The following is a 57671-nucleotide window of genomic DNA, read 5'->3' on the forward strand; positions in this document are numbered from 1 at the left end:
CGGCGACTCGCAGGACATCTCCACCGAGGTCGACGGCGGCGCCTCGGGCGGTGACGGCGACTCGCTGGCGGCCACCGGCGCCGACGCGGGATGGCTCGCCGCCGTCGCGGCCGCCCTGGTCGCGGCCGGCACCATCGCCGTCCGGCAGGCGCGCCGCCGCGGTCTGCTGTCCTTCAGCGACTCCTCGAACGACTGAGACGGCGGGAGACGACCATGAAGATCACCACCGTACGCCGGCGACTGTCGCTGGTGCTCGCCTCGGCGATCGCCGCGGGCGGCATCGCCGTCGCCGCCGCCGGAACCGCCAGGGCCGAGGTCATCGGCTCCATGGAGGTCGCCCCGGCCATCGGCACGGACGTCTCGGGGATCTCGCTCACCACGTCGGGGCCCTGCCCCGAGGAGGCGACCAATCTCATCGTCAAGGTGAAGGGCGCCGGCTTCCCGGCCGAGGGCCAGAACGTGGTGGGCAACTCGGAGATCGCCATCTACCCGGCGGTGCCCGGCGGCGGGTTCACCGTGCCGCTGATGCAGACGATGCGCGACTACGCGAAGGACGCGGGCTTCACCGAGCTGAAGGGCCGCTACGACTTCACCCTGACCTGCCGCAAGGCCTTCGGGGCGGACACCTTCGGCGACTTCACCTCCGCCATCTGGTTCACCTCCAACACCGCGTACCAGAGCACCCCGCCCCCCACCCAGATGGCCACCGCGACCACCCTCGCCGCCGGTCCGGCGAGCCCGGTGGTCCAGGGCACCGCGGTGAAGCTCACCGCGACGGTGGCCCCCGCCACGGCCGCGGGCTCGGTCCGCTTCCTGGACGGCGCGACCCAGATCGGCTCCCCGGTCACGGTGTCGAACGGCGCGGCCTCGCTGACCACCACCGCCCTGGGCGTCGGCACTCACGCGCTGAGCGCGGCGTTCACCCCGGCCGACGCGGCGGCGTACAAGCCGTCGGCCTCCGCGGCGCTCCCGTACACCGTCAAGGTCAAGCCCCCGGTCGTCGTCACGGCCCCGAAGGTGACCGGCACCGTCAAGGTCGCCTCGACGGTGACCTGCTCCGCCACGTTCGGCGGGGCGAGCTCGTACGCGTACGCCTGGCTGCGCGACAACAAGGTCGTCAGCGGCGCGACCGCGAAGACCTGGGGCCTGACCTCCGCCGACTACAAGCACAAGGTCGCCTGCCGGGTGACCGCGAAGAACACCACCGGCAGCACCGCGGCGACGAGCCCCGCGGTGACCGTGGGCGTCGGCCCGGCCCTGAAGAACACCAAGCTGCCGACGATCAGCGGCACCGCCAGGACAGGCAAGCGGCTCACCGCCAAGGCCGGCAGCTGGAGGCCCTCGGCCACGTCCTACAGCTACGAGTGGCGGCGCGACGGCAAGGCGATCCGCGGCGCCACGCGCTCCACGTACGTGCTGACCAAGGCCGACCGCGGGCACCGCGTCGCGCTCAAGATCACCGCGAAGCGGTCGGGCTACACCAACGGCAGCGCCACCTCCAAGTCGGTGAGGGTGGGATGACCCCGGTCGGCACCCCGGTCCGCGTGGCTCCCGCCCACGACCGGCCCGCCCCCTCGGGGAACGGGCCGGCGGACCTCACCCCGCCGGGGCCGGCGGCGGGCCGGACGCGCACCACGCGTCCGGCCGGCCCCGGCCTGCGGGTCGCCGGGGCGGCCCTGAGCATCCTGGCGGCCCTGCTCCTCGGCTTCGTCGTGGACGTGGGCCCGCTCGGCCAGGTCCGCCACGCCCGCGACCAGCAGGTCGACTACGCCGCCCTGCGCAATGACCTCGCCAACGGGGTGGCACCCGTGGGCGGCTCGGGCGACGGCCTCAAGCCGCTGACCTCCGGCACCCCGGTGGCGGTCCTCTCCGTCCCCGGGCTAGGACTGCGCGAGGTCGTCGGCGAGGGCACCACCTCGGAGGTCCTGACCCGCGGCCCGGGCCACCGCCGCGACACGCCGCTGCCCGGCCAGGCCGGCATCAGCGTCATCATGGGGCGCCAGGCCACCTACGGAGGCCCCTTCCGGCACCTCGGCGGCCTCCACCCGGGCGAGCAGCTCACAGTGACCACCGGCCAGGGCGTGCACCGCTACCGCGTCGTCGCGGTCCGCCGCGCCGGTGACCCCCAGCCCGCGCCGCCCGCGGCCGGCAAGGGCCGCCTGACGCTGATCACCGCCGAGGGCACCGCCTTCATGCCGCGCGGCATCCTGCGGGTGGACGCCGACCTGATGTCCGACGTCCAGCCCGCCTCCGCCCCCGCCGTCGCGCCCGGCGCGCTGCCGGCGGACGAGACCGCCATGGCCGTCCAGGAAACCGCCTGGCTGCCCGTCGTCCTGTGGGGCCAGGGCCTGCTCCTCGCCGCCGCCGGCCTCGCCTGGGCGCACGCCCGCTGGGGACGGCGGCACGCCTGGGTCGTCGGCGTCCCCGTGCTCGGCCTGCTCGGCCTCCTCGTCGCGGACCACGCGGCCCTGCTCCTGCCCAACCTGATGTGAGGACCCGTTCGTGACCGAGACCACCATTCCGCTCCCGCCGATCACGCAGGACGCCCGCCCCGGCGCCACCCTGGAGGCCCGCCGCATCTCGTGCTGGTTCGGCGACCACAAGGTCCTCGAACGGGTCTCCCTGACCATGCCCGCCGGGCAGGTCACCGCCCTCATCGGCCCCTCGGGCTGCGGCAAGTCCACTTTCCTGCGGACCCTCAACCGCATGCACGAACTCGTGCCGTCCGCCTCCCTGGCGGGCGAAGTCCTGCTGGACGGCGAGGACATCTACGCCCGCGGGCGCCGCCTCACCGAGGCCCGGCGCCGCATCGGCATGGTCTTCCAGAAGCCCAACCCCTTCCCGGCGATGTCGATCTACGACAACGTCACCGCGGGCCTGAAGCTCACCGGGCAGCGGGTCCGCGATGCCGCGAAGGACGCACTCGTCGAGGAGTGCCTGACCAAGGCCGGCCTCTGGAAGGAGGTCCGGGCCCGGCTGCGCCAGCCCGGCGGCGCCCTCTCCGGCGGCCAGCAGCAACGCCTGTGCATCGCCCGCTCGCTGGCCGTCCGGCCCAAGGTGCTGCTCATGGACGAGCCCTGCTCGGCCCTGGACCCCACCTCGACCCGGCGCATCGAGGAGACGATCCGCGAACTCGCCCACGAGGTCACGATCGTGATCGTCACCCACAACATGCAGCAGGCCGCCCGCGTTTCGGACCAGTGCGCCTTCTTCCTCGCCGAACAGGGCACCCCCGGCGGGATCGTGGAGCACGGCCCCACCCCCGCCATGTTCGGCAGCCCGACCGATCCGCGGACGGCCGACTACGTGGAGGGCCGGTTCGGGTAAGGGGTGTCCATGCCTCCTCACACCTCCCCACCCCAGGTGCGGCCGGCCCGCGGGGTCCTCGCCGTCGTCGGCTCGGCCGCCGACGGCGTCGAGACCCTGCGCGAGGGCCTCGTCCTGCCCGCGCTCGCCCGCGGCTGGCGCGTCGCCGTCACGCTCACCCCGACCGCCGCACGCTGGCTCGGGGAACAGGGCGAGACCGGGCGGCTGCGCGACGTGACCGGCCTCCCTGTGCGCGACCGGTCGCGGCTCCCCGGCGAGCCGCGGCCCCATCCGGCCGCCGACTGCTGCGTGCTGGCCCCGGCCACCGCCAACACCCTGGCCAAACTCGCCCTCGGCATCGCCGACAACCAGGCCCTCACCCTGCTCGCGGAGGTCCTCGGCACCCCGCACGTGCCGCTGGTCGCCGTCCCTGCCGTCAACGCGGCCCACGCCCGCCACCCGGCCTGGCCCCGCCACCTCGCCACCCTCCGCGCGGCCGGCGTCCACCTCCTCCACGACCCGGACGCCCGGCCCCTCCCCGAACCGGGCGAGGCGCCCGACGGCCGCTCTCTCCCGTGGGCCGACGTCCTGGACGCGGTCGACCGTACGACGGGATGACGACGTTGTCCGTCCGGCGCTGCGGCCTCTCCATTTCATGACTGCTCGCGGCCGTTGATGTCAGCCTCACGCCCTATGCACTGATGGGCAACTCCAACGGCAGGGGAGCAGGCCGGGCCCCTGGAGTCGCCGACGCACGCCGGCAACACCTTGTGACCCGCTTCAGGGGCGAGGTGGGGCCGTTATCCCTCCTGACCCGGGACACCTCGCCCTGAGCGGAGTCCGGCGGCCCATGTCCTTGCGCACGCGGATTCCCGTGGGGCCCGCCGGCCCTGTCACGAATGTGGCACGCCACGCTCGCACTCCTGCCGTCGTCACTCGACGCAGCCGGTCAGACACCCCCTGGCGTCGAGGCCGGACGAAAAGATGCGCGACTATAGCCAAAGAGGCTGCTTTGTTATGTGCCAGGGAGCCACAGATGGACGCCTCGGACGAACTTCTTCAAAGGGCTTGCCCGTCGGCTCTTTTGACGTTGGACGGTGCCGTGCGCGGCCTCAACGCCGCGATGGCCACGGCGCTGGGCAGGCCGGCGGAACAGTGTGTGGGACGTGACTTCGGGGGTCTGTGGCCTTCAAGCCAGCGGATGTCGGCCGAGGGTCTGGTGGCCCACGCCGCCAGGGCGGATGCGGTCGCGATGCGGGAGCTGGAGTTTCCCGGGAAAAGCGGGGTACCCATTGCCTGTTTGCTTGAGGCGCGACAAGTGAAGGATCCCGCTGGCGACAAGCAGCTGATATGGGTGCACGCCCTGGATGCGCGAAACGACCTGGCCAGCCTGCTGATCCCCTTCCGGCTGGCCACCGCGGCCGCCGGCCTCGGCCTGTGGATGTACTCACCCCAGGGGGACCAGCTGGAGTGGCTCGGTGGCCTACCCACGCTGGTCGCGCTCGTCCCGGACCCAACGGCGCCGATTTCCAGAGTGATCTCGGCAGTGCACCCCGACGACAGGCAGGCCTTCCGGCAACTCCTGCGCTCGGCCTCCATCCAGCAGTCCCCCTGGGTGAGGCTGCGATACCACACGCCACACGACGGCTGGCACCGACTGGCCGTTCAAGTCCGTCGGCTCCAGCTGGGCTTTGACGGCCCCGAACGGATCTTCGTGGTGGTCCGCGACGACACCAAGCACGAGAAGCGAAAGCAGAAGGCGCTGGCAGCGCTGACTGCCGAGCGACAGCGTGCCAAGGACACCGCCGACTTCTCCTCCGCCTTGATCACCGCGGCCACGGAACAGGAGCTGCAGCAGGTCGTCCTGACCCGGCTCGCCGCGGCCTTCGGCGCCAGTGGCGCAGTGCTCGCACTCGTTGACGACAACCGCCTGCGCATCTCCACCGATGCCAGGATAGGAAAGCGCGAGGTCGAGGCCCTGCACGGCCTGCGGCTGGACGAGGCGACCCCGCTGTCCGAGGCGATCCGCACCGGCAAGCCGCAGTTCATCACCGACCGGGAGGACTTCATCCGCCGCTGGCCGCACGCCCCACTTCTGCGGTTGCTCCAGCTCGGCTCCGACTACGCCATCTCGATCACCCCCCTCAGTGAGCCCGGCTATCAGCCACTCGGGGCGTGGGCGATGCTCTACCACCGCGGATACCTGTCGTCCCTGAACGAGCGGACCCTCGTGGGCACGCTGGCCGATCTGGCAGGCCAGGCGCTCAAGCGGATCAGGTTGCAGCAGGCACGCGTCGAGCTGGCCACGGCGTTGCAGCAGACCATGCTCCCCACGCTGCCCGAGCACCTCCCGGGTCTGGAGGTCGCCGCCCGCTACCGGCCCAGCCGGGACGGGCTGGACATCGGCGGAGACTGGTACGACGTCTTCGTGATGCCCGACGGCGCGATCGCACTGGAGATCGGCGACGTCCAGGGGCACGACGTGGACGCCGCCGCCTTCATGGGACAGGTCCGCTTGTCCATGCGCGCGATCGCCGCCCTGGAACCGGCTCCCGGAACCGTGCTGACCCGCACCAACGAGCTGCTCGTCACGATGGCCCCCGCACGATTCGCCAGCTGCACCATGTTGCGTCTCAACTCGCGCGATGGACGGGTCACCGGCACCAGCGCCGGCCATGTGCCGGTGCTGTGCGCACACAGGGACGGCAGCCACGATGTCCGTGAGCTGCCGGGCGGACCGGTCCTGGGCGTCGTGCCTGGCACGGACTACCCAGAGGAGACCTTCACCCTGGACGAGGACAGCGCGCTGGTCATGGTCACCGACGGCGTGGTCGAAGGACCGGGCCTGACGCTGGAAGCCGGGCTGGAACGAGCCGGAGCACTGGCCGGGCAAGCCGTCCACGACGGACTCAGCGCTGAGGAGACCGCCGACCGAATCCTCGATGCCGCGGCCGCGGTGGACCACCTCGACGACGTGGCCGTGTTGGTCATCCGACGCACATGACGACGCCCGCGTCCGCACACCCTTCTGCGGGACCCACTGCACGACTCCCTTGCGCTCATTCGCCGGGGGGTAAGTCCTCGACGACCCAGCCAAGCCAGCCGCGGCAGGACTTTTTCCAGCCCCGGTCACCCATAGCCGCGGAGCCGACCGTCCCGGCCACAGCGGGTTTCTCCTCAGTCCGCCCTCTCCGTCCGGCGGCCGGCGCCGGGCCGCGCTCCGCCGCGCTCTGCGCGGCGGGAGCGCCTTGATGAAGTAGGGAAAGCCCGGGGATCTGCTCCCCGGGATAGCACGGGGACACCCTCGTGGGGTCGGTTTCTCGCCGCGCCTGGCGCACCGCTCAGCAGCAGGTGCTCGCGCCGGCAGAGTTCGACTCGCCGCTCGGCAAGCGCGTCTATGACCTGCGGCACACCTGCCTGACCTCGTGGCTCGACGCGGTTGTTCCGCCGGCGCAGGTCGCCGAGTGGGCGGGCAACAGCGTCCCCGTCTTGCTTGCCACCTACGCGCGTTGTATCTCCGGTCGGCTACGGGATCACCAGAGGCGGATCGAGGCCGGGGGAGACCTCCCCGAGCCGGACGAAGATCGCTGAACCGGTCCCCGGAACTTCGACACGTATTCGACAGAGCCACCCGCGCGAACCCGGTGACAGCCGGACGCCGCCGGAGGGTTCCCGTGATCATCCGCGGGTGGTCAGGCGCTGCTGCGCTCCGCGTGGCGAGGCTCTGAGCAGCAAAAAGCCCCTCCATATGGAGGGGCGCAGTGGGTGCCCCCGGCAGGACTCGAACCTGCGGCCAAGCGCTTAGAAGGCGCCTGCTCTATCCACTGAGCTACGGGGGCCGGACGTTGGCCGCGACCGAACCCGCCCCTTGTGTCGACGGTTCCGTGACCTTGCCGGGGACAAGGATAGGGCGCGGCTGATGTGCGGCCGGTTGCTTCGCCTTCATGTCACGTTGTGTAGGTTCGGTGAAGCGGTCTGATAATCGCAGGCAGGTGCGAATGTCGCACCAGTTTTGGCGCCTCAGTCGACGGCTGTTGTGCACTCGTTATGCCGGTGTCTCTTCCGGCCCTTCGGTCCCGTTCCGGTCTTCTTGCGGGCCGAAAGACGTGAACTAGGCGGAATACGCTTCAAAAACCCATCAAAATGGGGCATTCTGCCACTGTGGCGATCTTGGATGTACGGCCCGAACTCCTCGACGCGCTGTCGGCGCTGCGCGACCGCGTCGCGGACGCGCGCTTTCCCCTCCCCCTTCCCGGAGCCGAGCGGGCCCGCCGCACACGTCAAGAGTTGCTGGCGCAGCTCGACGACTATCTGGTGCCCCGGCTGAAGGCGCCCGAAGCGCCGCTGCTGGCCGTGGTGGGCGGTTCGACGGGAGCGGGGAAGTCCACGCTCGTGAACTCGCTGATCGGGCGGCGGGTGAGTGACGCGGGCGTGCTGCGCCCCACGACGCGCACACCGGTGCTGGTGTGCCACCCCCAGGACCGCGCGTGGTTCGCCGATCCGCGGGTGCTGCCGGGCCTGGCCCGCGCCTGGGCACCGCGCCCCAGGACCGCGGCCGACGCCGACGGGGAGGAGAGGCCGGACGGGAACGACGAGGAACGCGAGGCGGAGGAGACCAGGCTGTGGCTGCGCCTGGAGACCGACGACACGCTGCCGCGCGGACTCGCCCTGCTGGACGCGCCCGACATCGACTCCCTCGTCTCCCGCAACCGCGAGCTCGCCGCAGAACTGCTCTGCGCGGCCGACATCTGGATCCTGGTGACCACCGCGTCGCGCTACGCCGACGCCGTGCCGTGGCACCTGCTGCGCACGGCCAAGGAGTACGACGTCACCCTGGCCACCGTCCTGGACCGGGTGCCGCACCAGATCGCCGAGGACGTCTCGCAGCACTACGCGGCGTTGCTGACCCGGGCCGGGCTCGGGGACGTACCGCGGTTCACCGTCCCGGAACTGCCCGAGTCCGCGGGGGCCGGCGGGCTGCTGCCGCACACCGCGGTGGCGGCGCTCGGCAGCTGGCTCGCGCACTGCGCCGAGGACCCGGCCGCGCGGCACCAGGCGGCACAGCGCACCGTGTCCGGGGTGCTCGGCTCGCTCGGCAACCGGCTCCCGGAGCTGGCCGGCGCCTCGGCCGCGCAGCACGCCGCCGCGGTACGTCTGACCCGCCACGTGGACAAGGCCTACGACGAGGCCGAGTCGCGCGTGCAGGAGGCCGTCGGCGCCGGGGCGCTGCTCACCGGGGACGCCCTGGCCAGCTGGCGCGGCTACCCCGACTGCGGTCCTGCGGCCCTGCTGTGCGCCCTCGCCGAGAGCCTGGCGGTCCAGCTGCGCACCGAGGTCGCGACGGCGGACGAGCGGACCCTCGACGCCTGGCGCGGCGACCGCGCGGGCGCCGTCCTGACGGAGGACGCCGACCCGGAGGCGGCCGCCGACGACGCCGCCGAGCGGATCGAGGACGCTGTCGACACCTGGGGGTTCACGGTGAACCGCCTCGCGCACCAGTCGGTGCGCGGCAGCGCGGAGGGCGTCGACCCGCAGCACGCGGCGGCACTGATCGCGGTCGCCGTGCTCGGCGGCCGCAAGGGCACGGTCGCCGGCGAGCGGCTTGCCTCCCTGGTCGGCGCGCAGGCGGCGCTGCGGGCGGGCGACCGGGCGCGCGAGGAGCTGGACCGGCTCGTCGGCGACGTGCTCGACGCGGAGCGGGAACTGCGGGTGCTCCCGGTGGACGCGCTGGATGTGACGGCGGCCCAGCAGGCGTCGCTGATCGCGGAGCTTTCGGTCGTGCAGAAGTCGTACGGACTCCAGGAGAGGTGATCAGGTGCTCACAGAGCGGGTGGACGCCCTGTCGGAACTGCTCGGGCTGTCGCGCACCCGCGTGAGCCACGAGGCGCTCGACGGGGCCGGGGAACTGCTGGAAAGGGTCGGCGACCGGCGCCGGCTCTCCGCGGACCACACGGTGGTGGCGCTGGCGGGGGCGACGGGCAGCGGGAAGTCGTCCCTGTTCAACGCGCTGACCGGCCTGGAACTGTCGCGGATCGGCGTCCGCCGGCCCACCACCTCGGCGCCGGTCGCCTGTGCCTGGGACCCCCGGGGCGCCTCCGGGCTGCTGGACCGGCTCGGCATCGGACCCAAGGCGCGGTTCGCCCGGCACAGCGCCCTGGACGCGGTGGCGGAGCGGACGGACGACGGGCCCGCCGGCCTGGTCCTGCTCGACCTGCCGGACCACGACTCGGCGGCGACCGCCCACCGCGACCAGGTGGACCGGGTGCTGAAGCTCGTCGACGTGATCGTCTGGGTGCTCGACCCGGAGAAGTACGCGGACGCGGCGCTGCACGAGCGCTACCTGCGGCCGCTGGCCGGGCACGCCGACGTGACCGTCGTCGTCCTCAACCAGATCGACCGGCTCCCGGAGGAGGCCGTCGAGCAGGTCCTGGACGACCTGCGGCGGCTGCTCGACGACGACGGGCTCGCCGTCGGCGAGCACGGCGAGGACGGCGCCATGGTGCTGGCCACCTCGGCGCTGAACGGTGACGGCGTGCCGGAGCTGCGGGCGGCCATCGGCCAGGTGGTGGCGGAGCGCGCGGCTGCGAGCCGGCGGCTGTCCGCGGACGTGGACGGGCTCGCCGAGCGGCTGCGGCCGCTGTACGTCGCCGAGGGGATGACGGGGCTCACCGACCGGTCCCGCGAGGACTTCACGGCGAGCCTCGCCCACGCCGTGGGCGCCGCGGCGGCGGGCCGGGTGGCGGAGCGCACCTGGGCCAGGGCCGCCGAGGAGGCGTGCGGCACCCCGTGGCGGCGGCTGCGCCGCGGACGCGGCGCCGGTCTGCGCGATGGCACCCTCGACGGCCGCCGTCCGGCGTTGTCGGCGTCCCGCGCGTCGGTCGACGAGGCGGTGCGCGCGGTCGCGGCGGAGGCCGTCGAGGGGTTGCCCGCTCCCTGGGCGCAGGCGGTAGGGGAAGCCGCGCGCCGCGGTGGCCGTACGCTCCCGGAGGCGCTGGACGCGACGGTGGAGCGGGTGGCGCCGGACGAGCCGCTGCGCCCCCGGTGGTGGACGGTGGTCGGTACGGCGCAGTGGCTGCTGGCGCTGCTCACGACGGTGGCGCTGGCGTCGGGGATCGTGACGGCGGCGGGCGCGTTGCGGCTGCCGTGGTGGCTGCCGCCCGCGCTGCTGGCCGTGGGCGCACTGGGCGGTCCGCTGCTCACCCGGGTGAGCCGGTTCGCGGCCCGCGGCCCGGCCCGGCGGCACGGCCAGGCCGCGGAGCGGCGGATGGCCGACGCGGCGGCCGACTGCGGGCGGGCGCGGGTGCTGGAACCGCTGGCGGCGGAATTGCTGCGCTACCGGGAAGTGCGGGAGCAGTACGGGGTGCTCTCCGGAAACCACTTCCGGGTGACGGAGTTGTCCACAACAGGCCAGTAATCCACAGGTTGAATCCCATTTCTCCACGGAGGGCGCGGCGGGCGCACCATGGAGCCATCGCGGGGCCGGCGGCAGGGGCCGCCGGCCGGCGACGGCAACGGGGAGCATCGGCAATGAACGAGACACTGGTCACCGTCGTGGGGAATGTCGCGACCAGGCCGGAATTCCGGAAGACGCCCACGGGCGTGCCGGTCGCCAGGTTCCGGCTGGCGACGACCGCGCGCCGCTGGGACCGGGAGCGCGGCGGCTGGTCCGACGGGCACACCAGCTTCTACACGGTGTGGGCCTGGCGGCAGTTGGGGGAGAACGTGGTGGCATCGGTCGGGGTCGGCGAACCGCTGCTCGTCCAGGGGCGCCTGAGAGTGCGTGAGGAGGAGCGCGACGGCCAGCGCTGGATCTCCGCCGACGTCGACGCGATCGCCTGCGGCCACGATCTGACGCGCGGCACCTCGGCGTTCCGGCGGGTGTCCGTGGGCCGCCCGGAACTGATGGTTCCGAATTCCGCCGCGGGCGCTGGGGAGCCACTCGCCGATCCGCTGGCCGCCCTGTCCGGATAAGCCGGACAGCTGGGCATTCGCCCGGCGGTAAAACGTCGATGATTTATCGACAATTTCACGTCTATGCCTACGCGCGGGTAACGATTGCGATTCGAATTCCCGGGCGGCCGTGAATCCTGGTGGCTTTGGTGCGGTTGGTTCCTAGGATTCTGCGGAACCCCGGCTTTCCGCGGGGATCCACAGCTGTCGGCGAGGTGTACCCCCACGACCAGCCTCGCCCGGAGGGGAAATTCATGTTCACTGTACGGAGGCGGGGAGCTGCCCGTCTTGCCGTAGCGATGGTGGCCTCAGGCCTCCTCGCCGCGGGTTCCATAGCCGTTGCCGGGTCCGCCATCGCGGACGACGCGACCCCCACCGCGCCCGGTGCGACGGCGACGCTCGGCGGTCTGAAGACCTTCGGCGAGGCCGTCATCAATGAAGGCGGCAAGGAGGACCCGGTCAGCGCCGGACTCTTCGAGATGTCCGTCGAGGGCGGTGGCACGATCCAGACGTACTGCATCGACCTGCACAACCCGACCCAGGACAACGCCGCCTACAAGGAGGTCTCCTGGGACGAGTCGAGCCTCCACGACAACGCGGACGCCGGCAAGATCAACTGGATCCTGCAGAACTCCTACCCGCAGGTGAACGACCTCGCGGCGCTGCAGAAGACCGCGGCCCTGTCCGGCCCGCTCACCGACAAGCTCGCCGCCGCGGGTACCCAGGTGGCCATCTGGCGCTTCTCCGACAAGGCCGACGTGACGGCGGTCGACCCGGTCGCCGAGGAGCTCGCGGACTGGCTGGAGGACCACGCCAAGGACCTCCGGGAGCCCGCGGCGTCGCTGACCCTCGACCCGCCGGCGGTCTCCGGCAAGGCCGGTGACCTGCTCGGTCCGATCACCGTCCACACCAACGCCTCCACCGTCCAGGTGAGCCCCGCGCCCAGCAACCCCTCCGGCGTCAAGGTCACCGACAAGAACGGCACCGCGGTCACCTCCGCCAAGGACGGCGACGAGGTCTACTTCGACGTCGAGGCCGGCACCCCCGACGGCACGACCTCGCTGACCGCCACCGCGAACACCAAGCTCCCGGTCGGCCGCGCGTTCACGGGCGTCAACAGCACCACGCAGGTCCAGATCCTCGCCGGCTCCAGCGACAGTTCGGTCTCCGCGACGGCCACCGGCACCTGGGCCGCCAAGGGCCCGATCCCGGCGGTCTCCGCCGAGGTCAACTGCGCCAAGAACGGCCTGGACGTGACGGCCGCCAACGAGGGTGACAAGCCGTTCACCTTCACGCTGGCCGACAAGGAGTACACGGTCGAGGCCGGAAAGTCCGAGACCATCACCGTGCCGGTGGCCGAGGACCAGCACTACAAGGTCACCATCACCGGCCCCGAGGGCTTCGAGAAGACCTTCGAGGGCGTCCTCGACTGCGAGACCGCCGGCAACGGCGGTGGCACCCCGTCCTCCTCGCCCAGCCCGGCCACGGCCGGCGGCTCCGAGGGCACCGGTGACACCGGCTCCACCACCGGCGGCGACCTCGCCGAGACCGGTTCGAGCAGCGCCACCCCGGTGATCGCCGGCATCGCGATCGCCCTGGTCGTCCTCGGTGGCGGCGCGGTCTTCTTCCTCCGCAAGAAGAAGGCGGCCCCGTCCGCCGAGTGAGCTGACACCACTGGCCGCTCCTGAGTGAAGGGGGCGGAGGTCGACAGACCTCCGCCCCCTTTCGCCGTTCCGCGGCACGCACGGACGCCCGGAACAGGTCTGCGGGTCCACCCCGACCGCGGACAGCGGCTTGGCGGCCGCCGCCTGAGCCGACGATCAGGCGTCGTTCGACATCTGGTCGGGGGTGCGGGCCGGTCCGCGTGGGCGACGAGGCCGAGTGCGACCGGCACGGCGCCGCAACGTTCCCCCCGGAGTGATCTCCGAGGGGAACGCCACGTGGCACGGGCTCAGTACTGTTCGGTCTCCACGAAACCGGCGTCCGCGCCGTCGTCCGCGCCGAAGGCGGCGGCGGTCGGGTCGAATCCGGGCGGGCTGTCCTTGAGGGCCAGGCCCAGGCCGGCCAGCTTCGCCTTGACCTCGTCGATCGACTTCGCACCGAAGTTGCGGATGTCGAGCAGGTCGGCCTCGGAGCGCGCCAGCAGCTCACCCACCGAGTGAACGCCCTCGCGCTTGAGGCAGTTGTAGGAACGGACGGTGAGCTCGAGCTCCTCGATCGGCAGCGCCATGTCGGCGGCGAGCGCGGCGTCCGTGGGGGACGGGCCCATGTCGATGCCCTCGGCGTCGACGTTCAGCTCGCGGGCGAGCCCGAACAGCTCGACCAGGGTCTTGCCGGCCGAGGCCATCGCGTCGCGGGGACGCATGGCCTGCTTGGTCTCGACGTCGACGATCAGCTTGTCGAAGTCGGTGCGCTGCTCGACACGGGTCGCCTCGACCTTGTAGGTGACCTTGAGCACCGGGCTGTAGATGGAGTCGACCGGGATTCGGCCGATCTCCTGGCCCTGCTGCTTGTTCTGGACGGCCGAGACGTAGCCGCGACCACGCTCGACGGTCAGCTCCACCTCCAGCTTGCCCTTGCCGTTCAGGGTGGCCAGGACGAGGTCGGGGTTGTGCACCTCGACTCCGGCCGGGGGCGCGATGTCGGCGGCGGTGACGACGCCGGGGCCCTGCTTGCGCAGGTACATCACGACGGGCTCGTCGTGCTCCGAGGAGACGACGAGCTGCTTGATGTTGAGGATGAGGTCGGTGACGTCCTCCTTGACACCCGGCACGGTGGTGAACTCGTGCAGGACGCCGTCGACCCGGATCGAGGTGACGGCGGCACCCGGGATCGACGACAGGAGGGTACGGCGGAGCGAGTTGCCGAGGGTGTAGCCGAAGCCCGGCTCCAGCGGCTCGATCACGAACCGGGAACGGAACTCGTCGACGACCTCTTCGGTCAGTGAGGGACGCTGAGCAATCAGCACGGGGTATTGCCTCCAGTGTTTGGCGCCCGCTATGTGACGCCGTAGACACCATGAAGGGTACGGGTGGTACGGCCTCCCGCGTGGCTGACCCGCCCGTCCGCCGGTCGGTCGGCGCCCGGCGCCTGGTGGAGCCGAGTACAACGATCAGCTATCCGTGCCCCCGGGAGTCAGCCACTGGGGCATTTCGTGGGTGCATACTGGGGGCAATGACTAAGCCTGCTGCACCGAAGCGTCATTTGCCCACCAGCCCCTTCAAGGCCCCGGTCGCGCCCGCTCCCAAGCACTTCGCGGTGGGCGACCAGGTCACGCACGACATTCACGGTCTCGGTCGGGTCGTCGACGTCGACGAGGGAACCGCGGTGATCGTGGATTTCGGCTCGGCGCAAATGCGGATCTTGAGCCCGTACAGCAAGATGACCAAGCTGTAGGACCGCTGTGCCGGGTCTCGGCACGCCAGGGCCCTTCAGGGGGTCCTGTTTTACGAAAGGGAAACCTCTCATCGATGTGACGTCGCTGTTCTCCGCCCCGGAAGGGCAACCCCGCGGTACCACCGCAGCGTCGCCGTCTCCGACGACGAACCCCTTCCAGGCCCCGGACTTCGGGGAGGACGAGACCTTCGTTCCCGAGGACGTACAGGAGCCTGCCCCGGGCATGCGTGCCCCGCGGCCCAAGGGCAGGTAGCTCCCACGAGTGCCGGCGGTTCTGCCGGCACGCGGCGGGACGACCACGGAACCGGGGCCTGACTCAGCCGCTGACGGATCCGCAGCTGAGGTTCACCACGGTTCCCGTGATGGCGCCCGCCCGGTCGGAGGCCATGAAAGCGGCCGTCTCCGCGACTTCGGCCAGCTTCGGCAGCCGGCGCAGCGCGGTGCCGCGTTCCATGTAGGCCTTCACCGTGGGGCTGTCCGCGGGGTCGGGCTCGGCGTCGTCGATCATGCCCCAGGACACCCACGCCTCCGGGATGCCGTCCGGGCGCAGGCAGACGACACGTACGCCGCGCGGTCCGACCTCACCGGCCAGGTGCCGGGACAGCAGCTCCACGGCGCCGCAGGCGACACCGAAGCCCCCGGTGGCGTGGAAGCCCTGGTCCCGGCCGGAGAGGTGGGCTGCCGCCGTGGAGAAGGTCACGATGACGCCCGAGCCCTGTTCGGCCATGTACCGGGCCGCGGTCGTCGCGGTGACGAAGTTGGCGGTGGCCGCGGTCGTGATCGGCGTCAGGAAGTCGTCCACGGACATACCGGTCAGTGGCGTGCCCTGCAGATCACCGCGGATGCTGACCGCGTTCACGGAGACGTCGAGCCGGCCCGTCGTCCGGACCACCTCGGCAGCGTGCCGCTCGACCGCCTCCCGGTCGAGCGCGTCGACCTGGGCGACGTCGGCCCGGCCGCCGGCGGACTCGATTTCCTCGGCCAGCTCCTTCAGCCCGGCGAGCCTGCGACCGGTGAGGAAGACCCGTGCTCCCTCGCGGCCGAAGGTCCGGGCCACGGTCCGTCCGACCGCACCGCCCGCGCCGTAGACGACTGCGCTCTTGTTCTCCAGCAACATGTCCGGTCCCCTTGATCAGAGTCTGTGTCGATCGTGCGGGCACCTTAGACGCCGGTACCGACAGAGGGACTCCCGTGTGCGGTGGCCGTCGATGCGTGTGCGAGTCGCCTCCGGTTCCGGCGCGCCCGCGGAGCCGGCCGGAAGCGTGAGGGACGTCGCTCAGGTACTCGTTTCCGCCCAGGGGTGGACGGCTGGCAAGATGGGGTGTATCTGCCCACACATCGAACGCCGGACGGTTTCTCTTGGCTGAGTTCATCTACACCATGCGCAAGACGCGCAAGGCGCACGGCGACAAGGTGATCCTGGACGACGTCACCCTGAGCTTCCTGCCCGGCGCGAAGATCGGTGTCGTGGGGCCCAACGGTGCCGGTAAGTCCACCGTGCTCAAGATCATGGCGGGACTGGAGCAGCCGTCCAACGGCGACGCGTTCCTCTCGCCCGGCTACTCGGTCGGCATCCTGCTGCAGGAGCCGCCGCTGGACGAGTCCAAGACCGTGCTGGAGAACGTCCAGGACGGCGTGGGCCCGGTCAAGGCCAAGCTGGACCGGTTCAACGAGATCGCCGAGCTGATGGCGACCGACTACTCCGACGCGCTGCTCGACGAGATGGGCAAGCTGCAGGAGGACCTGGACCACGCCAACGCCTGGGACCTGGACGCCCAGCTGGAGCAGGCGATGGACGCCCTCGGCTGCCCGCCCGGCGACTGGCCGGTGGTCAACCTCTCCGGTGGTGAGAAGCGCCGCGTCGCGCTCTGCAAGCTGCTGCTGGAGGCCCCCGACCTGCTGCTGCTCGACGAGCCCACCAACCACCTGGACGCCGAGTCCGTGCAGTGGCTGGAGCAGCACCTGGCCAAGTACGCGGGCACCGTCGTGGCGATCACCCACGACCGGTACTTCCTGGACAACGTCGCCGAGTGGATCCTCGAGCTCGACCGCGGCCGCGCCTACCCGTACGAGGGCAACTACTCCACGTACCTGGAGACCAAGCAGTCCCGTCTCAAGGTCGAGGGCCAGAAGGACGCCAAGCGCGCCAAGCGGCTCAAGGAAGAGCTGGAGTGGGTCCGCTCCAACGCCAAGGGCCGCCAGGCCAAGTCCAAGGCCCGCCTCGCCCGGTACGAGGAGATGGCCGCCGAAGCCGAGAAGATGCGCAAGCTCGACTTCGAGGAGATCCAGATCCCGCCGGGCCCGCGTCTGGGCAGCATCGTGGTCGAGGTCAACAACCTCTCCAAGGCGTTCGGCGACAAGGTCCTCATCGACGACCTGTCCTTCACGCTGCCGCGCAACGGCATCGTGGGCATCATCGGCCCCAACGGCGCCGGCAAGACCACGCTGTTCAAGATGATCCAGGGCCTGGAGGCTCCGGACGCCGGCACGATCAAGGTCGGCGAGACGGTCAAGATCTCCTACGTCGACCAGACCCGCGCCAACATCGACCCCAAGAAGACCCTCTGGGCGGTCGTGTCGGACGAGCTGGACTACATCAACGTGGGCCAGGTCGAGATGCCGTCCCGCGCGTACGTCAGCGCCTTCGGCTTCAAGGGCCCGGACCAGCAGAAGCCGGCCGGCATCCTGTCCGGCGGTGAGCGCAACCGCCTCAACCTGGCGCTCACCCTCAAGCAGGGCGGCAACCTGCTGCTCCTCGACGAGCCGACCAACGACCTGGACGTCGAGACCCTGTCCTCGCTGGAGAACGCGCTGCTGGACTTCCCCGGCTGCGCCGTGGTCGTCTCCCACGACCGCTGGTTCCTGGACCGGGTGGCCACCCACATCCTCGCCTACGAGGGCGAGTCCAAGTGGTTCTGGTTCGAGGGCAACTTCGAGTCGTACGAGAAGAACAAGGTCGAGCGGCTCGGCGCCGACGCGGCCCGGCCGCACCGCGCCACCTACAAGAAGCTCACCCGGGGCTGAGCGGGAGATGGCCCGGCACATCTACCGCTGCCCGCTGCGCTGGTCGGACATGGACGCCTTCGGGCACGTCAACAACGTGGTCTTCCTCCGCTACCTGGAGGAGGCCCGGATCGACTTCATGTTCCGGCTGGCGCCCGGGGAGGGCAGCGAGTCGTTCACGGGCGGGTCGGTCGTCGCCCGCCACGAGATCGACTACCTGCGCCCGCTGGTGCACCGGCACGAGCCGGTGACGGTGGAGACGTGGGTGACCAAGGTGGGGGCCGCCTCACTGACCGTCGCGTACGAGGTCAAGGACGCGGAGGCGGTCTACGTACGCGCCTCCACGATCGTGGTGCCGTACGACCTCGACAAGGGCCGGCCGCGCCGGATCACGGCGGAGGAGCGGTCCTTCCTCGAGGGGTACTTCGACGACAGCGCGGGCTCGCCCGGTGACACCGGCAAGGGGGCAGTCGCCGCATGACGGCGCCCCTGCGACTCGCCGATGCCAGGGAGGCGGACGGTTTCGCCGCCTTCCTGGCCCGGCTGCTGCGCTGGGACAAGGCCGCCGTCGTCCGGCTGCGCGCCTCGGGCACGGTGCTCGCCGTGTTCGGGCAGCCGCCGTTCGGCGGCGGGGTCCTGGCCGTCCGCACGGCCGAGCTGGACGGGGCCGCCGGCGACCTGGACTCGACCGTCTCCGCCGGGCAGCTGCTCGACGGCATCGACGAGGTGACGGGCACGGTCGCCGTGCCCGCGGCCGTCACCGGGCCGGCCTGGGCAGGACTGCTCCCGCCGCGCGGCGGCTGGGAGCGGGTGCGGGGCCTGCCGTCCGCGGAGGACGTGCGCGCCGTGGCCGCCGCCGCGGTGACCGAGTTCCGCGACCGCAGCGAGGCACTGCGGCCGGAAAGCCGCACCCGCGCGGAACTGGACGCCATCGCCGACGACATCTGGTCCCGGCAGCTCGGCGTCACCGGCCTGCCGCTGCGGGTGGTCCACGCCGCCCACGCGCTGGGGTTCCTCCGCCCGGTACGCACCCCCGTCCCGGCACCGCGCACGGGCGGTCGGCCGGCGGTGGAGCTGCTCACGGTGGGGCCGTGGCTGCGGCTGCGCACGCCGTACGGCTCGGTCGCCGTCCGGCGCGGGGCGCCGGGGCTGTCGGTCAGCCCGGTGTGATCATCCCGCGGTGTTCACCATCGACGCCGCCGCGTAGACCAGGTAGTCCCACAGCTGCCGCTCGTGGTCGGGCTCCAGCTCCAGCTCGTCCACCGCGGTCCGCATGCGCCGCAGCCAGGCGTCGTGGGCGGCCTGGTCGACCCGGAAGGGCGCGTGGCGCATCCGCAGCCGGGGGTGTCCGCGGTTCTCGCTGTACGTGCGGGGACCGCCCCAGTACTGCATGAGGAAGAGCCTCATGCGCTCTTCGGCGGGCCCGAGGTCCTCCTCCGGGTACATGGGGCGCAGGACCGGGTCCTCGGCGACCCCTTCGTAGAAGCGGCGGACGAGCCGCCGGAAGGTCGGCTCGCCGCCGACCGACTCGAAGAACGTCTGCTGCTCGACGGTGCCCCGCGGGATCTCATTCACGCCTCCCATGCTCTCAGACGGCCCGCGTTGTCCGGAGGGGGTCACCGTCGCAGAGTGGTCGTATGACGGATGGCGACCGCTATGCCGCGGCGGCGGTGCCGTTGCGGGCCCGGCTGGTGCGCCGGATCGCCGCGGCCGGTGGGCTGGCGGACCCGCGGTGGCGGGCCGCGTTCGAGGAGGTGCCGCGCCATCTGTTCGTCCCCGTCTACCACCGGCCCCGCTCCGGCGGAGGGTTCACCCTGCTGTCGGCGGACGACGCCGACCCGCGCGGCCGGTCCCGCTGGCTGTCCGGAGCCTACGCGGACGTACCGCTGATCACCCTGGTCCGGGGCGGGGAACTGGTCTCCTCCAGCAGCCAGCCCTCGCTGATGGCCGCCATGCTGGAGGCGCTGCGGGTCGAGGACGGGCAGCGGGTGCTGGAGATCGGCGCGGGGACCGGGTACAACGCCGCGCTGCTCGCGCACCGCCTCGGCACCGGGGCGGTGACCAGCGTGGACCTCGACGCGGAGATCACCGAGGCCGCCCGCGCGCACCTGGCCGCGGCGGGGCGCCGGGCGACGGTGGTCACCGGGGACGGGGCCCTGGGCTGCCCGGACCGCGCGCCGTACGACAGGATCGTCGCCACCTGCGAGCTGCCGTCGGTGCCGGAGGCGTGGCCCCGGCAGTGCCGGTCCGGCGGGCTGATCCTCGCGCCCTTCGCGGGTGGGCTGATCGCGCTGCGCGTGACGGGCCCGGACCGGGCCGAGGGGCGCTTCCTGCACACCCCCGCGTACTTCGTCTCGCTGCGGGGCGCCGGTGCGGCCCCGCGCCGGGCGGCCGTCGGCACCGACGGCACTTGTGGGCGCAGCCGTGCCAGCGACACCCCGCCGCGGGTCCTGGAGAACGAGCTGTTCCGCTTCCTGCTCGGCCTGTACGCCGGGGACGCCGAGGTCCACTGGACCCCGGGCGGCCCCACCGTCACCGCCGCCGACGGCTCCGCCGCGCACGCCGCCCGGGACGGCACCGTCCGGCTGACCGGGCCGCGGGACCTGTGGGCCGCGGTCGAGGAGGCGTACGCCCTGTGGCGCGGCCAGGGGCAGCCGCCCCGGGACCGCTTCGGCATGAGCGTGGCGGAGGGCCGCCAGTGGACCTGGCTGGACCGACCGGACGGGCCGCACCGCTGGGAGCTGCGGCCCGCGCCGGGAACGGCCGGGGTCAGTCGCGGACGATCGTGATCGTCGTCCAGGCGCCGACGTGGACGCGGTCGCCGTCCGTCAGCGGGACGGGCACGAAGGGGTCGATGGGGTCCTCGCCGCCGTTGACGGTGGTCCCGTTGGTGGAGCCCTGGTCCACCACCGACCAGCTGCCGTCGGGCTGCTCCACCAGCACGGCGTGCTGGTGGGAGACGCCCGGGTCCTCGGGCGCCCGGGACAGGTCGATGTCGGGGGCCATGCCCGTGCTGTGCCGGCGCCGGCCGACGGTGACCTGGGGGCCCGTCAGCGGCATCCGCTGCTCGGGGGAGTACGACGGGAAGTACAGGCCGCGTGCGTCGGGGCCGCTGCGGGCCATCATGTCGGTGAAGTAGTCCCGGTCGGCGGCGATCACGGCGGTCCAGGTGCGCGGGCCCGCCTGCGGGGGCCCGGGGTCCGGCGGGGTGAGCAGGAAGTCGCCCGAGCCCGAGGTCACCGACTGCGGGGCCAGCGGCTCCGCCGGGCGGTTGATCTGCGACGGGCGGGACCGCTGCGACTCGTAGCGCTGGTACGGCGGCCCGTCCGGCGGGTAGCCGGGGGAGGAGGGCGGCGCCTGCGGGACGAAGGTCGTCCCGGCCTGGGTGACGAAGTCGTAGCGGCACTCCTCGCAGAACTGGGCGTATCCCTCGCGCGGGGTGCCGCAGTTGGGGCAGGGCTCGGCGGCGGCGGTGGCGTCCGGGTCGTAGCCGAGCCCGCCCTGCCCGTACCCGGGGTCGTACGCCGGTTCGTAGGCGGGCTCGTAACCGGGCGTGTGGCCCGGGGAGTAGCCGCCGGAGTACGGGGGCGCCGGCGCCGGTGCCGCGTACGTGGGCGGCGGGGACGACGGGCCGGGGACGGAGGGGGACGGTGGCGCGGACATGCGCATTCCGCAGACCTCGCACCAGTCGTCCGTCGTGGACCGGTGACCGTTCGGACAAGTCGACATGTCGTGCTCTCCCCCTCTGCCCCGCCCTGTCCCGCTGCTCTATTTCTTCACGCGGACGGTCTTCGTCGAACGTGTCTCGAGGGTCATCTCGTCCGCGTCGGCCACCCGGGCCTTCAGCCGCACAGTACCCGTCGCCGCGTCCACCACGTCCACGACCTTGGCCAGCAGCTTGGCGGTGTCCTCGTTGCCGGAGTCGCTGGCGAGCTGCACCGCCCGGCCGAGCTTGGCGGTCGCGGAGTCGAGGTCGCCCTGCTTGCGGGCCTCCAGGCCCTGCTGGATGACCTGGGCCAGCTCCGCCTGCCCGGTGTAGTGGGCGACCTGCGGGTTGATCCGCGTCGAGGCCGCCATGTCGTCCGTCCACACCGCACGCACCAGCCCCTGGCCGAGCACGCGCGCGGTGCCGTCCGGCTGGGGCAGGACGAGGGAGATCCGGGCCGCCAGCATCTCCTGGCCGACACCGGCCGCCGGCACCACCACGTTGACGTGGTAGTCGCGCGACTCGTCGCCCCAGGAGCCCGTCGGGTAGTCGCCCGCGCGCGGACCGGCCTCGGTGCGGCGGGCGGTGAGGTCCTCCACGGTCGGCGCGACCTGCTTGACGTACCGGATCTCCGCGCCCTGCGGGGTCCACAGGCGCAGGGCCACGTCCGCGACCTCCTTGCCCATAGCGGTCTCCATCATCTGCCGGAAGTCCGCCTCCAGGCCGGACGGGTCCGCGACGATGTCCACCGTGCCGAGCAGCGCGGAGGCGATCCCGGTCAGCTCCTTGACCTCCCAGTCGGTGCCGACGCCACGCGCGTCGCAGGTGAAGCGGCCCGCGCAGGCGTCCAGCGCGGCGCGCAGCTCCTCCGGCTTCTCGTGCTCGTTGCGGCCGTCGGTGAGCAGGATGCCGTGCCGTATCGACACGTCGGACGTGGCCAGCAGCCGGTCGGCCAGCCGCAGCCAGGTGCCGATCGCGGTGCCGCCGCCCGAACTGAGGCGGCGCAGCGCCTCCTTGGCCTGGTGCCGGGTGGCCGGGTCGGCGACGGCCAGACCGCCGTTCGCCGGGTAGACCTCCTTGGCCTGGTGGGTGCCGGCGACCACGGCGAAGGCGACGCCGTCGCGGATGGTGTCGATGGCGGCGGCGGTCGCGTCGCGGGCGCTGCGCATCTTGGTCGGCGGGTAGTCCATGGAGCCCGAGCAGTCCACCATGATCACCACGGCCGCACCGGGCGCGGAGCCCGGCACGTCGCCGGGCGCGTGGGTGGCCAGCGGCAGCCCGCCGGTGGTGCCGCCGCCGGTCGAGGTCACGGTGACGATCGCGTTGACCTCGCGCCCGCCCTCCGGGAGGAACTCGTTCTGGTAGATGTCGACGGAGAACTGCGGCACGTTCGACTTGGAGAAGTTGGCCATCGGGTGCGCTCCTTGCGCTTGTTCAACCTTCGGAAGAGAGCATCAGGGAGAGGTCACGCGGCCGGGAACGGCAGCACGGCGACGGTGATGTTGTCGTGGCCGCCACCGTCGATGGCGACCCCGACCAGCGTGCGGGCGCACGACAGCGGCCGGGTGCGGGCGTCCTCGGGCACCACGGAGGCCAGCTCCGCGGCCGACTCCGCGTAGTTCCACAGTCCGTCGGTGCACACCACCACTACACCCGGTTCGTCCGGTTCGAAGGAAGCGGTGTGCGGGTCCAGTTCCACGGCGTCCGCGCCGAGCCAGCCGGTGATGGCGTGGGCCCGCTCGTCCGCGTACGCCTCGGCCTGGGTCATCAGGCCCATCGTCACCATGCGTTCGGCCCACGAGTCGTCCTCGGTCAGCCGGGAGGCGGGGGCGGAGCGGTCGTCGGGGATCCAGTAGGCACGGCTGTCCCCGATCCAGCCCACGGTGAAGGTCTTGCCGGAGGTGATCGCGCTGACGCAGGTGCACGCGGGCGCGTTGTGGTGGCGCCGGGCCTCCTCCTCGGGGGTCTCGGCCGCCAGGTCCGTCACCGCCTGGGCGGCGACGAGCAGCGCGTCGCGCATCGCCTCCTCGGGGTGGGCGCCGCGGGCGAGGGACCGTACGAGGGACGTGCTCGCGGTGCCCGCGGCCGTCTCCGAGGCGTCGTCGGGACGGTACGCGGAGGACACCCCGTCGCACACCACGGCGACGACGGCGGGCGTGCCGTCGGGCAGCGCGGTCGTCGCCAGCGCGAAGGCGTCCTCGTTGCGGTGGTGCCGCAGGCCCCGGTCGGTCACGGCGGCCACGCCGTCGCACTCCTGCTCCTGGTGGTCGCGGGGCCGGGGCTGTGCGTGCCCGCAGTGCTCGCAGTAGCCGTCCCCGTCGACGTCGCCCATGCCGCAGGCGACGCACCGCGGCGAGGCCGCGGACGTCCCGCCCGGGGACGGGTCCAGCCGCGGATCGGTGATCCGCGCCCGGGGCAGGTCGGCGGTGCCCAGGCCGAAGGGGAGGGTGTCGGTGTCCCTCCCCGGCGGGGCCAGCTCGTACGACTCCGGATCACCGCCCGGCGGTCCGGGGGCGGCGGCGGGGTCGGGCGGCGCCAGTTCGTACGCGTCCGGTTGCCGGGGCGCGGACAGGTCGGCGCCGCAGACGCCGCAGAACTTGTCGTCGGGTTCCAGAGGCTCGCTGCACTCCGGGCAAACGGTCTCGTGCGGCATGGCGGTTACACCCACGTCCGGGGGCGGAGGCGGTTGGCCCGCTCCACCAGATCGATCCTTGTGCGGCCCTGGTCGGCGAGCCGGGCCAGTACCCGGTACGAGTGTTCCAGGCCGAAGCGCAGCCCCCGTTCGTCCAGGTCCCGGCCCAGGAGCCCGGGCGTGGCGGATCCGGCGGACGGGACGCCGGCCGCGCCCTGCTGCCCGGCCAGCACCCAGTCCAGCGCGCTGCCCAGCACCTCGGTGGACAGCTGCTCGCGCAACCGCGTGTCAAGACCCAGTCGTTGCAGGTCCTCGACCTGCCGGGCCGCGGCACGCAGGTCGTCCAGGAGCGGCTCCTGCGGGGCGCGTCCGCGCAGCCGCGCGCGGACGGCCGCCACCCGCGCGGCCGTGTAGTGGATCGAGGACTCCGGGACCGACTCCAGGGCGGCCACCGCTCCCGCCCGGTCGCCCGCGGCGAGCCGGACGCGGGCCAGGCCGAAGGCCGCGCTCACGTAGCTCTGGTCGGTGGTCCACACCAGCCGGTAGTACTCGGCGGCGTTGTCCAGCTGGCCCAGCACCTCGGCGCAGACGCCGAGCGCCAGCTTCGGGGCGGGCTCGCCGGGGAACGCGTCGTAGACCGCGTCGAAGGACAGCGCGGCGGTGCCGTCGTCACGGGTGACGAGCGCGGCCAGACCGCGGTGCCACACCACGCGCCAGTCGTCGGGATGCTCCTCCTGCAGTCTCCGCAACTCCTCGGCGGCCGCGGGCGCGTCGTCGTTGTCGAGCCGGGCGCGCACGACGCGCAGCCTCAGCTCCGGGGAGCGCACCGGCGCCGCCTGCAGCGCGGCCACCAGCTCGGACGGCGCGGCGGCGGCGAGTCCGGCCAGGAAACCGGCGTTGGGGTCGGCGGGGTCGACGTGCGGCACGGGCAGCGAGAGCGCCGCGGCCCGTACGTCGAGGGAAGAGACGGCGGGCCCGGCCGCCAGGGCCGGCGGGGCGGTCCGCTGGGCGGGCACGGTAAACGGAGTGCCCGGCACGGTCGTGCCGTACCCGCCGGGGCCGGGCACCGGTGCCGGCGACGGGGGCAGGGCAGGAGCGGCGGCGGTCGCGGCGGGCAGGGCCGGCCCGGCGCCCCTGCGGTCGCCGTTCGCACCGTTCGCGCCGCGGTCGCCCAGGGTGGAGGCGTCCTCGGCGGCCGCCAGCAACTCGGTGTCGACCACCCGCAGTTCCGGGCCGAACAGGGTGGACAGCGCGGGCCGCGGCTTGCCGGTGCCGAGCGCCACGACCTCGCGCAGCACGCCCAGCAACTGATCGCTCATCTCCTCCGCCGAGGCGAAGCGCCGCCCCGGGTCGGGGTCGGTGGCACGGACCAGCAGCCGGTAGAAGGACTCGTAGCGGGAGAAGACCTCGATGCCGTCCGGGTCCGGCAGGCTGTCCGCGAACACGTTCGTGTAGCCCTGGAAGTCGAAGGTGAGCACGGCCAGCGTCCGCGCCACCGTGTACAGGTCCGAGGCGACGGACGGGCCGACCTCGGGCACCTCGGGCGCCTGGTAGCCGACCGTCCCGTAGATCGGGCTGTCCTGGTCGTCCATCCTGCGGACGGCGCCCATGTCGATCAGTTCCAGCCGGTCCTCGGTCTGGATGGCGTTGTCGACCTTGAAGTCGCAGTAGAGCAGGTTGCGGCTGTGCAGGTGGCCGAGGGCGTCCAGCGCCTCGATCGCGTAGGCGATGGCCTGGTCGACGGGGAGCGGCTCGCGTCTTCCGTCGGCGCTGCGGCGCTCGTTGGCGATCTCCTTGAGGGACTTGCCGCCGACGTACTCCATGACGATGTAGCCGTCGAGGGTGCCGCCCCGCGGGTCGAGGTGCTCGACGAAGTTGTAGATCCGCACGATGTTGGGGTGCTCGATCTCGGCGAGGAAGCGGCGTTCGGAGACCGCCGCGGCCAGCGCGTCCTCGTCGCCGGTGTCGAGCAGGCCCTTGAGCACCACCCAGCGGTCGCTGACCGCCCGGTCCACGGCCAGGTAGATCCAGCCCAGGCCGCCGTGCGCCAGGCAGCCCACGACCTCGTACTGGCCGTGCACCACGTCGCCCGCCCGCAGCTTGGGCGTGAACGAGTACGGGTGACCGCACTTGGTGCAGAAGCCCTCGGTGCGCCCGGCCCGGTCGCCGCGGCTGCGTCCGACCGGCGCCCCGCAGTCGCCCCTGCTGCAGAACCGCTTCCGCTCGGGGACCTGCGGGTCGTGCAGCACCGCGGCGGCCGGGTCCGGCCGGGGGATGGGCGGTACGGTCACCAGGCCGGCGCCCAGCTTGCCGCGGGTCGGCCCGCTGGAGCCGGAGCGCGAACTGCGCACGGAGACGGAGGCGGCACCGCTCGTGGTGCCGCTCAGCGAACGGGACAGCCGCCCCGAGACCGAACGGCGCGAGGAGCGGGACGAGCCCGAGGTCCGCGACGAGCGCGAGGAGGCTCCGGAACCCGGCCCGGTCCCCGTGGCCCGCGACGGCTGCGACGGCTTCGACGAGCCCCCGCCCCCGCCCGGGCCGGCGGCCGGCCCCGCCGCCGCGGCGAGCGGCGCCAGCCCGCACGTGTCGCAGAACAGCTCACCGCCGCCGACGTCCTCGATCGTCCCGTCGCAGCCCGGACGCTGGCAGTTCATCGTGCATCCCCCCTGTGGTCGGCAGGTCCCGCCTGCCCCGGCACCAGCAACTCGGCAACGGCCTGCTGATAGCGCAGCACCGCGTGCTCCGCGGCGCGCAGGTCGCACGGCGCGCTCCACAGCAGACGCCGCGCGTGGTCGTAGCGCTCCATCAGGAGCGGGTCCTCCGCCATTCCGTGACGCGCCACCTTCGCCCGGTACGCGTCGAGCCGGCCGCGGAGCTCGGCGCGGACGGCCAGCGGCGCGGTGACCGCGGTCAGCGACTCGCGGGCGCGCAGCAGTTCGTCGTCCGCGCGCTGTTCGAGGCCGTCCAGCAGCGGGGAGAGACGGTGCCACTGGCCGGTCCTGCGGAAGTCGACCGCGGCGGAGAGCTGATCGTGCAGCGCGACCGGCGCCCCGCTCACCGCGGGCACCTCCGAGGCCGCGATCTTGGCGAGCACCTCGACCCGGGCGCTGCGCGCCTCGGTGAGGGTGCGGTCGGCGCGCGACAGGACGTCCCGCAGCCGCATCAGCCGGTGGTCGGCGTCGTCGCGGACGTGCAGCACGGCCTCGACCTCACGCCGTATGTCCTCCAGGGTCCGCCCGGCCCGGTCGTAGCGCCCGGTGTCGGGCCGGCCGCCGGACCAGAAGGCGAGCGGGTCGCAGACCACCTCGGCGCGCAGCGCCGCCAGCGCGTCCAGCATCCCCGCAAGGTCGTCGCCCGAGGGGTGGGTGCCGGGGCGCACCCCGACGGACTCGGCGAGCGATCGGACCCGCTGCGCCTCCGCGATCAGCAGGTCGATGCGCGCGGGCAGCGCCGACCACACCGCGTCGGCGGCGGACACCACGTCCATCACCTGCGCGTACCACTCGTTCATCCGCGCCAGCAGCTGCTCCAGGCTGACCCGTTCGCTCAGCCGTGCCGGACCCGTCAGGCCCCGTGCCGCCTCCGGCACGGCGCCGCCGGAGACGGTGACGCCGGAGCCGCGCAGCAGCTCGGTCAGTTCCCGCAGTTCGCTCTGGGTGGGCCAGCGGCGGCGGCCGCGCAGGGCCCGGGCGGTGATGAGGGCCTCCGTGTACGTGTCGAAGTGCGCCCACAGCAGGGCGACGGCCTGCTCGGCCGCGGCCCAGCGCTCCTTGGTGGCACCGCTCAGCGCCGCGCCCTCCAGCAGCCTGCGGCCGGAGTGGTCCTGCAGCGCGAGCAGGGACGCCTCGATCGCGTCCCGCTCGTCACCGAGCCGTGCCAGGGCACGGTCGGCGTCCTCACGGCTCATCGCCGGTCCGGATGGTCCCGCGACCGCCATCGCACCTTCCTTCTCTCCCGCCGGTCCCCGTACTTCGCGTCAGTCCTTGTAGAGCGGTTCCGGCGGCCCCTCGATGCCGGGAAGGTCCGCCTCCAGCCAGGTACGGTACGCCTGCATCCAGGGACTGTCCGGGCCACCGCTGCGGTAGTCCTCCAGCACCCTGTTGACCCGGCGCACCAGGTCGGTGTCCTTCTCGTTCATCGCCACGCCGTAGTACTCGGTGGTGACCGGGGTGCCCACCAGCCGCACCGCCGGGTCCTGGGCGGCCTGGCCGGCGGCCAGCGCGTTGTCGGTGAAGACGGCGTCCGCCTCGCCGAGTTGCAGCATCACCAGGCAGTCCAGCTGGTTCGCCACGAGCAGGATGCGGGGCTGCAGCCGCTCCTGCTCCTTCTCCAGCTCGGCCTGCCCGGTGCTCCCCTGGGCGACGCAGATCCGTTTCCCCTTCACGGAGGAGTCGAACCCCTTGATCCTGGAACCCTGACGGGGGACCAGCAGTTGCTGCCCCGCCTCGAAGTAGGCGGTGGAGAAGGCGATGTGCTTCTCCTTGATCCGTTCGCAGGTGATGCTCACGGTGCGCACCAGCAGGTCCACGTCACGGTTGTTGACGGCGTCGAAGCGCTTGGCGGTCGGCACGGTCTTGTAGAGGATGGCGTCCTCGCTGCCGAGGATGTCCTTGGCGATGGCCTTGGCCAGGTCGATGTCGAAGCCGACGATCTTCCGGGAGACCGGGTCGCGGTAGCTCCAGCGGTAGCCGTTCTGGTCGACCCCGATGACCAGTTTGCCGCGCTTCTTGATCCGTTCGATCGCCGGTCCGCTCGCTGAGGACGACCGCAGACTCGCCTCCGGGTGGCCGCCGCAGTCGTCGTCGGCCGTGGCCTTCCCGGGCGCGGCGGCCGGCGTCCCGGTGGCCGCCGCCCGTGCCTCCGGCCGGTCCCGGTCCCCGTCTTCGCCGTACTGCGGCGGCAGCACGGCGCCGGCGGCCGCGGCCGCGCACAACGCGGCCGCCGAGACCACGGCCGCCCAGCCCCGCACGCGCCACCCACGCTCCTGGCGTCCCATCAGCCGCCTCCCCCCGCTCACCGGTACTCCGACAGCCGGCGCCCGATGCCGAGCACCGCGCCCGCGGCGCCGAGCACCGCCAGCAGCGCGGCACCCGAAACCAGGCCGTCCAGCGCGCCGCGCCCGTCGGCGGCGGCCCGTTCGAACTCCTGCTGCTCGTGGTCGACGGCGCGGGCGAGGTCGGTGTCGACCTGGTCGAAGCAGAAGCCGGTGAACTGCTCGGGCCGTTGCCCGTTCTCGTACGTGCCGCCGATCGTCTGGGCCACGGCGTCCAGGTAGTTGCCCGCGTCGTCCTTCTCGCGGGCCTCGCCGTGCAGTCCCCACCAGGCCTTCGCGGCCTCCATCGCGGACGTGATGCTCTTGCGGCCCTGGTCGTCGTCGGCGAGGTCGAGCGCCCGCGCCAGCAGGCCCGTCCGCCCGTCGGCGTCCGTGCCCGCCAGGCCCTGCAGTTGCTTGTCGTACGCCGTGCTGTAGGCGTCCCCGCCGCCGCGGGCCACGAGTGTCAGGTTCTCGTTGCCACGGGCCTGCAGGGTCTGGATCCGGGCCTCGTTGAGGACCTGCAGCGACCGCGCGCCGTGCGCGTAGGAGTCGTCCAGCCGGGCACGGGCGACGCCGTGCCCGGCGACCAGCCACAGCAGCACCACGGCGGTGGCCACCGTGCCGGCCAGCATGCCCGGGTTGAACACCCGGTGGGTCCGCCGGTACGAGCGCCGCTGCGCCCACACCAGCGCGCCCAGCGCGACGAGGCCGAGGCCCCAGGCGGCCAGCGGCAGGGCCTTGGCGTCCTGGTAGTCCTCGCCCAGCCGTGCGGTCTCGATCGTCCACAGCTGCTTGGCGTCCGGGAGGATCTCCTCGCTCATCATCTTGTTGGCGCGTCGCAGGTACGCCCCGCCGACCGGGAAGCCCTGGCGGTTGTTGGCGCGGGCCCGTTCGACCAGGCCGGTGTAGACCGACAGCCGCTGGTTCAGCCGCTCCAGGCGGGCCTGCGCCTGGGCGGAGTCCTCGGAACTGGCCGCCGCGTCGGCGATGTTCCGTGAGGCGATCTCGATGTCCCGGGTGTACCGCTCGCGGTCCTGCGCGGGATCGTCGCCGCCGGCGAGGAAGCCGCCGGCGGCGGTGGCGTCCGCGTCGGCGAGCGAGCGGTAGATGTCCGCGGCCCGGGCGCTCAGCGGCTCGCTGTGGTGGATCACGTCGTCGGCCGCGGCGGCCCGCTCGGTGATCTGCCACGCCGTCACCGCGCCGAAGGCGACGACGAGCAGGGCCAGCAGCGCTCCGATGATCCGCAGCCGTCCCGGTTCCGTGGTGGCCGCGGCGCGCCACACGCGTAGTTGCTCCACCCACGCGCGTGGTCGCCTGCCGCCGGGTGCGGGCGTGTCCGCCCGCACGGTCGGCGACTCCGTTTCCAACGGCGTCCGTGTCACCTGCCGGCCCTCCCCCCGACCCGTTCGCCCGCGCGTACGCGCGACGAGCCCATGACCAGCAGTATGGCCGTCGTCACCGGCATCCACCCAGGGATTGCGTGGATCTTGCCGTCCGTACAGCCCGTCTGCCGCCCGTCGGGTCCCCCCGCGCGCCGCCCCCTCGCAGCTCACCACGCACGGGGGAGTGCGTTCGGTTCCCCCGGCGTGCGCGCCGGTTACGACACGGAGCCCACCGATGCGTAGTGCGCCCGCAGCCGGGCGTGCGCCTCCGCCGTCGCGCCGGTGCGGTCCAGGCCCAGCAGGGCGGCGCCCAGCACCGGCGGGGAGGTCACCACCTTGGGAACGGCCTTGGGCGCCGCGGCGGCCAGCAGGGAGGTCACGGAGTCCATCAGCAAGGGGTGGCGGGCGGCCAGCACACCGCCGCCGAGGACGACGTCGGCCTCCTCGTCGAGCAGGTCGAGCCGGCGCAGCGCGACCGTGGCCATCACCACGATCTCCTCCGCCTGCCGCTCCACGATGGCCCGGGCGACCGGGTCGCCGGCCTGCGCGGTCGCGAAGAGGACGGGGGTCAGCTCGTGCTTGCGGGAGATCGCGAGGTGGCCCAGGTGCAGGGCCTCGATCAGGGCGTACATCGAGGTCAGCCCGAAGTGCCCGGGGAGCGCGGCGGCGAGCGCGGTGGCGCCGCCGCGGCCGTCCTCCGCGCGCGCCGCCCACCACAGGGCCTCGTCGGCCAGGCCCGCCCCGCCGCCCCAGTCGCCGGACAGGTGTCCGATGGCCGGGAAGCGGGCCGTGCGCCCGTCCGGGAGCATGCCCGCGCAGTTGATGCCGGCGCCGCACACCACGGCGACCCCGCGCGGCCCGTCGACGCCCGCGCGCAGGAGGGCGAAGGTGTCGTTGGCCACCCGGGTCGTCCCGCCCCAGCCCCGTGCGTGGACGGCGAGTTCGAGCTGCTGCTCCTCCACGGGGAGGTCGGCGTTGGCCAGGCACGCGGAGACGTGCCGCACCAGCGGCTCGCCGGACCGCGGGGCGAGGCCGGCGGCGTCGACGGCCCGCTCGACGATGCGCGCGATCACCTCGACCGCCGTCTCGGTGCCGACGATCTGCGGCTGGAACCCGCCGCCGCGGGCGGTGCCCAGCACCGTCCCGTCGGCGGCGACGAGGGCGACGTCGGTCTTGCTGTTGCCCGCGTCGACGGCGAGCACCCCGTCGACGACGAGAGGGTTCAGGCCCACGCGAGGTGCTCCCGGTTGTGCGCGATCAGACGGTCGGTCAGGGCCTCGGCGTACTCGTACTGGCCGACGAGGGGGTGCGAGAGCAGGGCCTTGAAGACCCGGTCGCGTCCGCCGTGCACGGCGGCGGTCAGCGCCAGGTCCTCGTAGGCGGTGACGTTCGCGACCAGACCGGCGAACAGCGGGTCCAGGGGCGGGACGGGCAGCGGGTGCGTCCCGTTCGCGTCCACGGTGGCCGGGACCTCGATGACGGCGTCGTCGGGGAGGAACGGGAGGGTGCCGTTGTTGAGGGTGTTGACGACCTGGACGTCGCCGGTGTCCCGCAGGAGGGAGGAGGCGAGGGCCACGGCGGCCTCGGAGTAGTAGGCCCCGCCGCGCCGGGAGAGCAGCTCCGGCTTCTCGTCGAGGGTCTCGTCCCCGTACATCCCCAGCAGCTCCGCCTCGATGGCGGCCACCTCGGCGGCCCGGGACGGCTTGGTCCGCATCTCCCGCACGACCTCGTCGTGGGCGTAGTAGTAGCGCAGGTAGTACGAGGGCACCACGCCCAGCCGGTCCAGCACCGGGCGGGGCAGGTGGAGGTCGGCGGCGATGGTGTCGGCGTGCCCGGCGAGCAGCTTCGGCAGGACGTCCTCGCCGGCGGGGCCGCCGAGCCGGACGCCGCGTTCCCAGGTGAGGTGGTTGAGGCCCACGTGGTCCAGGTGGACGTCCTCGGGCGCCACGCCGAGCAGCCCGGCGAACTTCCGCTGGAAGCCGATGGCGACGTTGCACAGCCCGACGGCCTTGTGACCGGCCTGCAGCAGGGCGCGGGTGACGATGCCGACCGGGTTGGTGAAGTCGATGATCCAGGCACCGGGAGCGGCCCGGCGGACCCGCTCGGCGATGTCCAGCACCACCGGCACCGTGCGCAGCGCCTTGGCCAGCCCGCCCGCGCCGGTGGTCTCCTGACCGACGCAGCCGCACTCCAGCGGCCACGCCTCGTCCTGGGCCCGGGCGGCCTGGCCGCCCACGCGCAGTTGCAGCAGCACGGCGTCGGCCCCGGCCACGCCCGCGTCCAGGTCCGAGGTGGTGGTCACGGTGCCGGGGTGGCCCTGCCTGGCGAAGATCCGCCGGGCGAGCCCGCCGACCAGCCGCAGCCGGTCCTCGGCGGGGTCGACCAGGACCAGCTCCTCGACCGGCAGGGTCTCCCGCAACCGGGCGAAACCGTCGATGAGTTCCGGGGTGTACGTGGACCCGCCGCCCACGACCGCCAGCTTCATCCTTTGACTCCCGTCAACGTCACGCCTTCGATGAAGGCCTTTTGCGCGAAGAAGAAGACGACGATCACGGGTGCCATGACCAGCACCGTGGCGGCCATCGTCAGGTTCCAGTCGGTGTGGTGGGCGCCCTTGAAGGACTCCAGGCCGTAGCTCAGGGTCCAGGCGGCCGGGTTCTCGCTCGCGTAGATCTGCGGGCCGAAGTAGTCGTTCCAGCAGTAGAAGAACTGGAACAGCGCCACCGCGGCGATGGCCGGCTTCGCCATCGGGAGCACGACGCGCAGCATCGTGCGCAGTTCGCCGCAGCCGTCGACCTTCGCCGCGTCCGTGTACTCCTTGGGGATGGTGAGCAGGAACTGCCGGAGCAGGAAGATGGTGAACGCGTCGCCGAAGGCCATCGGGATGATCAGCGGCCACAGCGTGCCCGACAGGTGCAGCTGCTTCGCCCAGAACAGGTACATGGGCACGATGACGACCTGCGGGGGCAGCATCATGGTGGAGATCACGAGCATCATCGACAGATTCCGCCCGCGGAAGCGGAACTTGGCCAGCGCGTAGGCGACCGGCGTGCTGGAGACGACGGTCAGCACGGTCCCGAGGCCCGCGTACAGCAGGGTGTTGCGCCACCAGGTGAGGAAACCCGGGGTGTCCCAGACGGTGCCGAAGTTGCCCCACTCCCAGGTCCTGGGCCACAGGTCGCGGGTGAGGGCCTGGTTGTCGCTCATCACCGCGGTGAGGAAGACGAAGACGAACGGCAGGACGAAGAAGAGCGCGGCGGCGATGCCGAGGGCGTGCACCGCGATCCAGTGCAGCGCCGCCTTGCGGGCCGCGGTGCGCCGCGCACCGGAGGGGAGTCCGGTGGCGGACGCCGGGGCGGAGGGGGCGAGGGTCGCGTGGGTCGTCATGGGTGTCAGTCCTCCGCCGTCAGGAAGCCGCTGCGGCGGCGCATCAGGAGCGCGGTGAAGGCCATGGAGAGCGCGAAGAGCACGAGGGCGATCACACAGGCCGAGCCGGTGTCGAAGCGCTGGAAGCCGAGGTTGTAGACCAGTTGCGGCAGGGTCAGCGTGGACTTCTCCGGGTAGCCGGGTTCGAACTGCTGGCCGGAGCCGCCGATGATGCCGCTGGCGACCTTCCCGGCGACCAGGGGCTGTGTGTAGTACTGCATCGTCTGGATCACCCCGGTCACGACGGCGAACATCACGATGGGCGAGATGTTCGGCAGCGTGACGTAGCGGAACCGCGACCAGGGGCCGGCGCCGTCCAGCTCGGCGGCCTCGTACTGCTCCTTGGGCACGTCGAGAAGCGCCGCCATGAAGATGACCATGAGGTCGCCGATGCCCCACAGGGCCAGCAGCGTGAGGGCGGGCTTGGACCAGGAGGGGTCGTTGAACCAGCCGGGCGTCGGCAGCCCGACGCTGCCCAGCAGGTGGTTGACCGGCCCGGTGCCGGGGTTGAGCAGGAAGGCGAAGGCCATGGTCGCGGCCACCGGCGGGGCCAGGTAGGGCAGGTAGAAGGCGGTGCGGAACAGCCCCGCGCCCGTCTTGATCTTCGTGATCAGCAGCCCGATCCCGAGCCCGAACACGACCCGCAGGCTGACCATGACCACGACCAGCCACAGGGTGTTGCGCAACGCCGGCCAGAAGAACGGGTAGTCGTTGAAGACGTACGACCAGTTCTTGAGGCCGTTCCAGGTGGGGGCGGTGAAGCCGTCGTACTTCATGAAGGAGAAGTAGACGGTCGAGACCAGCGGGTAGGCGAAGAAGACGCTGAAGCCGATCAACCAGGGCGAGAGGAAGGCGAGGGTGCGAAGCGCCTCTCGGCGGCGCTTCGCCCTCAGCATCGGGTGGACGGTGCTCATCAGCGGGCCTGCGCGATGTCCTTGTCGACCTGCTCGTCGACGCCCTTGAGGCCGGCGGCCAGGTCGGTCTGCTTGCCCGCCTCGTAGGCGTAGCCGAAGTCCTGCAGCGTCAGCTGGTAGGTGCCGCCGTTGACGCTGGCGGGGGTGGTGGTGCTGTTGGGGTTCTGCGCGATCTCCACGAAGGTGCGGAAGAGGGGATCGGCGTCCAGCTCCGGGGACTTCAGCGCGGCCAGCGTGGAGGGCACGTTGTGGATGACGTTGGCGAAGCTCACCACCGCGTGGGTGTCGGTGGTCATGTACTTCACCAGCTCCCAGGCGGCGTTCTTCTTGGCGCTGGTGTTGGCGACGCCGATGATCGTGCCCGACAGGTAGCCCTTGCCGTAGGTGTCGGCCTGGTCGTCCGGCACGGGGAAGGGGGCGACGCCGATCTCGAACTTTGTGCCCGCCTCCCCGGCCATGCCGGCCCGCCACTCGCCGTCGATGGCCATGGCCACCTGGCCGGTGTGGAAGGGGTTCTTGGCGCCCCACTCGTCACCGAAGCCCGACCGGTACTTCTCCAGCTTCTTGAAGCCGCCGAGCGCCTTCACCATGTCCTGCTGCCAGGTGAACATGGCCGCGAAGCCCGGGTCCTTGGCGACGCCGGACTTGCCGTCGGCGTCGAAGTACTTCGCGCCCCACTGCGCGGCCAGGTGCGTGGTGGTGGACTCGTAGCCGTGGAAGTTCGGCATGAATCCGAGCTGGGAGTACGAGTCGCCCTTGCTCTTGGTGAGCTTGACCGCGTCGGCCTTGAACTCCGAGAGGGTCTTCGGCGGGGAGGTGATCCCGGCGGCCTTGAAGGCGTCCTTGTTGTAGTACAGGCCGTAGGCGTCGCCGAGCAGCGGCAGCGTGCAGCGCTTCCCCTCGAACTGGGTGTACTCCAGCATCGGCTTGGGGAAGGTGGCGGCCGGGTCGATGCCGGACTTCTTCAGGAACGGGTCCAGGTCGGCGAAGGCGTTGGACGAGCAGAACTTGCCGACGTTGTCGGTGGTGAAGGAGGAGACGACGTCCGGGGCGTTGGGGCCGCCGGCCCGCAGCGCCTGGTTGATCTTGTCGTCGGTGATGTTGCCCTGGACCTTGACGTGGATGTTGGGGTGGGCCTTCTCGAACGCCTTGACGTTGGCGTCGATCGCCGTCACCTCGCTCGGCGCGGACCAGCCGTGCCAGAAGGTGATGGTCACGTCCTTGCTGGGGTCGTCGCCTGCGGTGTTGTTGCCGGAGCCCGTGCACGCGCTCGTCAGCAGGGTTATCGCGGCGGCGGCTGCGACGGCGGCCGCGGCCGTCTTGGTGGAACCGGACACTTCGCTTCCTCCGGGGGACTTCGGGCGGTTCGAGGGTGTGCGAGACCGGCGGAGGGACCCGCGGGGGTCCGTCCGCTGCGTGTGCGGGTGGGTGGGTGGGACGGGTGGGCTGGTGCGTTCAGCGCGAGGTGTCGAACACCTCGTCGCGGGTGGTGGCGAGGGCGCTCTGCAGCGCCCCGGACAGGACGGGGTCGTTCGGTACGCCGCCGAGCACCAGCCGGGGCCGGGGCACGGCCAGTTCGGCCAGTTCGGACTGGACCAGGGAGCGCAGCGGCTCCCCGCCCGCGGCGATCACCCCGCCGGCCAGGACGATCAGTTCGGGGTCAAGGACGGTCACCAGCGAGGCCAGCCCGATGGCGAGCCCGGTGGCGAAGCGCCGCAGCAGCTCGGTGTGCGCGTCGTCACCGGTCCCCGCCGCCGCGGCGAGCAGCGCCGAGGCGCCCTCGGCCTGGGTGCCCCGCGGCACGGCGAGTCCCAGTTCCCGCGCGATGCGCAGGACCGCGTTGCAGCCGGCCAGTTCCTGGAAGCCGCCGGCGTTGGCCTTGGCGACGTGCCGGACCAGGGGGGTCCCCGGCACCGGCATGAAGCCGACCTCGCCGGCGCCGCCGGTCCAGCCGCGGTGCAGCCGGCCGCCGATCACGATGGCCGCGCCGATGCCCTCCTCGTTCCACAGCAGGACGAAGTCGTCGTGGTCCCGCGCCGCGCCGAGCCGCTGCTCGGCGACGGCGGCGAGGTTCACGTCGTTGTCGTACTCCAGGGGGACGGGCAGGGCGGCGGCCAGCTCGTCCAGGAGGGTGGGGGAGTGCCAGCCGGGGAGGTGGCTGGCGTAGCGCAGCCGGCCGGTGCTGGGGTCGAAGGCGCCGGGGGTGCCGACGACGATCCGGTGCAGGTCGGTGCGGTGCAGCCCGGCCGCCTTCACCGCGCCGTCGACGGCCTGGACGACCTGCTCGACGGCGCCGTTCTGGCCGCGCCGGCCGCGGCCCGGGGCGGCGAGCTCGAACACGCCGGCCACCCGGCCGGTGATGTCGGCGACGGCGGCACGGATGCGCTCGGTCGTCACGTCGAGGCCGGCGACGTGCGCGGCCGCGGGGTTGACCGCGTACAGCTGGGCGTTGGGCCCCGGGCGCCCGGCCGTCGTACCGGTGGCGAGGACCAGCCCGGCCGCTTCGAGACGGGCGAGCAACTGGGAGGCGGTGGGCTTCGACAGGCCGGTGAGCTTGCCGATCCGGGTACGGGAGAGCGGGCCGTGTTCGATGAGCAGGTCGAGCGCGGCGCGGTCGTTCATCGCCCGCAGTACGCGCGGTGTGCCGGGGGTGCCAGGTGTGCCCGGGCTTCCGGGGGTACCGGCCACGGTCTCGTCCTCCCTCGTCGTGACGGCTCGCGCCGCAGGCTACGGCACGGGGCTGATGGGCTGGGTGGGGTCAGGGGGGCTGGTGTGCCCGGTGTTGGTAGTTAGGAAACTTTCCTGTTGGTGAAAGGCAAGGTAGGCGCCCGTGGCCGGAGCGTCAAGGGCCGTTCGCGAGGTCGGCGCCAAAGCGTTACCGGCCGCGCCGCGGCACGGAAAAGGGGCGCCGGGCGGTGCCCGGCGCCCCTGGTGGGCGGTGTCGCTACTTGACGGTGCTCGGCTGGGACGACGCCGGCGCCTGGGCCAGCGGCTGGGCCGCCAGGGCCTGCGGGGAGGCGGGGTTGGCCAGCGCGGACGGCGGGGCGACGGCGGACGAGGGGTCGGCCGGCTCGGCTTCCTCCACCGCCTGCGGGGTTCCGCCGACGATCGCGATCCCGGCCGCGTCGAAGGCCCGCTTGATCCTCCAGCGCAGCTCCCGGGCGACCGCCGCCGACTTGCCCGGCATCGTCTTGACCTGCGTCTGGATCAGCACCGAGTCCGAGGTCACCGACTCCAGGCCCAGCACCTCGACCGGCTCCCAGAGCACCTCGTCCCACGGCTGGTCCTTGGCCATGGCGGCGGCGGCCTCCTCGATCACCGTGCGGGCCCGGTCCAGGTCCTCCCCGTAGCCGACCTGGACGTCCACCACGGCCGTCGCCCAGCCCTGGCTGAGGTTGCCGATCCGCTTGACCTCGCCGTTGCGGACGTACCAGATCTCGCCGTTGTCGCCGCGCAGCTTGGTCACCCGCAGTCCGACCTCGACCACGGTGCCGCTGGCGACGCCCGCGTCGATCACGTCGCCGACGCCGTACTGGTCCTCCAGGATCATGAAGACGCCCGAGAGGAAGTCGGTCACCAGGTTCCGCGCGCCGAAGCCGATCGCCACACCGGCCACACCCGCGCTGGCCAGCAGCGGAGCCAGGTTGATCTTCAGCACGGACAGCACCGTCAGTGCCGCCGTCCCCATGATCACGAACGAGGCCACGCTGCGCAGCACCGAGCCGATCGCCTCACTGCGCTGCCGCCGCCGCTCGGCGTTGACCAGCAGCCCGCCCAGCGCGCTCGTCGCCGCGACCTCGGCGCCGCGGTTCATGCGCTCGATGAACTTGGTGATCATGCGGCGGACGACGGACCGCAGCACCAGCGCGATCACCGTGATCAGCAGGATGCGCAGCCCGGCGGAGAGCCAGTCCGCCCAGTTCTGGCTGATGTAGTCGGCGGCGTCGGTCGCGCTCTTCTGGGCGTCGTCGATCGTCGTGACGGTGGACGGCGAGGGGGACACGGGCGGAAACCTCCGGGTTGGGCAGGTTCCCACACTAACGGGGGAGGCGAAGTGTCCCGTTGTGTTGTTCGAGCGCGACGTGCGGTGATTCAGGGCATGTAAAAGGGGTGTGGTTGAAAACACCCTCGCTCCGTTACCCGGTCATGGTGGCGCCGTGACCGGGCTTCCGGAGAGACTGTGGGCAGATCGTCCCGGCGCGAGCCACGCGCCGCCGGCGTAAAAGGAGGCACCCGTGCCGCATGTCCTGGTCCTCAACGCGTCGTACGAGCCGCTCGGCGTCGTACCGCTCCGCCGCGCGCTCATCCTCGTGCTGAACAAGAAGGCCGTGTGCCTCGAGGAATCCGGCGCCTATATGCACAGCGCGACCTGCACTGTCCCCGCTCCGAGTGTCGTCAAGCTCACCAAATTCGTCCGAGTCCCCTTTCGCGGCCCCGTGCCCCTGACCCGGCGGGCGCTGTTCGCGCGGGACGGCGGCCGGTGCGCGTACTGCGGAGGCGTCGCAACCAGCGTCGACCACGTGATCCCGCGCAGCCGCGGAGGCCAGCACACGTGGGACAACGTGGTCGCGGCATGCCGCCGGTGCAACCACCTCAAGGCCGACCGCCATGTCGCCGAGCTCGGCTGGCGGATGCGCAACCAGCCCGCCCCGCCGTCCGGTCTCGCCTGGCGGATCATCGGGACGGGGCATAGGGACCCGCGCTGGCTGCCATACCTGCAGCCATTCGGCGCGGAGGACGCCATGGCCCGGATCGACGGCATATCCGCCTGAGACCGGGCCTTCGTGTTGTCCTGAACCGTCCCGGACCGGGCTCAGGGCCCCGGACCGCACCCCCGTGCCGGTCCGGGGCCCCGTAGCGCGCCCGTCGGCCCCTACTCGTGGCGCAGCTGCGCCGGGTGCACGGTGCGGCGCAGCAGCGGCAGGCAGGCGGCGGTCGCCAGCAGGGCGGCGGCCAGCAGGCCGCCCGTGAGCAGCGCCGGCTCCAGCAGCGGCAGAGCGCGCCGCTCGTCGTGGAGCACGACGGGGACGACGAGCGCCAGGCCGCAGCCGGCGCCGAGCAGCAGCGCCGGGACGAGGGGCAGCGCCGTCTCCAGCAGCGTGGCGCGCCACAGCACCTTCCGGGGAGTTCCCGCCGCGGCCAGGGCGGCCAGGGTCCGGCGGCGGGTCATGAGCGACTCCACGACGCCCACCGCGACGCCGCTCACGGTGACCGCACTGCCGATCAGGATGGCGAGCCCCGCCAGGTTCCAGCCGCCGATGTAGAAGGCCAGGTCGTCGGCGCTGTAGCCCGGTTCCGCGCGCAGTCCGTCCACCGTCACCCGGCGCATGGCCGCCCAGCCCGCCCCCACCAGCGCCGCGAGCATCAGCACCGAGTGGGCCCGGGCCGCTGCCCAGGGGTCGTTCCGCAGCCGTTCCCCGGCGATCAGCAGCACCGGACGGCCCGACCGGGCGGCGAGCCGTCCGGTGAGCAGTGCCAGCCCCGCGCTGCTGTGGAGGAGCCCGTAGACGTACAGGACCAGGAACGCCGGCACCACCACCACGGCCGGTGCGCGGTCCAGCGCCACCCGCGTCCCCGCCAGCATCAGCGCGGTCCCCGCGAGCAGCGCCACCGGGCCCAGCAGCCAGCGGATCGCCCCGCCGCGCGGCGGCCGTCGCTTCGCGACCACGCCCAGCGGGTCGTGCGCCGACCGGCGGAGGGCGAACCGTGCCTCCAGGGTGGCCAGCACCGGCACCGCCAGGACGACCAGGGCGGCGGGAAGCCACGGCACCGGCACGTCGGTGGGCCAGGTCGGCGTCCTGCGGTCGTCCTGCACCGCCGCGAGCACGGCCCGCAGCGCGAGGAAGCCCACCAGCCCGGCCACCGCCCCCAGGCCGCCGGCGGCGCCCGCCTCCAGTGCGGCGATTCGCCGGACCTGCCGCGGGGTGGCCCCGGACAGGCGGAGCGCGGCCAGCCGGTGCTCGCGCCGCAGCGCGCCGATCCGGGTGCACTGGCCGAGGAAGGCGAGCACCGGGACCAGGAGCAGCAGGAGCACGGCGATGACCCCCGGCCGCAGCCCGGCGAGGTTGAGCAGGTCGTTGGTGTACCGGGGCGTCCCGTCCGCGTACCGGGTGCCGATCACGGCCACGACGGCTGCCGCCAGGGCGAAGCCCGTGCCGAGGGCCGCGCCGAGCGCGGTGAGCGCCAGGCGCCACCACTCGCTGCGCGGGGAGCCCCGCAGCAGTGCCCAGGCCAGCAGGGCGTCCCCCCGCAGCCCCCTCACCGGGTCACCTCTGCGGCGGGCTCGTCCTCTGACTCGACGACGCCGTCCCGCACCGTCGCCTCGCGGTCCGCGTACGCCGCGACCTGGGCGTCGTGCGTGATCAGGAGCACGGCGGTACCGGACTCGCGGGCGGCGTGGACCAGGGCGGTCATGACCTGCTCACCGGCGAGGGAGTCCAGGGCCCCGGTCGGCTCGTCCGCGAAGACCGCCTTCGGGCCGGTGACCATCGCACGGGCCAGGGCGACGCGCTGTGCCTGCCCGCCGGACATCTCGCCCGGGCGCAGGGCGGCCTGACCGCGCACCCCGAAGCGCTCCAGCCAGGTGCCCGCACGGTCGTGGGCGGCGGAGCGGGAGGTCCCGGCCAGCAGCAGGGGCAGGGCCACGTTGTCCAGGGCGGTCAGCTCGCCGACCAGCTGGCCGAACTGGAAGACGACGCCGAAGTCGGTGCGCCGCAGCGTGGAGCGGCGGGTCTCCGCGGCCTGGTCGAGCCGTTCCGCGCCGGCCTCGCCGCCCGTGTAGCGGACCTCGCCCTCGTCCGGCCGGACGATGCCCGACATGCAGTGCAGCAGCGTGGACTTCCCGCTGCCGCTCGGGCCGGTGACGGCCAGGACCTCCCCGGGCAGCAGGCGCAGCGAGGCGCCGCGCAGGGCGTCGGTGGTGCCGTACCGCTTGACGAGGCCGCGGGCCTCGATCAGGGGTGTGGTCATGCTGAGGTGACCTCCTCGGCCAGGGCGCCGAGGCGCTGCGCGGCGTTGTCGATCCAGCGCAGGTCGGCGTCGAGATGGGTGAGGGCGTAGTCGGCGGAGAGCACGGCCGACAGCGGGGCGCCGGGTGCGGTCTTCACCGCGGTGAGCTCGCGCATCCGGGCGAGGTGGGCGGCGCGCTGCAGGCGCAGGAACGCGGCCGGGTCGCCGTAGCCGGAGGCCATGATCGCCGTGACCTTGGCGAAGATCTCGTTGGCCGCGCTGACGGGCGCGGGCGGTACGGGCTCGCCGAGCCAGGTCCGCAGTGCCAGCGAGCCCTGTTCGGTGAGCCGGTAGGTGGTGCGCTCCGGGCCGCCGTCGCTCTCGGTGGCGTCGACTTCGGCGAGGCCGTCGCGCATCAGGCGCTGCAGGCTCGTGTAGACCTGGCCGTAGGCGAGGGGGCGGGCCTGGGGGAAGCGTTCGTCGTGCCGCCGCTTCAGGTCGTAGCCGTGGCCGGGACCGGCGGCGAGCAGTCCCAGCAGGACGTTGCCGGTGCTCATGCGACGCCCTCCTCTCTTCACTCAATACATGTACTCAGTGAATAGTGACAGATGTGCGACCACCCCACAACGGTCCGCAACGGACCGCGGGCGCACGGCGGGCTGCGGGGGGCTGCGGGGGTGGGTGGTGCCGGTTCAGTCGGTGACGGCGTAGGCCTGCAACGAGTACAGCGAGTAGCCGTACTTCGTGCCGCGCTCCAGCCCCTGCACGCGGAGGAAGCGCGTGTCGGAGGGGGCGTCCAGCCGTACGGACTCGGTGCCGCCGCGGCCGTCGGAGATCACCGCCGCGGTGTGCCAGCTCTGCCCGTCGGCCGAGGTCAGGATCGTGTAGCGGGAGGCGTACGCGTCCTGCCAGCGCAGCACCACGCGGCCGATCCTGGCGGCCCGCGGGAGCTCGGCCTGCACCCAGGCGTCATCGCGCACGGGGGAGGACCAGCGGGTCCCGGGGTCACCGTCGGTCAGCGCCGAGGCCGGGAAGTCGGCGGTCTCGTCACCGGAGGAGGTGGCCGCGGCGCCCGCGGCGAGGTCGGGGCCGCCGGTGCGCGGATAGGCGTGCACCGTGACGGTCTGCCGCACGGTGCGGCCCTCGGCGCGGAACGCCAGCGGCACCTCGTACAGGCCGGGCACAGCGTCCGCGGGCAGGGACAACCGCACCGGCACCACGACCTTGCCGCCGCGCGGCAGTTCCACCTCGCCGGGCGTGACGGCCACGACGCCCTCCGGGGCCTCGGCGGTCAGCGACACCCTGGCGGCGGCGGGCGAGGCGTCGGTCAGCTCCGCGGTGACGGTCGCGGGGGCGCCGCCGAGTTCCAGGTCGGTCTCCGTGCGGTCCAGGGTCATCCGGGCCGCGGGCCGGTCCGCGTACCAAGGGACGATCTCGTGGACGACCGGCGGGTGTGCCCCCGCCGACGGGGTGACCCGCACCGCGTCCGCCCGCAGGCCCTGCGCCGGCAGTTCGGTCCAGCCGCCGCCCAGCGAACCGAGCCGGTGCCAGCCCTGGCCGGGCACCCGCACCTCGACCGAACCGGCGGCACCCGGCCCGGTGTCGGTGAGCACGGTCAGCGCCTCCAGCGGGCGGGCCGAGCCGTACTCCAGGGTCAGCCCCCCGGCGGGCACGCGGACGGTGGTCGTGGCGTCGCCGTCGGAGGCCGCCAGGGACGCGGGGTCGGCGGCGAGGACGCCGGAGGTGCCGTCGTCCTCCGTGCCGACGGTGAACTCCCGCACCGTCACGGCGTTCTCCTGCGCTGCGGTCGCGCGCAGCCGCACGTACCGCGCCCGGGTGCCCTCGGGCAGCCGCACGGTCACGGTCCGGTCGTCGTGCACCGTGGCGGCGGTCCGCCAGCCGCCCTCGTCGCCCGCGGAGTACTCCAGCACCGCCTCGCGCAGGTAGTCGTCCCGCTCGGGGCCGGGCTGCGCGGCACCCATGGCGACGCGCACGCTGCGGATCGTGCGGGTGCCGCCCAGGTCGACCCCGAAGGCGTCGTCCTGCTGCGGCGGGGCGTCGCTGGCCCAGGCGGTGCCGTCCTTGCCGTCGGTCATCAGCGACGGCTCGGTGGACCGGGCCGAGCCCAGGGTGGCGGTGGCCTTGCGGCCCGCGGTGCGCACGCCGGTCCACGCGTCCGCCGTGGCCAGCGTCCTCGCCAGGAACGGGTCGAGCACCCCGTGCCCCACGGTCGCCGGGCTGTCCGCTATCCGCCGGCGGGTCCGCTCCAGTGCCAGCCGGTCCCGCCACGCGCCGGTGCCGTCACCCGCGCGCAGCGCCACCAGCATGTCGACGGCGTGCTCGCCAGCCGAACCGTAGCGGGCCAGCTGGCTCAGCCACGGCCGCACCTCGCCGCCGAAGGAGCCGTCCGCCAGTCCGTCCAGGCGTTCCGGGGCGCCGCGCATCGTGGTGAACGCCCCGCGCAGCCGGCCGGCCGCCTTCTCCAGCCGCTCCCGGCCGCCGTTCGCGTAGGCGTCCAGGAACTCCGCGATGAGCGGCCGCAGATACGCCGACTCGCCCTCGTCCAGCGCCGAGGAGGCCTCGTTGCCCGCCAGGGCGCGCAGTGCGTCGCGGGCTCCGGGATCGCGGCCCGCCAGGTCGTCGACGGCCGCGCGCCAGGAGGCCGCACGGTCGTACCCGCGCGGGTTCCACGCGTAGTCGGCCACCGTGAACAGCGCGATCCGGGAGGCGGCGGGCTGGCGCATCGCCGTCGCCAGCAGTCCCGCGGACGCCGTCGCGACCGCGGGCTCACGTCCGGTGTAGGGGCCGAGGAAGATCCGGTCCTCGGCGAAGTCGTTGACCGGGTAGTCGTCCATCGTCAGCAGCGGATGCTGCAACGCCGCCCGCGCGTCGGCGACCTGCCGCCCGGTGATCTCCCCCGGGACGACGCCGACGCCCGTCCACGCCACCTCGACGCCCCGGTCGAGCACCCGGGCCAGCTCGCCCCGGAAGTCGGTGACGCCGTCCTGGTAGTACTCCGTCGGCAGGAGCGACAGCGGTACGGCGGCCCCGTGGCGCTCCGCCAGGTGGGCGGCGAGCGCGTTGGCCACGTCGGCCTGTGCCCGGGCCGCCGCCTCGGGGCCGTCGCCGTACGCGTCCGCGTCGGCGTCGCAGTGCCACTCGCTGTAGCTCACGTCCTGGAACTGCAGCTGGAAGCCGCGCACGCCCAGCGCCCACATCGCGTCGGCCTTGCGCAGCAGAGCCCTGCGGTCCTCCTGCGAGGAGAAGCACAGCGCCTGGCCCGGCGACACCGCCCACGCCAGCGTCACGTGGTTGGCCCGGGCCCGCTCGGCCAGCGCGCGGAACTCCGCGCGGCGCGCGGCGGGGTAGGGCTCGCGCCACCGCTCCTGGCGGTAGGGGTCGTCGCCGGGGGCGTACAGGTAGCGGTTCTGCTTGGTGCGGCCGAGGAAGTCCAGCTGGGCGAGCCGCTGCCGCGGGGTCCACGGCTCGCCGTAGAAGCTCTCGGTGACGCCGCGCGTCGCCGCCGCGGGCCAGTCGCGGACGACGACGCCCGGCAGACCGCGTGCGGTGGTCAACTGGCGCAGCGTCTGCGCCGCGTGGAACAGCCCGTCCTCGCCCGCCCCGTCCATCGCCACGACGGCGCGGCCGCCGGTGCGTCCCACGGCGAGCCGGTAGCCGCCCGAGGGCAGGTCCCCGGTGGGCGCGGCGCCCAGGGCGCGCAGCGCGGCGTCGGCCCGCGCGCCGCCGGTGTAGACCACCAGCCCCCGCGGCTCCGCCGCCCCCTCGTGGAGCGTGGTCACGCCCGCGCCGCGCAGGATCGCGCGGAGGGCGTCCAGGGCGTAGGGGTCCGCCCCGGGCCCGGCGACCAGGGTCGCCGTGTCCGGTACGGCGACGGTGCCGCCGCGACCGCGCAGCGACTGCGGCTTGGGGTGGACGGCGGGCGCGGCGTCCGCCGTCACGGTGCCGTCCGTGGTGCCGGGCGCCGCCGTCGGGGTGGCGGGCGGAGCGGCCAGGGCGGCCGGCGTGGTCCCGAGCACCCCGCCGACGACGGCGGCGACGAGCGCTGCCGTGTGGGTTGCGGCGGTTCTCCTGCCCGGGGTCATGGTCCGACAGCCCATCACCCGCACGGAGGGCGTGTCAACGCAGCGACGCGCCCCTTCCGGCCCGTGCACGCGGGCCGTACCGCCGGTAGCCGGGGGCGCCCGGCGACACGACCGGCCGGTCGAGGGAAAACCCCCGGCCGTCCCACCCCTCCCGCGTGCGAGGATGGCCGAAAACCCGACGAAGGAGACGGACACGTGCCCGGCACCAACCTCACCCGTGAGGAGGCGCGGCAGCGAGCGCGCCTGCTCACCGTGGACGCGTACGACATCGAGCTCGACCTGAGCGGGGCCCAGGAGGGCGGCACCTTCCGGTCGGTGACCACGGTGCGCTTCGACTCCGCCGAGGCGGGTGCCTCGACCTTCATCGACCTGGTCGCCCCCACGGTCCACGAGGTGGTGCTCAACGGCACCGCGCTGGACCCGGCCGAGGTCTTCGCGGACAGCCGCATCGCCCTGCCGTCGCTGCAGGCCGGCGCCAACGAGCTGCGGGTCGTCGCGGACGCGGCGTACACCAACACCGGCGAGGGCCTGCACCGCTTCGTCGACCCGGTCGACAAGCAGGCGTACCTCTACACCCAGTTCGAGGTGCCGGACGCCCGCCGGGTCTTCGCCAACTTCGAGCAGCCCGACCTCAAGGCGAGCTTCACCTTCACCGTGAAGGCCCCGGCCGGCTGGACGGTCATCTCGAACTCCCCGACCCCCGAGCCGGTCGACAACATCTGGAGCTTCGCGGCCACCCCGCGCATCTCCACGTACATCACCGCGCTGATCGCCGGCCCCTACCACGCCGTGCACAGCACCTGGGAGGGCGAGGGCGGCCGCAGCGTGCCGCTGGGCCTGTACTGCCGTCCCTCGCTGACGGAGTTCCTCGACGCCGACGCCATCTTCGAGGTCACCCGGCAGGGCTTCGACTGGTTCGAGGAGAAGTTCGACTTCCCCTACCCCTTCGCCAAGTACGACCAGCTCTTCGTACCGGAGTTCAACGCCGGCGCGATGGAGAACGCGGGCGCGGTCACCATCCGCGACCAGTACGTCTTCCGCTCCAAGGTGACCGACGCGGCCTACGAGGTGCGCGCCGAGACGATCCTCCACGAGCTGGCCCACATGTGGTTCGGCGACCTGGTCACCATGGAGTGGTGGAACGACCTGTGGCTGAACGAGTCGTTCGCCACCTACACCTCCATCGCCTGCCTGGCCTACGCGCCCGGCAGCCGGTGGCCGCACTCGTGGACCACCTTCGCCAACTCCATGAAGACCTGGGCGTACCGGCAGGACCAGCTGCCGTCCACCCACCCGATCATGGCGGAGATCAACGACCTGCAGGACGTCCAGGTCAACTTCGACGGCATCACCTACGCCAAGGGCGCCTCCGTCCTGAAGCAGCTGGTGGCCTACGTCGGCATGGACGAGTTCTTCACCGGCGTGCAGGCGTACTTCAAGCGCCACGCCTGGAAGAACACCCGTCTGGCCGACCTGCTGTCCGCCCTGGAGGAGACCTCCGGCCGCGACCTGAAGACCTGGTCGAAAAAGTGGCTGGAGACCGCGGGCATCAACATCCTCCGCCCGGAGATCGAGACCGCCGCCGACGGCACCATCACCTCCTTCGCCGTGCGCCAGGAGGCCCCGGCGCTGCCGGCCGGGGCCAAGGGCGAGTCGATCCTGCGGCCGCACCGCATCGCGATCGGCGCCTACGAGCTCCAGGACGGCAAGCTGGTCCGCGTCCAGCGCGTCGAGCTCGACGTCGACGGGGAGCTGACCGCGGTGCCGGAGTTCGTCGGCGTCACGCGCCCGGCGGTCGTGCTGCTCAACGACGACGACCTGTCGTACGCCAAGGTGCGGCTCGACGAGGTCTCGCTGGACACCGTCCGCGAGCACCTCGGCGACTTCACCGAGTCGCTGCCGCGCGCCCTGGTGTGGGCCTCCGCGTGGGACATGACCCGCGACGGCGAACTCGCCACCCGTGACTACCTGGAGCTGGTGCTCTCCGGCATCGGCAAGGAGTCCGACATCGGCGTCGTGCAGTCCCTGCACCGCCAGGTGAAGACGGCGCTGGAGCTGTACGCCGCGCCCGAGTGGCGCGAGACCGGCCTCGCCCGCTGGACCGAGGCGACGCTGGAGCACCTGCGCGCGGCCGCCCCCGGCAGCGACCACCAGCTCGCCTGGGCCCGTGCGTTCACCGCGACGGCCCGCACCAAGGACCAGCTGGACCTGATCGCCGGCCTGCTCGGCGGCACGGAGACGATCGAGGGCCTGGCCGTCGACACCGAGCTGCGCTGGTCCCTCCTGGAGCGGCTGGCCGCCACGGGCCGCGCCGACGAGGAGGCCATCGCCGCCGAGCTCGGCCGGGACGCCACGGCGGCCGGTGAGCGGCACGCGGCGACCGCGCGCGCCGCGCGGCCGACGGCGGAGGCGAAGGCCGGGGCGTGGGCCTCGGTCGTCGAGGCGGAGACGCTCACCAACGCCGTGCAGGAGGCGGTCATCGCCGGCTTCTACGAGCCGGACCAGCGCGAGCTGCTGGCGCCGTACACGCAGCGGTACTTCGAGGCGGTCTCGGACGTCTTCGCGTCCCGGAGCCACGAGATGGCCCAGCAGATCATCGTCGGGCTCTACCCGGCGCTCCAGGTCTCCCAGGACACCCTGGACGCCACCGACGCCTGGCTGGCGGCGGCCGATCCGGCGCCGGCGCTGCGCCGCATGGTGACGGAGTGCCGTGCCGGGGTCGAGCGCGCGCTGAAGGCCCAGGCCGCGGACGCGGCGGCCGGCTGACCGGTGCACAGCCCTGTGAGGGCCCCCGCGGCGCACCGCCGCGGGGGCCCTCGGGTCTTCCGGGGGTCCTCCGCGCTCTGGCACGGGGAGAGCGTGGGGCGCCGCGGGGGCCGCTGCCTCGCGACGTCCCGAGGGGCGCTGGGCCGTTCGGGGAGTCTTACGTGCCGCCGCCGGGCCGGTCGCCGGCGATGCGGATGCCTGACGACGGGGGCGCGACGGGGCGGCCGGACGGGCCGGAACGCTCCCGCGGGCGGTGCGACCGGCACGAGGTGCCGGGGAACACCCGAAGCCGGGCCGCGGTGTTCCGCGGCCCGGTCAGCGAGGTGGGAAGGGGATCAGCCCTGGGCCTTGCGGGACTTGTCGGTCGCGACGACCAGACCCGCGATGACGAGGAACAGGACGATCGGCAGGGCGACGTACAGGCCCAGCGTCTGGAGCACGCTCAGACCGGAACCCGGGTCGTCGCCGTCGTCGCGGGTGTTCGCGAACGCGGGGGACGACATCAGCAGCATCAGCGCCGTACCGGCCGTGACGGCACCGGCGCGCAGGGCGTTCTTGTTGAGCTTGTCCACGCTCTCAAAGTAGCGAACGCTCCGGCGGCCCGCGCGTCCGGGGTGGTGTTACGGCCCGTCGGGCGCCGCCATCGCGGTCCGCACCTCGTGCGCCAGCGCGTGCAGCCGGGGCGAGGCGGTCAGCTGCTCCAGGGTGAGCGGCCGGCCCTCGGCGTCCGCCACCGGCAGCCGCCAGTTGGGGTACTGGTCCCAGGTGCCCGGCAGGTTCTGCGGACGGCGGTCGCCGACCCCGTCCGGCAGCCAGACGCCGACCATGCGGGCCGGTGTCCGTGCCAGGAAGCGGTGGACGGCCTTGACGACCGCCTCCTCGTCGCGGGTGCCCTCCGGCAGCATCCCCAGCCGGCCGAGCAGCGCCAGCCACTCCGCGACCTCCACGGCGTCCTCGGCCTGCTCCACCTCCAGCGGCCGGGTCAGCAGGCCCAGCCGGTGCCGCAGCCCGACGTGCTCCCCGGTCAGCCGGGCCGCCGTCGTCGGCAGGTCGTGGGTGGTCACCGTCGCCAGCGCGTCCGCCCGCCAGACCGCGGGCGGCAGCGGACGGGCGTGTGCGGAGCCGTGCGCCCCCTCCCAGTCGCGCTCGAACCAGAGCACCGACGTGCCGAGGATGCCCCGGTCGGCCAGTTCCTCGCGGACGCCCGGCTCGACCGTGCCGAGGTCCTCCCCTATGACGACGGCACCGGCGCGCTGCGCCTCCAGCGCGAGGACGCCGAGCATCGCCTCGGCGTCGTAACGGACGTACGCGCCCCGCGTCGGCGGCTCGCCCTCGGGCACCCACCACAGGCGGAAGAGCCCCATCACATGGTCGATGCGCAGGCCCCCCGCGTGCCGCAGCACGTTGCGCAGCAGGTCGCGGTAGGGCGCGTACCCCGTGGCGGCCAGGGCGTCCGGGCGCCACGGCGGCAGGCCCCAGTCCTGGCCGTGGGCGTTGAAGGCGTCCGGCGGCGCGCCGACCGACATCCCGTGGGCGAGGGCGTCCTGCAGCGCCCAGGCGTCGGAACCGGAGGGGTGCACGCCGACCGCGAGGTCGTGGACGATGCCGACCGCCATGCCGGCGTCCCGCGCCGAGCGCTGGGCCGCGGCCAACTGGGAGTCCGTCAGCCAGGCCAGCCAGCAGTGGAAGTCGACCTGGTCCAGCCGTTCGCCGCGGAGCCGCGCGACCTGCCCCGAGCGCGGATCGCGCAGCCCCGCCGGCCAGCCGCGCCACTGCGGGCCGTGCAGCTCGGCCAGCATCGACCAGGTGGCGTGGTCGTCCAGTGCCTGCCCCTGTTCCGCGAGGAAGTCGCAGTACGCGGCCCGCCGTCCCGGCGACAGCGGCACCTTGCGGACCAGCGCGAGCGCCTCGCGCTTCAGCTCCCACACCGCGTCACGGTCGATCAGGGCGTCTTTGAGCAGTACCGAGTCGCGCAGCACGGCCGCCTTGCGCAGCAGGTCCGCGGCCCGCTCGCGGTCGTCGGGGTCGAGGTAGGCGTACTCCGGGATCTCCTCCACCCGCAGGTACACCGGATCGGGGAAGCGCCGAGAGGACGGACGGTACGGCGACGGGTCCGTGGGATGCCCCGGCACGGCCACGTGCAACGGGTTGACCTGCAGGAAGCCCGCGTGCAGCGCCCGGCCCGTCCAGGCCGCGAGGTCCGCGAGGTCGCCGAGGTCGCCCATGCCCCAGGACCGCGAGGACAGCACGGAGTACAGCTGCGCCATGAAGCCCAGGACCCGCTCCGGAGGCCCGGGCAGCCGTTCCGGCGCCACGACGAGCTGCGCCTGCGCCGTGCGCCCGTCGGGGGCCTGCGCGCGCAGCACGTGCCGCCCCACGGGCAGCGGCGTGCCGCCGTCCCAGGTCGTCTCGCCGCCGTCCTCCGTCGTCAGCCGCAGCGCGGTGCCCTCGGGCAGCCGGTGCCGGAGCGGACGTCCCGTCCGCATCACGACGCTGCGGGGGAGCAGCCGCCGCCCCGTACGGTGATCGTGCTCCGCCAGCGCGTTCCGCACCGCCGCCGGGGTCGAGGCGTCGACGCCCAGCGCGGCCAGCACCGCCACGACCGTCCCGTCCGGCACGCGCACGTCGCGGTCCGGCGACGGACGGTAGGTGACGTCCACGCCGTGCAGCGCGGCGAGTCTGTCCCGGTCGGCGGCTTCGGTCATGGGATGCCCTCCTGGGGCGTCATCGCGGGGGCGCTTTCTCCGGACGCCTCAGCCATACCCACTGCGTGGCCGCGCAGTCGCATTCCGTGCACGCGCTCCCACCCAGGAGTGGCGGCACGTCGTGATCCCGGGTTGTGCCGCGAAGCGGCCGGGGGACCCCCATCCCGGGACGGTTGGTGCGGGTCTGCGCTCTGTTCGTCGGTGGGCCGGGGGCGGGGTCTTCGGGGATGCATTCAGTACCGCATATTCATGTGCATGGCGGGCGGTCCGAATAGGTACCGCTCTGCCGCACCACAAGTACACGGCAGCGTTCAGAACGCCCACCCTCCCCCAGCCGTCGGCCGGGGGTGCCCCCACCTCCCCCACCCCCTCCGCCGGTCCCGCGACCAACGGCCGGTGGGGGGCCCCCTCACCCCCACCGGCCGTCATGCGCCCATACGACGGGACGGGGTGTGGCGGGGTGCTCCCCCTGGCCGAAGGCTGGGGGAGTGCGCCGGCGCGGCCCCGACTCAGGCACACGGTGCGAGGCCCGCACTGACCGACCGGGGCACCGGGAGGTCGGGCGGGAAACCCGCCCGCCGCAGGCGCAACGGACCCGCACACGAACAACCGGCCCGCACCCGAACGCACCCCGGGCCGCCGATGCTCAGGCGAACGGCAGGTCGAACGCGCGGGCCGTGCGGGCCCGCCAGGGGGAGGCGGCCTCCAGCTGGGCGGCGAGGGCGAGCAGGGGCCCCTCCTCGCCGTGCCGGGCGCCGAGCATCATGCCGATGGGCAGCCCCGCCGGGGACCATTCCAGCGGCAGCGACACCGCGGGCAGCCCGGCGATGTTCCAGGGCGCGGTGAACGGCGTGAACGCCAGCTGCGCCGCGAAGTCGGCCTCCGGGTCGGCGTCGTCGCGCAGGGCGCCCACCGGGGCGGGGAGCTGCGCCAGCGTCGGGGTGAGCACCGCGTCGTACGGCTCGGCGGCCTCGGCCAGTTTGCGGCCTACGCCCTGCATCACCCCCAGCGTGCGGGCGTAGTCGAGGCCGCCCACGTGCTGCCCCTGGGCACGCAGCCAGCGGGTGAGCGGCAGCAGCTCCCGCTCCCGTTCCGGTGACACGGGCGTCAGCGCCGCCAGCACGGCCCACACCGGGGTGAACGCGTCGCGGTCGCCCGGGGCGAGCGGCTGCGGCACGTCCACGACCTCGTGCCCGAGCCCGGCCAGCAGCGCCGAGGTGCGTTCGTACGCCGCCAGCACCTGCGGGTCGACCCGTACGCCCGCGACGTCCGGCACCGCCCAGCGGGCGATCCGCAGCCGGCGCGGCTCCCGCTCGCACCACTGCAGGAACGACCGCTCCGGCGGCGCCAGCCGGAAGGGGTCTCCGGGCGCGGGCACCGCCAGCACGTCGAGCAGGGCGGCGGTGTCGCGGACCGTGCGCGCGATGGGCCCGTTGACGGCCAGTCCGCTTCCGTCGCCCCACGGCGCGGGGCTGACCCGGCCCCGGCTGGGCTTCAGCCCGACGACCCCGCAGCAGCTCGCCGGGATGCGGATCGAGCCGCCCCCGTCGCTGCCGTGCGCCGCCGCCGCGAGCCCGGCGGCCACGGCCGCGGCCGCGCCGCCGCTGCTGCCGCCGGCGCCGCGCGCGAGGTCGTACGGGGTACGGGCGGGCGGGCCCACGGCGCCCTCGGTGTAGGCGGGCAGCCCGAATTCGGGGGTGCTGGTCTTCCCGGTCAGGACGGTCCCCGCGTCCCGCAGCAGACGGACGAGGTGGGCGTCCTGGTCGGCGACCCGGTCGGTGAAGACCGCCGATCCGGAGGTGAAGCGCACCCCGGCGACCGGCGTCAGGTCCTTGACCGGCACCGGCACGCCGAGCAGCGGAGGCAGCCGCCCGCCCTCCTTGAGCACGCGTTCGGCGCGCCGCGCGTCCTCCAGGGCGCGTTCGGGCGTGACGGTCAGGTAGGCCCCGAGGGCGGGGTCGAGCCGCTCGATCCGGTCGAGGTAGTGGGCCGTCAGCTCCACGGGCGACAACGCACCCGCCCGGATGGCCGCGGCCTGCTCCAGCATCGTCAGTTCATGAGGGGCGGACACCCCGCCAGATTAGGGCCTGCCCCGGGACCGGACCTGAGGTGACCGGTGAGGTGAACGTTTTCCGCCGCTGCCGCGTCATAGGGGAAATCGCGGAAGGGGAGGGGCGTGGCGCTGCTGAGACGGAGATCCCGGCCGGGGGAGGGGGAGGACCCCCTCGCGCCGGAGCACCTCGATCGCGTACGGGCCGTCCTGGCGCTCGGCGGGGTGCCGGCGGGGGACCTGCGGGACGGGGTGCAGCAGGTGCGGCTCAAGCTGCTGGAGCACCGGGCGGGCGGCCGCGAGCCGCTGCGGAACCCGGGCGCGTGGGCGGCCGTCGCCGCCTCCAACGTGGCGATGGACTGGCACCGTTCGCGACGCCGTCAGGAGCGCCTCGGCGAACGCCTGGCGGCCCTGACGCCCCGGGACGAGGCCCGGCACGGCGGGGGAGAGGCGCACGTACTGGCCCTGGCGGTCGCCGACGGCCTGCAGGAACTCCCGCCGCAGCAGCGGCAGGTGCTGACGCTGCGCTTCTACGCGGACCTGCCCGTGGCGGAGATCGCCACGGCGCTCGGCGTCCCGGAGGGCACGGTCAAGAGCCGTTTGCACGCCGCCGTCCGCGCGCTGCGCGGCCGGCTGCACACCAGGGAGGTGGTGTGACGATGAGCGGGAACGAGCACAGGGCGGACGCAGCGGATCGGACGGACGCGGCGGACGCGGCGGACGAGGCGCTGTCGGCCGCCCTCGCGGACGTGCGGCCGGAGATGTCCGCCGACAGCGAGGCGTACCGGGCGTACGACGCCGCGCGCGCCGACGTGGCCCTGCTGCGCACGCAAGTGCGGCTGATCGGCGACGCCCTCGCCGCACAGCCCGCACAGCCCGCACAGCGCGCACCGGCCGCGGAGCGCCGCCCCCGCGGGCGCAGGGCGCTCGCGCTGTGCCTGGCCGCGGTCGTGGCGGGCGTGGTGGGGGTCACCGGGGTCGTCCTGGCGAGGAACGCCGCCCTGGGCGGAGACTCGGCGATCAGCGACGCGAAGCCCACTCTGGAGGGCATCGTCGCCTGCGCGAGCGACATCGCCGAGGGCACCGTGCACGAGGTGACGCCTACCGGGCAGCCGGGGGACCTGCGCGTGGTGATGGACGTCGACCGCCGCCTCAAGCCCGCCGTCGGCGACCCACGGCTGACGTTCACGATCCACGTCGACGACGACCACGACGACGTGGCCCCGCCCCCCGAACGCGGCTCGCGGGTCCTGGTGATGGTCTCCGTCCTCCCCGGCGAGCCGGTGGACCTGTACGAGGGCGCCGCGGACATCGCCTCCGCCCGCGCCTGGATGGAGAAGGCACTCACGGCCTCCCGGGGCCTGCCGTGCGAGAGCGACACCGGATGAGAGGAGTGCAGGACATGGGACGCAGGACGGGACCGGCCCTCACCGCGGCGGCGCTGCTCGCGCTCGCCGCGCTCGCCGGCTGCGGGGCCGGCACCGGCGAGACCGACTCCGAGTCGGTCCGCAGCACCGACGCGGAAGTGCTGGCCTGCACCGAACTCGTCGCCGAGGGAACGGTGCTGCGGGTGATGCCCGGGGCGGTACCGGACCGGGTGTCGGTGCGGATGGAGGTGGACCGCTACCTCAAGGGGGAGCGCGCGGACCGCCGGCTGACCTTCCCCGTCGACCGCGACGAGGAGGGGGAGCCCGAGATGGCCGTGGGGAGCCGGCTGCTCGTCAGCGTGATGCTGCGGCCCGCGGGCTACACCTTCGTCCGCCAGGGCGAGGACATCGCCCCTGCGCGGGAGTGGATGGAGCGGGCGCTGCCCCGTTCGCGCACGCTGCGCTGCGGGGAGCAGGAGTACGAGTGGCGGCAGAGCTGAAGGGGCGGGCGCTCCGGGGAGCGCCCGCCCCTTCAGGCGGTGATCAGGCCGTGGCCGCGGGTCAGCCCGCGTTGACCTTGTTGATCAGCACGCTGCCGGTGCCGGCGGCGGTGCCGTCGGCGTTGAGCATCTGCACCTCGCCGAAGAACTGACGTCCCTCGGGAGCCGGGGCCGCGACCAGGACGTTCGCCGCGACGTTCGCGGAGGCGCCGTTGGCCAGCGGCACGGTCGCCGCCTCGTCCACGGACACCGAGCCCAGCGTCGTCGAGTAGAAGACGTCGCGGTAGTCGTACTCGGTGGTGCCGGCCGGGACCGAGTAGCCGTCCACCGTGATGGTGTACGTGCCGGCCGCCGGGTTGGCGATGCTCACGGCCTCCTCCGAGTCGCCGTCCGCGGACTGGCCGACCACCGCGCCGTTGAAGGACACGGTCAGGTCGAGGTCCGCGGAGGTGTCGGAGGTGGCGCCGATGGCGACGTCCAGGCGGGACGCGCCCGCGGGGACGACGACCGTGCTGGTGGCGCTGTCACCGTCGGCGATCGTCTTGCGCGCCGCCGCGGCGGAGCCGAGTGCGCCGCCCTTCAGCTTGCCCTGGACCGGGGCGTAGCCGTTGGTGACCTTCCACGAGACCGGGGCGGCGGTGCCGACCGTGGCCTCCTCGACGGTCTGGACCTCGGGGTCGAAGGAGACGCCGAGCGCGGTCGCGGTCAGGTTGTACGGGTTGTTCAGCACCGGCGAGGTACGGCGCGCCTCGACCTCGATCTCCCACACGCCCGGGATCGGGTTGGCGTAGGAGCGCAGGTCGGGACGGCACCCGTTGGTGGTGGTGTAGTTCGGGTAGCAGAACGTCGTCGTGGTGTTGTCCGCCGGGACGCCCCACGGGGTGATCGCGATGAAGCGCGTCTGGCTGCCGGTGGCCAGGCCGCCCATCTTGACCTCGAGCGTCTTGGCGCCCTCGGGGACGGTCACGAAGTAGGACTTGGTGCCGTTGCGCTGCACCGAGCCCGACGCCTTGACCGCGAACGACGGCTTGGCCTGCGCGGAGGCCACGACCACGGTGTTGAGGATCTGCTGGTCGGTGCCGCGCGTCGAGGGGTCGTCGACCGTCAGGATCGCGCTGTGCAGACCGGTCGAACCGGGCTTGGCCTTGACGCGCACGGTCACCGGCTTGTTCAGCGGCAGCCGTACGTCGTCGTCGTCGGCGAAGCGGAAGGTGCCGTCGTTGTTCACCCAGTCCAGGTCGTGCCGGATGGACCGGTCCGGACCGGTGGTGCGGGTGATGGTGACGTCGTACGTCTTGCTCTGACCGGCCTTCAGGCCGCCCTCGCGGTCGTAGATGCCGGTGCCGTAGCCCGGGGTCGCCAGGAACTGCGACAGGGCCGTGGAGACCGGGGCCTTGACCGTGTAGGTGTGGGCGCCGGCACCGGCCCTGATCAGGCGCCAGGCGTCCTCGATGTCGATCAGGCCGGAGCCCTGGGCGTACGCCGGGACGTCCTTGATCTTGTGCGCCGTGCTGGTCAGCGCGGTGCGCAGGGCCGCCGGGGGCAGCGCGATGCGGGCCTGCTTGGCCGCGGACAGCAGCAGCGCGGAGGCGCCGGCCGCCTGCGGGGAGGCCATCGACGTGCCCTGCAGCATGGCGTAGCCGGGCGGCAGGGTGTAGCCGGCCTCGGCGACCGGGCCACCGGGCTCCCAGGTCGGGATGGTGTTGATGGACGCACCCGGCGCGGAGATGATCGGCGCGAAGCCGCCGTCCTCACGCGGACCGCGCGAGGAGAAGGGCATCATGTCGTACGCCTTGGTCACCTGCGAGCCGTAGTTGGCCGCCCAGGTCTCCTTGGAGATGGTGGCGCCGACGCTCAGGACCTTGTCGGCCAGGCCGGGGTCGCCGATGGTGTTGGCGCCGGGGCCGCTGTTGCCGGCCGAGATGACCAGCTGCACGCCGTACTCGTCGATGAGGCGGGTGTACGTCTGCGCGCGGGCGTTGTTGCCGTCGTTCAGCGCGGGCAGGCCGCCGATGGACATGTTGACGATGTCCACACCGCGGTTGACCACCAGGTCGATCATGCCCTCGGTCAGCGCCACGTTGGTGCAGCCGCCGGACCAGGTGCAGGCGCGCGAGGAGACGATCTTCGCGCCCGGCGCCGCGCCGTTCATCTTGCCGCCGAACAGGCCGTTGGCGGAGGTGATGCCCGCGACGTGCGTGCCGTGCTCGGACTCGATGACGCCGATGTTGACGAAGTCGGCCTTCTTGCCGACCCAGGTGCCGCCGTACGGGTCCGTGGGGACGTCCTTGCGGACCTGCACCACGAAGGGGATCCGCTCGGAGATGGCGGTGGCGGGGTTGTCGGTGCCGAAGTAGCCGATTTGGAAGCCGTCCTTGTACGGCTTCATCTCGGTGTCGTCGGTGAAGTCCCCGTTGTCGTTCAGGTCGAGGCGGACGGTGCCCTTCGCCGGGTCGTACAGCACGCCCCAGTAGTCGGTGGT

46 protein-coding genes and 1 tRNA gene (2 of these 47 cut by a window edge) are annotated in these 57671 nt (G+C 73.2%); 21 read left to right on the forward strand and 26 right to left on the reverse strand.

Features of this window, described 5'->3' with window-relative positions:
- The 7 genes from ACFV3E_RS05065 to ACFV3E_RS05095 all read left to right on the forward strand — a co-directional run.
- Positions 1 to 196 carry the 3' end of a hypothetical protein gene (locus tag ACFV3E_RS05065; RefSeq protein ID WP_500533433.1) on the forward strand. 686 nt of this gene lie to the left of the window's left edge, so 196 of the gene's 882 nt are visible here — the last part of the coding sequence; the start codon falls outside the window, past its left edge; its stop codon occupies positions 194 to 196.
- A 17-nt stretch (positions 197 to 213) separates the two neighbouring features.
- Complete coding sequence (locus ACFV3E_RS05070) at positions 214 to 1521, forward strand: Ig-like domain-containing protein (RefSeq protein ID WP_500533435.1); 1308 nt, start codon at positions 214 to 216, stop codon at positions 1519 to 1521.
- The gene (locus ACFV3E_RS05075; protein WP_500533436.1) at positions 1518 to 2492 is read left to right on the forward strand and encodes a sortase domain-containing protein; all 975 of its coding nucleotides are present in this window, start codon (positions 1518 to 1520) and stop codon (positions 2490 to 2492) included. Before ACFV3E_RS05070 ends, ACFV3E_RS05075 begins: the two co-directional genes overlap by 4 nt.
- Before the next feature lie 70 nt (positions 2493 to 2562).
- Positions 2563 to 3327, forward strand: a complete 765-nt coding sequence (locus tag ACFV3E_RS05080; RefSeq protein ID WP_500533693.1) for a phosphate ABC transporter ATP-binding protein — start codon at positions 2563 to 2565, stop codon at positions 3325 to 3327.
- A 9-nt stretch (positions 3328 to 3336) separates the two neighbouring features.
- Positions 3337 to 3924 (forward strand): flavoprotein, encoded by a 588-nt coding sequence (locus ACFV3E_RS05085; protein WP_500533437.1) that lies wholly within the window; start codon positions 3337 to 3339, stop codon positions 3922 to 3924.
- A gap of 418 nt (positions 3925 to 4342) precedes the next feature.
- Positions 4343 to 6310 carry a SpoIIE family protein phosphatase gene (locus tag ACFV3E_RS05090; RefSeq protein ID WP_500533438.1) on the forward strand — a complete coding sequence of 656 codons (1968 nt, stop codon included), beginning with the start codon at positions 4343 to 4345 and terminating at the stop codon, positions 6308 to 6310.
- Between the two features lie 302 nt (positions 6311 to 6612).
- On the forward strand, positions 6613 to 6897 hold the full coding sequence (locus ACFV3E_RS05095) for a hypothetical protein (protein ID WP_500533439.1): 285 nt from the start codon (positions 6613 to 6615) through the stop codon (positions 6895 to 6897).
- 175 nt (positions 6898 to 7072) lie between these two features.
- Here ACFV3E_RS05095 and ACFV3E_RS05100 read toward each other — a convergent pair.
- A tRNA-Arg gene (locus tag ACFV3E_RS05100) sits at positions 7073 to 7145 on the reverse strand.
- 304 nt (positions 7146 to 7449) lie between these two features.
- Here ACFV3E_RS05100 and ACFV3E_RS05105 point away from each other — a divergent pair.
- From ACFV3E_RS05105 to ACFV3E_RS05120, 4 genes are all read left to right on the forward strand, one after another.
- On the forward strand, positions 7450 to 9117 hold the full coding sequence (locus ACFV3E_RS05105) for a dynamin family protein (RefSeq protein WP_500533440.1): 1668 nt from the start codon (positions 7450 to 7452) through the stop codon (positions 9115 to 9117).
- A gap of 4 nt (positions 9118 to 9121) precedes the next feature.
- Positions 9122 to 10720: a GTPase gene (locus ACFV3E_RS05110; RefSeq protein WP_500533441.1), complete on the forward strand. Its 1599-nt coding sequence runs from the start codon at positions 9122 to 9124 to the stop codon at positions 10718 to 10720.
- Positions 10721 to 10833: 113 nt separating this feature from the next.
- Complete coding sequence (gene ssb, locus ACFV3E_RS05115; protein ID WP_500335174.1) at positions 10834 to 11277, forward strand: single-stranded DNA-binding protein; 444 nt, start codon at positions 10834 to 10836, stop codon at positions 11275 to 11277.
- Positions 11278 to 11510: 233 nt separating this feature from the next.
- The gene (locus ACFV3E_RS05120; RefSeq protein ID WP_500369469.1) at positions 11511 to 12920 is read left to right on the forward strand and encodes an LAETG motif-containing sortase-dependent surface protein; all 1410 of its coding nucleotides are present in this window, start codon (positions 11511 to 11513) and stop codon (positions 12918 to 12920) included.
- 287 nt (positions 12921 to 13207) lie between these two features.
- Here ACFV3E_RS05120 and ACFV3E_RS05125 read toward each other — a convergent pair whose 3' ends face one another.
- Positions 13208 to 14224 (reverse strand): DNA-directed RNA polymerase subunit alpha, encoded by a 1017-nt coding sequence (locus ACFV3E_RS05125; RefSeq protein ID WP_499511943.1) that lies wholly within the window; start codon positions 14222 to 14224, stop codon positions 13208 to 13210.
- Between the two features lie 206 nt (positions 14225 to 14430).
- Here ACFV3E_RS05125 and ACFV3E_RS05130 point away from each other — a divergent pair, with 206 nt between their 5' ends.
- Positions 14431 to 14652, forward strand: coding sequence for a hypothetical protein (locus ACFV3E_RS05130; protein ID WP_500369471.1), 222 nt, complete (start codon positions 14431 to 14433; stop codon positions 14650 to 14652).
- Between the two features lie 316 nt (positions 14653 to 14968).
- Here ACFV3E_RS05130 and ACFV3E_RS05135 read toward each other — a convergent pair whose 3' ends face one another.
- A complete protein-coding gene (locus ACFV3E_RS05135) occupies positions 14969 to 15769 on the reverse strand; it encodes an SDR family NAD(P)-dependent oxidoreductase (RefSeq protein WP_500533442.1) in 801 nt (266 codons plus the stop codon).
- Between the two features lie 242 nt (positions 15770 to 16011).
- Here ACFV3E_RS05135 and ettA point away from each other — a divergent pair, with 242 nt between their 5' ends.
- The 3 genes from ettA to ACFV3E_RS05150 are packed head-to-tail and all read left to right on the forward strand — an operon-like array spanning position 16012 to position 18825.
- Entirely contained in the window at positions 16012 to 17676 is a 1665-nt protein-coding gene (gene ettA / locus ACFV3E_RS05140) for an energy-dependent translational throttle protein EttA (RefSeq protein WP_500369480.1), read from the forward strand.
- A gap of 7 nt (positions 17677 to 17683) precedes the next feature.
- Positions 17684 to 18136, forward strand: coding sequence for an acyl-CoA thioesterase (locus ACFV3E_RS05145; RefSeq protein WP_500533443.1), 453 nt, complete (start codon positions 17684 to 17686; stop codon positions 18134 to 18136).
- Complete coding sequence (locus ACFV3E_RS05150; protein ID WP_500533444.1) at positions 18133 to 18825, forward strand: DUF8010 domain-containing protein; 693 nt, start codon at positions 18133 to 18135, stop codon at positions 18823 to 18825. Before ACFV3E_RS05145 ends, ACFV3E_RS05150 begins: the two co-directional genes overlap by 4 nt.
- On the opposite strand, the gene ACFV3E_RS05155 is transcribed toward ACFV3E_RS05150, so the two are convergent.
- Positions 18826 to 19230 (reverse strand): globin, encoded by a 405-nt coding sequence (locus ACFV3E_RS05155; protein WP_500359270.1) that lies wholly within the window; start codon positions 19228 to 19230, stop codon positions 18826 to 18828.
- Positions 19231 to 19292: 62 nt separating this feature from the next.
- Between ACFV3E_RS05155 and ACFV3E_RS05160 the strand changes: the two genes are divergently transcribed.
- Complete coding sequence (locus ACFV3E_RS05160) at positions 19293 to 20444, forward strand: methyltransferase domain-containing protein (protein WP_500533445.1); 1152 nt, start codon at positions 19293 to 19295, stop codon at positions 20442 to 20444.
- On the opposite strand, the gene ACFV3E_RS05165 is transcribed toward ACFV3E_RS05160, so the two are convergent.
- From ACFV3E_RS05165 to ACFV3E_RS05230, 14 genes are all read right to left on the reverse strand, one after another.
- Complete coding sequence (locus ACFV3E_RS05165; protein ID WP_500533694.1) at positions 20425 to 21324, reverse strand: FHA domain-containing protein; 900 nt, start codon at positions 21322 to 21324, stop codon at positions 20425 to 20427. The two genes, ACFV3E_RS05160 and ACFV3E_RS05165, sit on opposite strands and share 20 nt — an antisense overlap.
- Before the next feature lie 99 nt (positions 21325 to 21423).
- A complete protein-coding gene (locus ACFV3E_RS05170; RefSeq protein WP_500533446.1) occupies positions 21424 to 22773 on the reverse strand; it encodes a vWA domain-containing protein in 1350 nt (449 codons plus the stop codon).
- A 53-nt stretch (positions 22774 to 22826) separates the two neighbouring features.
- Complete coding sequence (locus ACFV3E_RS05175) at positions 22827 to 24014, reverse strand: protein phosphatase 2C domain-containing protein (RefSeq protein ID WP_500533447.1); 1188 nt, start codon at positions 24012 to 24014, stop codon at positions 22827 to 22829.
- A gap of 5 nt (positions 24015 to 24019) precedes the next feature.
- On the reverse strand, positions 24020 to 26647 hold the full coding sequence (locus ACFV3E_RS05180; RefSeq protein WP_500533448.1) for a serine/threonine-protein kinase: 2628 nt from the start codon (positions 26645 to 26647) through the stop codon (positions 24020 to 24022).
- Positions 26644 to 27930 (reverse strand): hypothetical protein, encoded by a 1287-nt coding sequence (locus ACFV3E_RS05185; RefSeq protein ID WP_500533449.1) that lies wholly within the window; start codon positions 27928 to 27930, stop codon positions 26644 to 26646. Before ACFV3E_RS05185 ends, ACFV3E_RS05180 begins: the two co-directional genes overlap by 4 nt.
- A gap of 39 nt (positions 27931 to 27969) precedes the next feature.
- Complete coding sequence (locus tag ACFV3E_RS05190; RefSeq protein ID WP_500533450.1) at positions 27970 to 28989, reverse strand: glutamate ABC transporter substrate-binding protein; 1020 nt, start codon at positions 28987 to 28989, stop codon at positions 27970 to 27972.
- Between the two features lie 17 nt (positions 28990 to 29006).
- On the reverse strand, positions 29007 to 30374 hold the full coding sequence (locus ACFV3E_RS05195) for a GlnX family signal transduction membrane protein (protein WP_500533451.1): 1368 nt from the start codon (positions 30372 to 30374) through the stop codon (positions 29007 to 29009).
- 251 nt (positions 30375 to 30625) lie between these two features.
- Complete coding sequence (locus ACFV3E_RS05200; RefSeq protein ID WP_500533452.1) at positions 30626 to 31642, reverse strand: N-acetylglucosamine kinase; 1017 nt, start codon at positions 31640 to 31642, stop codon at positions 30626 to 30628.
- Positions 31633 to 32895 (reverse strand): 6-phospho-beta-glucosidase, encoded by a 1263-nt coding sequence (locus ACFV3E_RS05205; protein ID WP_500533453.1) that lies wholly within the window; start codon positions 32893 to 32895, stop codon positions 31633 to 31635. The genes ACFV3E_RS05200 and ACFV3E_RS05205 overlap by 10 nt, the downstream gene beginning before the upstream one ends.
- On the reverse strand, positions 32892 to 33797 hold the full coding sequence (locus ACFV3E_RS05210; protein ID WP_500533454.1) for a carbohydrate ABC transporter permease: 906 nt from the start codon (positions 33795 to 33797) through the stop codon (positions 32892 to 32894). Before ACFV3E_RS05210 ends, ACFV3E_RS05205 begins: the two co-directional genes overlap by 4 nt.
- A gap of 5 nt (positions 33798 to 33802) precedes the next feature.
- Entirely contained in the window at positions 33803 to 34750 is a 948-nt protein-coding gene (locus ACFV3E_RS05215; RefSeq protein ID WP_500533455.1) for a carbohydrate ABC transporter permease, read from the reverse strand.
- On the reverse strand, positions 34750 to 36087 hold the full coding sequence (locus ACFV3E_RS05220; RefSeq protein ID WP_500533456.1) for an ABC transporter substrate-binding protein: 1338 nt from the start codon (positions 36085 to 36087) through the stop codon (positions 34750 to 34752). Before ACFV3E_RS05220 ends, ACFV3E_RS05215 begins: the two co-directional genes overlap by 1 nt.
- 118 nt (positions 36088 to 36205) lie before the next feature.
- Positions 36206 to 37372 carry an ROK family transcriptional regulator gene (locus ACFV3E_RS05225; RefSeq protein WP_500533457.1) on the reverse strand — a complete coding sequence of 389 codons (1167 nt, stop codon included), beginning with the start codon at positions 37370 to 37372 and terminating at the stop codon, positions 36206 to 36208.
- A 322-nt stretch (positions 37373 to 37694) separates the two neighbouring features.
- Complete coding sequence (locus ACFV3E_RS05230) at positions 37695 to 38753, reverse strand: mechanosensitive ion channel family protein (RefSeq protein WP_500533458.1); 1059 nt, start codon at positions 38751 to 38753, stop codon at positions 37695 to 37697.
- 232 nt (positions 38754 to 38985) lie between these two features.
- Between ACFV3E_RS05230 and ACFV3E_RS05235 the strand changes: the two genes are divergently transcribed.
- Complete coding sequence (locus ACFV3E_RS05235; protein ID WP_499511921.1) at positions 38986 to 39522, forward strand: HNH endonuclease; 537 nt, start codon at positions 38986 to 38988, stop codon at positions 39520 to 39522.
- 101 nt (positions 39523 to 39623) lie between these two features.
- Here ACFV3E_RS05235 and ACFV3E_RS05240 read toward each other — a convergent pair whose 3' ends face one another.
- The 4 genes from ACFV3E_RS05240 to ACFV3E_RS05255 all read right to left on the reverse strand — a co-directional run bounded on the left by ACFV3E_RS05240 (position 39624) and on the right by ACFV3E_RS05255 (position 45801).
- The gene (locus ACFV3E_RS05240) at positions 39624 to 41012 is read right to left on the reverse strand and encodes an FtsX-like permease family protein (protein ID WP_500533459.1); all 1389 of its coding nucleotides are present in this window, start codon (positions 41010 to 41012) and stop codon (positions 39624 to 39626) included.
- Positions 41009 to 41719: an ABC transporter ATP-binding protein gene (locus ACFV3E_RS05245; RefSeq protein WP_500533461.1), complete on the reverse strand. Its 711-nt coding sequence runs from the start codon at positions 41717 to 41719 to the stop codon at positions 41009 to 41011. Before ACFV3E_RS05245 ends, ACFV3E_RS05240 begins: the two co-directional genes overlap by 4 nt.
- Positions 41716 to 42255, reverse strand: coding sequence for a PadR family transcriptional regulator (locus ACFV3E_RS05250; protein WP_500369511.1), 540 nt, complete (start codon positions 42253 to 42255; stop codon positions 41716 to 41718). Before ACFV3E_RS05250 ends, ACFV3E_RS05245 begins: the two co-directional genes overlap by 4 nt.
- Before the next feature lie 135 nt (positions 42256 to 42390).
- Positions 42391 to 45801, reverse strand: coding sequence for a beta-N-acetylglucosaminidase domain-containing protein (locus ACFV3E_RS05255; RefSeq protein WP_500533462.1), 3411 nt, complete (start codon positions 45799 to 45801; stop codon positions 42391 to 42393).
- A 195-nt stretch (positions 45802 to 45996) separates the two neighbouring features.
- Between ACFV3E_RS05255 and pepN the strand changes: the two genes are divergently transcribed.
- A complete protein-coding gene (gene pepN / locus ACFV3E_RS05260) occupies positions 45997 to 48567 on the forward strand; it encodes an aminopeptidase N (protein ID WP_500533463.1) in 2571 nt (856 codons plus the stop codon).
- A 335-nt stretch (positions 48568 to 48902) separates the two neighbouring features.
- On the opposite strand, the gene ACFV3E_RS05265 is transcribed toward pepN, so the two are convergent.
- The 3 genes from ACFV3E_RS05265 to ACFV3E_RS05275 form a co-directional block, all read right to left on the reverse strand.
- On the reverse strand, positions 48903 to 49139 hold the full coding sequence (locus tag ACFV3E_RS05265) for a hypothetical protein (RefSeq protein WP_500533705.1): 237 nt from the start codon (positions 49137 to 49139) through the stop codon (positions 48903 to 48905).
- 48 nt (positions 49140 to 49187) lie between these two features.
- Positions 49188 to 51272 carry a 4-alpha-glucanotransferase gene (gene malQ, locus ACFV3E_RS05270; protein ID WP_500533464.1) on the reverse strand — a complete coding sequence of 695 codons (2085 nt, stop codon included), beginning with the start codon at positions 51270 to 51272 and terminating at the stop codon, positions 49188 to 49190.
- 646 nt (positions 51273 to 51918) lie between these two features.
- Complete coding sequence (locus ACFV3E_RS05275) at positions 51919 to 53343, reverse strand: amidase (RefSeq protein WP_500533465.1); 1425 nt, start codon at positions 53341 to 53343, stop codon at positions 51919 to 51921.
- Between the two features lie 111 nt (positions 53344 to 53454).
- On the opposite strand from ACFV3E_RS05275, the gene ACFV3E_RS05280 reads away from it, so the two are divergent.
- Genes ACFV3E_RS05280 through ACFV3E_RS05290 form a run of 3 tightly spaced genes read left to right on the forward strand, consistent with a single transcriptional unit; the run spans position 53455 to position 55189 of the window.
- Positions 53455 to 53979, forward strand: coding sequence for a sigma-70 family RNA polymerase sigma factor (locus tag ACFV3E_RS05280; protein ID WP_500533695.1), 525 nt, complete (start codon positions 53455 to 53457; stop codon positions 53977 to 53979).
- A 2-nt stretch (positions 53980 to 53981) separates the two neighbouring features.
- Positions 53982 to 54710 carry a hypothetical protein gene (locus tag ACFV3E_RS05285; RefSeq protein WP_500533466.1) on the forward strand — a complete coding sequence of 243 codons (729 nt, stop codon included), beginning with the start codon at positions 53982 to 53984 and terminating at the stop codon, positions 54708 to 54710.
- Positions 54711 to 54724: 14 nt separating this feature from the next.
- Positions 54725 to 55189: a hypothetical protein gene (locus tag ACFV3E_RS05290; RefSeq protein ID WP_500533467.1), complete on the forward strand. Its 465-nt coding sequence runs from the start codon at positions 54725 to 54727 to the stop codon at positions 55187 to 55189.
- Positions 55190 to 55250: 61 nt separating this feature from the next.
- On the opposite strand, the gene ACFV3E_RS05295 is transcribed toward ACFV3E_RS05290, so the two are convergent.
- A protein-coding gene (locus tag ACFV3E_RS05295; protein WP_500533468.1) for a S8 family serine peptidase crosses the window boundary here: on the reverse strand, positions 55251 to 57671 show its 3' portion. 885 nt of this gene lie beyond the right edge of the window; the window shows 2421 of its 3306 coding nt (coding positions 886–3306); the start codon falls outside the window, past its right edge — the gene reads right to left on this strand; the stop codon is at positions 55251 to 55253.

The sequence above is a fragment of the Streptomyces sp. NPDC059718 genome (assembly GCF_042733315.1).
GTDB lineage: Bacteria > Actinomycetota > Actinomycetes > Streptomycetales > Streptomycetaceae > Actinacidiphila.

Bases quoted from the DNA above. Each gene is read 5' to 3' on its own strand.
- ACFV3E_RS05255 (WP_500533462.1), bottom strand. From the start codon at position 45,801: ATGACCCCGGGCAGGAGAACCGCCGCAACCCACACGGCAGCGCTCGTC.
- ACFV3E_RS05245 (WP_500533461.1), bottom strand. From the start codon at position 41,719: ATGACCACACCCCTGATCGAGGCCCGCGGCCTCGTCAAGCGGTACGGC.
- ACFV3E_RS05250 (WP_500369511.1), bottom strand. From the start codon at position 42,255: ATGAGCACCGGCAACGTCCTGCTGGGACTGCTCGCCGCCGGTCCCGGC.
- ACFV3E_RS05150 (WP_500533444.1), top strand. From the start codon at position 18,133: ATGACGGCGCCCCTGCGACTCGCCGATGCCAGGGAGGCGGACGGTTTC.
- ACFV3E_RS05070 (WP_500533435.1), top strand. From the start codon at position 214: ATGAAGATCACCACCGTACGCCGGCGACTGTCGCTGGTGCTCGCCTCG.
- malQ (WP_500533464.1), bottom strand. From the start codon at position 51,272: ATGACCGAAGCCGCCGACCGGGACAGACTCGCCGCGCTGCACGGCGTG.
- ACFV3E_RS05185 (WP_500533449.1), bottom strand. From the start codon at position 27,930: ATGGCGGTCGCGGGACCATCCGGACCGGCGATGAGCCGTGAGGACGCC.
- ACFV3E_RS05210 (WP_500533454.1), bottom strand. From the start codon at position 33,797: ATGACGACCCACGCGACCCTCGCCCCCTCCGCCCCGGCGTCCGCCACC.
- ACFV3E_RS05105 (WP_500533440.1), top strand. From the start codon at position 7,450: ATGGGGCATTCTGCCACTGTGGCGATCTTGGATGTACGGCCCGAACTC.
- ssb (WP_500335174.1), top strand. From the start codon at position 10,834: ATGAACGAGACACTGGTCACCGTCGTGGGGAATGTCGCGACCAGGCCG.
- ACFV3E_RS05165 (WP_500533694.1), bottom strand. From the start codon at position 21,324: ATGCGCATGTCCGCGCCACCGTCCCCCTCCGTCCCCGGCCCGTCGTCC.
- ACFV3E_RS05215 (WP_500533455.1), bottom strand. From the start codon at position 34,750: ATGAGCACCGTCCACCCGATGCTGAGGGCGAAGCGCCGCCGAGAGGCG.
- ACFV3E_RS05120 (WP_500369469.1), top strand. From the start codon at position 11,511: ATGTTCACTGTACGGAGGCGGGGAGCTGCCCGTCTTGCCGTAGCGATG.
- ACFV3E_RS05180 (WP_500533448.1), bottom strand. From the start codon at position 26,647: ATGAACTGCCAGCGTCCGGGCTGCGACGGGACGATCGAGGACGTCGGC.
- ACFV3E_RS05170 (WP_500533446.1), bottom strand. From the start codon at position 22,773: ATGGCCAACTTCTCCAAGTCGAACGTGCCGCAGTTCTCCGTCGACATC.
- ACFV3E_RS05130 (WP_500369471.1), top strand. From the start codon at position 14,431: ATGACTAAGCCTGCTGCACCGAAGCGTCATTTGCCCACCAGCCCCTTC.
- ACFV3E_RS05205 (WP_500533453.1), bottom strand. From the start codon at position 32,895: ATGAAGCTGGCGGTCGTGGGCGGCGGGTCCACGTACACCCCGGAACTC.
- ACFV3E_RS05175 (WP_500533447.1), bottom strand. From the start codon at position 24,014: ATGCCGCACGAGACCGTTTGCCCGGAGTGCAGCGAGCCTCTGGAACCC.
- ACFV3E_RS05190 (WP_500533450.1), bottom strand. From the start codon at position 28,989: ATGGGACGCCAGGAGCGTGGGTGGCGCGTGCGGGGCTGGGCGGCCGTG.
- ACFV3E_RS05135 (WP_500533442.1), bottom strand. From the start codon at position 15,769: ATGTTGCTGGAGAACAAGAGCGCAGTCGTCTACGGCGCGGGCGGTGCG.
- ACFV3E_RS05145 (WP_500533443.1), top strand. From the start codon at position 17,684: ATGGCCCGGCACATCTACCGCTGCCCGCTGCGCTGGTCGGACATGGAC.
- ACFV3E_RS05285 (WP_500533466.1), top strand. From the start codon at position 53,982: ATGAGCGGGAACGAGCACAGGGCGGACGCAGCGGATCGGACGGACGCG.
- ACFV3E_RS05085 (WP_500533437.1), top strand. From the start codon at position 3,337: ATGCCTCCTCACACCTCCCCACCCCAGGTGCGGCCGGCCCGCGGGGTC.
- ACFV3E_RS05160 (WP_500533445.1), top strand. From the start codon at position 19,293: ATGACGGATGGCGACCGCTATGCCGCGGCGGCGGTGCCGTTGCGGGCC.
- ACFV3E_RS05225 (WP_500533457.1), bottom strand. From the start codon at position 37,372: ATGAACGACCGCGCCGCGCTCGACCTGCTCATCGAACACGGCCCGCTC.
- ACFV3E_RS05090 (WP_500533438.1), top strand. From the start codon at position 4,343: ATGGACGCCTCGGACGAACTTCTTCAAAGGGCTTGCCCGTCGGCTCTT.
- ACFV3E_RS05075 (WP_500533436.1), top strand. From the start codon at position 1,518: ATGACCCCGGTCGGCACCCCGGTCCGCGTGGCTCCCGCCCACGACCGG.
- ACFV3E_RS05290 (WP_500533467.1), top strand. From the start codon at position 54,725: ATGGGACGCAGGACGGGACCGGCCCTCACCGCGGCGGCGCTGCTCGCG.